Source organism: Nocardioides sp. Bht2, from assembly GCF_047308515.1.
Taxonomy (GTDB): domain Bacteria; phylum Actinomycetota; class Actinomycetes; order Propionibacteriales; family Nocardioidaceae; genus Nocardioides.
Map to the genome: position 1 here is coordinate 1 of NZ_JBLBWI010000015.1, position 56,480 is coordinate 56,480.

50 protein-coding genes and 1 pseudogene (1 of these 51 running past the window's edge) are annotated in these 56,480 nt (G+C 68.4%); 28 read left to right on the forward strand and 23 right to left on the reverse strand.

The genetic code is table 11. The features are described from left to right. Positions 1–2,210: pseudogene (locus ACLM5J_RS16445) on the reverse strand (hypothetical protein); the annotation flags it as partial. A 467-nt stretch (positions 2,211–2,677) separates the two neighbouring features. On the opposite strand from ACLM5J_RS16445, the gene rpsA reads away from it, so the two are divergent. Beyond that, positions 2,678–4,144, forward strand: coding sequence for a 30S ribosomal protein S1 (rpsA, locus tag ACLM5J_RS16450; protein WP_413657561.1), 1,467 nt, complete (start codon positions 2,678–2,680; stop codon positions 4,142–4,144). A gap of 98 nt (positions 4,145–4,242) precedes the next feature. On the opposite strand, the gene ACLM5J_RS16455 is transcribed toward rpsA, so the two are convergent. Continuing rightward, complete coding sequence (locus ACLM5J_RS16455) at positions 4,243–4,401, reverse strand: hypothetical protein (protein WP_413657562.1); 159 nt, start codon at positions 4,399–4,401, stop codon at positions 4,243–4,245. Between the two features lie 93 nt (positions 4,402–4,494). Here ACLM5J_RS16455 and ACLM5J_RS16460 point away from each other — a divergent pair, with 93 nt between their 5' ends. After that, entirely contained in the window at positions 4,495–5,460 is a 966-nt protein-coding gene (locus ACLM5J_RS16460) for a helix-turn-helix domain-containing protein (protein WP_413657563.1), read from the forward strand. A gap of 36 nt (positions 5,461–5,496) precedes the next feature. On the opposite strand, the gene ACLM5J_RS16465 is transcribed toward ACLM5J_RS16460, so the two are convergent. Beyond that, positions 5,497–6,768: an AMP-binding protein gene (locus tag ACLM5J_RS16465; RefSeq protein ID WP_413657564.1), complete on the reverse strand. Its 1,272-nt coding sequence runs from the start codon at positions 6,766–6,768 to the stop codon at positions 5,497–5,499. Positions 6,769–6,818: 50 nt separating this feature from the next. On the opposite strand from ACLM5J_RS16465, the gene coaE reads away from it, so the two are divergent. Further along, positions 6,819–7,412 (forward strand): dephospho-CoA kinase, encoded by a 594-nt coding sequence (coaE, locus tag ACLM5J_RS16470; protein WP_413657565.1) that lies wholly within the window; start codon positions 6,819–6,821, stop codon positions 7,410–7,412. A gap of 56 nt (positions 7,413–7,468) precedes the next feature. Here coaE and ACLM5J_RS16475 read toward each other — a convergent pair whose 3' ends face one another. Then, positions 7,469–8,419 (reverse strand): RNA polymerase sigma factor RpoD/SigA, encoded by a 951-nt coding sequence (locus ACLM5J_RS16475; RefSeq protein ID WP_413657566.1) that lies wholly within the window; start codon positions 8,417–8,419, stop codon positions 7,469–7,471. 188 nt (positions 8,420–8,607) lie between these two features. Then, complete coding sequence (locus tag ACLM5J_RS16480; RefSeq protein WP_413657567.1) at positions 8,608–10,746, reverse strand: S9 family peptidase; 2,139 nt, start codon at positions 10,744–10,746, stop codon at positions 8,608–8,610. Between the two features lie 43 nt (positions 10,747–10,789). Here ACLM5J_RS16480 and ACLM5J_RS16485 point away from each other — a divergent pair, with 43 nt between their 5' ends. The 3 genes from ACLM5J_RS16485 (at position 10,790) to ACLM5J_RS16495 (ending at position 13,369) form a co-directional block, all read left to right on the forward strand. After that, positions 10,790–11,488, forward strand: coding sequence for a 5-oxoprolinase subunit PxpA (locus tag ACLM5J_RS16485; RefSeq protein WP_413657569.1), 699 nt, complete (start codon positions 10,790–10,792; stop codon positions 11,486–11,488). Between the two features lie 427 nt (positions 11,489–11,915). Further along, on the forward strand, positions 11,916–12,512 hold the full coding sequence (locus ACLM5J_RS16490) for a 5-oxoprolinase subunit B family protein (RefSeq protein WP_413657570.1): 597 nt from the start codon (positions 11,916–11,918) through the stop codon (positions 12,510–12,512). Beyond that, complete coding sequence (locus ACLM5J_RS16495) at positions 12,509–13,369, forward strand: biotin-dependent carboxyltransferase family protein (protein ID WP_413657571.1); 861 nt, start codon at positions 12,509–12,511, stop codon at positions 13,367–13,369. The genes ACLM5J_RS16490 and ACLM5J_RS16495 overlap by 4 nt, the downstream gene beginning before the upstream one ends. Here the strand turns inward: ACLM5J_RS16495 and ACLM5J_RS16500 are convergent. Then, positions 13,353–14,732, reverse strand: coding sequence for a DNA polymerase IV (locus tag ACLM5J_RS16500; RefSeq protein ID WP_413657572.1), 1,380 nt, complete (start codon positions 14,730–14,732; stop codon positions 13,353–13,355). The genes ACLM5J_RS16495 and ACLM5J_RS16500 overlap by 17 nt on opposite strands. A gap of 108 nt (positions 14,733–14,840) precedes the next feature. Between ACLM5J_RS16500 and ACLM5J_RS16505 the strand changes: the two genes are divergently transcribed. Both ACLM5J_RS16505 and ACLM5J_RS16510 read left to right on the forward strand, forming a co-directional pair. After that, positions 14,841–15,782: a DUF4192 domain-containing protein gene (locus ACLM5J_RS16505; RefSeq protein ID WP_413657573.1), complete on the forward strand. Its 942-nt coding sequence runs from the start codon at positions 14,841–14,843 to the stop codon at positions 15,780–15,782. 45 nt (positions 15,783–15,827) lie between these two features. Further along, positions 15,828–17,297: a glutamate--cysteine ligase gene (locus tag ACLM5J_RS16510; RefSeq protein WP_413657574.1), complete on the forward strand. Its 1,470-nt coding sequence runs from the start codon at positions 15,828–15,830 to the stop codon at positions 17,295–17,297. Here the strand turns inward: ACLM5J_RS16510 and ACLM5J_RS16515 are convergent. Further along, positions 17,246–17,752, reverse strand: coding sequence for a hypothetical protein (locus ACLM5J_RS16515; protein WP_413657575.1), 507 nt, complete (start codon positions 17,750–17,752; stop codon positions 17,246–17,248). The two genes, ACLM5J_RS16510 and ACLM5J_RS16515, sit on opposite strands and share 52 nt — an antisense overlap. A 104-nt stretch (positions 17,753–17,856) precedes the next feature. On the opposite strand from ACLM5J_RS16515, the gene ACLM5J_RS16520 reads away from it, so the two are divergent. The 3 genes from ACLM5J_RS16520 to ACLM5J_RS16530 all read left to right on the forward strand — a co-directional run bounded on the left by ACLM5J_RS16520 (position 17,857) and on the right by ACLM5J_RS16530 (position 20,675). After that, positions 17,857–18,426, forward strand: coding sequence for an HhH-GPD-type base excision DNA repair protein (locus tag ACLM5J_RS16520; RefSeq protein WP_413657576.1), 570 nt, complete (start codon positions 17,857–17,859; stop codon positions 18,424–18,426). 107 nt (positions 18,427–18,533) lie between these two features. Next, positions 18,534–19,997 carry an RNA polymerase sigma factor gene (locus ACLM5J_RS16525; protein WP_413657577.1) on the forward strand — a complete coding sequence of 488 codons (1,464 nt, stop codon included), beginning with the start codon at positions 18,534–18,536 and terminating at the stop codon, positions 19,995–19,997. 126 nt (positions 19,998–20,123) lie between these two features. Next, positions 20,124–20,675 carry a hypothetical protein gene (locus tag ACLM5J_RS16530; protein WP_413657578.1) on the forward strand — a complete coding sequence of 184 codons (552 nt, stop codon included), beginning with the start codon at positions 20,124–20,126 and terminating at the stop codon, positions 20,673–20,675. A gap of 41 nt (positions 20,676–20,716) precedes the next feature. On the opposite strand, the gene ACLM5J_RS16535 is transcribed toward ACLM5J_RS16530, so the two are convergent. Next, a complete protein-coding gene (locus ACLM5J_RS16535; RefSeq protein ID WP_413657579.1) occupies positions 20,717–21,193 on the reverse strand; it encodes a DUF456 domain-containing protein in 477 nt (158 codons plus the stop codon). An 81-nt stretch (positions 21,194–21,274) separates the two neighbouring features. Continuing rightward, positions 21,275–21,517, reverse strand: a complete 243-nt coding sequence (locus tag ACLM5J_RS16540) for a hypothetical protein (protein WP_413657580.1) — start codon at positions 21,515–21,517, stop codon at positions 21,275–21,277. 289 nt (positions 21,518–21,806) lie between these two features. Here ACLM5J_RS16540 and ACLM5J_RS16545 point away from each other — a divergent pair, with 289 nt between their 5' ends. Further along, complete coding sequence (locus tag ACLM5J_RS16545) at positions 21,807–23,870, forward strand: DNA gyrase/topoisomerase IV subunit B (RefSeq protein WP_413657581.1); 2,064 nt, start codon at positions 21,807–21,809, stop codon at positions 23,868–23,870. A gap of 55 nt (positions 23,871–23,925) precedes the next feature. After that, a complete protein-coding gene (locus ACLM5J_RS16550) occupies positions 23,926–24,270 on the forward strand; it encodes a DUF805 domain-containing protein (protein ID WP_413657582.1) in 345 nt (114 codons plus the stop codon). Between the two features lie 66 nt (positions 24,271–24,336). Here ACLM5J_RS16550 and ACLM5J_RS16555 read toward each other — a convergent pair whose 3' ends face one another. Continuing rightward, complete coding sequence (locus tag ACLM5J_RS16555) at positions 24,337–24,798, reverse strand: MarR family winged helix-turn-helix transcriptional regulator (RefSeq protein ID WP_413657583.1); 462 nt, start codon at positions 24,796–24,798, stop codon at positions 24,337–24,339. A 62-nt stretch (positions 24,799–24,860) separates the two neighbouring features. Between ACLM5J_RS16555 and ACLM5J_RS16560 the strand changes: the two genes are divergently transcribed. Then, positions 24,861–25,223 carry a hypothetical protein gene (locus tag ACLM5J_RS16560; RefSeq protein ID WP_413657584.1) on the forward strand — a complete coding sequence of 121 codons (363 nt, stop codon included), beginning with the start codon at positions 24,861–24,863 and terminating at the stop codon, positions 25,221–25,223. A gap of 32 nt (positions 25,224–25,255) precedes the next feature. Here ACLM5J_RS16560 and ACLM5J_RS16565 read toward each other — a convergent pair whose 3' ends face one another. From ACLM5J_RS16565 to ACLM5J_RS16585, 5 genes are all read right to left on the reverse strand, one after another. Next, positions 25,256–26,050, reverse strand: a complete 795-nt coding sequence (locus ACLM5J_RS16565) for an alpha/beta fold hydrolase (protein ID WP_413657585.1) — start codon at positions 26,048–26,050, stop codon at positions 25,256–25,258. 119 nt (positions 26,051–26,169) lie between these two features. Next, on the reverse strand, positions 26,170–27,240 hold the full coding sequence (locus ACLM5J_RS16570) for an NAD(P)H-dependent flavin oxidoreductase (protein ID WP_413657586.1): 1,071 nt from the start codon (positions 27,238–27,240) through the stop codon (positions 26,170–26,172). A gap of 7 nt (positions 27,241–27,247) precedes the next feature. Next, on the reverse strand, positions 27,248–28,015 hold the full coding sequence (locus tag ACLM5J_RS16575) for a CoA-transferase subunit beta (protein WP_413657587.1): 768 nt from the start codon (positions 28,013–28,015) through the stop codon (positions 27,248–27,250). A 13-nt stretch (positions 28,016–28,028) separates the two neighbouring features. Continuing rightward, a complete protein-coding gene (locus ACLM5J_RS16580) occupies positions 28,029–28,916 on the reverse strand; it encodes a CoA transferase subunit A (RefSeq protein ID WP_413657588.1) in 888 nt (295 codons plus the stop codon). Then, complete coding sequence (locus ACLM5J_RS16585) at positions 28,913–29,683, reverse strand: enoyl-CoA hydratase family protein (protein WP_413657589.1); 771 nt, start codon at positions 29,681–29,683, stop codon at positions 28,913–28,915. Before ACLM5J_RS16585 ends, ACLM5J_RS16580 begins: the two co-directional genes overlap by 4 nt. Before the next feature lie 103 nt (positions 29,684–29,786). On the opposite strand from ACLM5J_RS16585, the gene ACLM5J_RS16590 reads away from it, so the two are divergent. From ACLM5J_RS16590 to ACLM5J_RS16605, 4 genes are all read left to right on the forward strand, one after another. Next, positions 29,787–30,560 carry an SDR family oxidoreductase gene (locus ACLM5J_RS16590; protein WP_413657590.1) on the forward strand — a complete coding sequence of 258 codons (774 nt, stop codon included), beginning with the start codon at positions 29,787–29,789 and terminating at the stop codon, positions 30,558–30,560. A 28-nt stretch (positions 30,561–30,588) separates the two neighbouring features. Beyond that, positions 30,589–31,467 carry an SDR family oxidoreductase gene (locus ACLM5J_RS16595; protein ID WP_413657591.1) on the forward strand — a complete coding sequence of 293 codons (879 nt, stop codon included), beginning with the start codon at positions 30,589–30,591 and terminating at the stop codon, positions 31,465–31,467. Positions 31,468–31,568: 101 nt separating this feature from the next. After that, positions 31,569–32,108, forward strand: a complete 540-nt coding sequence (locus ACLM5J_RS16600; RefSeq protein WP_413657592.1) for a VanZ family protein — start codon at positions 31,569–31,571, stop codon at positions 32,106–32,108. 7 nt (positions 32,109–32,115) lie between these two features. Beyond that, positions 32,116–32,724 (forward strand): class I SAM-dependent methyltransferase, encoded by a 609-nt coding sequence (locus ACLM5J_RS16605; RefSeq protein WP_413657593.1) that lies wholly within the window; start codon positions 32,116–32,118, stop codon positions 32,722–32,724. A 96-nt stretch (positions 32,725–32,820) separates the two neighbouring features. Here the strand turns inward: ACLM5J_RS16605 and ACLM5J_RS16610 are convergent, their stop codons facing one another. Both ACLM5J_RS16610 and ACLM5J_RS16615 read right to left on the reverse strand, forming a co-directional pair. After that, positions 32,821–34,068 carry an acyl-CoA dehydrogenase family protein gene (locus tag ACLM5J_RS16610; protein ID WP_413657594.1) on the reverse strand — a complete coding sequence of 416 codons (1,248 nt, stop codon included), beginning with the start codon at positions 34,066–34,068 and terminating at the stop codon, positions 32,821–32,823. An 8-nt stretch (positions 34,069–34,076) separates the two neighbouring features. Then, positions 34,077–35,240: a steroid 3-ketoacyl-CoA thiolase gene (locus tag ACLM5J_RS16615; RefSeq protein WP_413657595.1), complete on the reverse strand. Its 1,164-nt coding sequence runs from the start codon at positions 35,238–35,240 to the stop codon at positions 34,077–34,079. Positions 35,241–35,459: 219 nt separating this feature from the next. On the opposite strand from ACLM5J_RS16615, the gene ACLM5J_RS16620 reads away from it, so the two are divergent. The 6 genes from ACLM5J_RS16620 (at position 35,460) to cls (ending at position 42,011) form a co-directional block, all read left to right on the forward strand. Then, complete coding sequence (locus ACLM5J_RS16620; RefSeq protein WP_413657596.1) at positions 35,460–36,695, forward strand: cytochrome P450; 1,236 nt, start codon at positions 35,460–35,462, stop codon at positions 36,693–36,695. 182 nt (positions 36,696–36,877) lie between these two features. After that, positions 36,878–37,570, forward strand: coding sequence for a spermidine synthase (locus ACLM5J_RS16625; protein WP_413657597.1), 693 nt, complete (start codon positions 36,878–36,880; stop codon positions 37,568–37,570). Continuing rightward, positions 37,567–38,931 carry a cryptochrome/photolyase family protein gene (locus tag ACLM5J_RS16630; RefSeq protein ID WP_413657598.1) on the forward strand — a complete coding sequence of 455 codons (1,365 nt, stop codon included), beginning with the start codon at positions 37,567–37,569 and terminating at the stop codon, positions 38,929–38,931. Before ACLM5J_RS16625 ends, ACLM5J_RS16630 begins: the two co-directional genes overlap by 4 nt. After that, on the forward strand, positions 38,928–39,545 hold the full coding sequence (locus ACLM5J_RS16635; RefSeq protein WP_413657599.1) for a CPBP family intramembrane glutamic endopeptidase: 618 nt from the start codon (positions 38,928–38,930) through the stop codon (positions 39,543–39,545). The genes ACLM5J_RS16630 and ACLM5J_RS16635 overlap by 4 nt, the downstream gene beginning before the upstream one ends. A gap of 3 nt (positions 39,546–39,548) precedes the next feature. Next, on the forward strand, positions 39,549–40,496 hold the full coding sequence (locus tag ACLM5J_RS16640) for an NAD(P)H-binding protein (protein ID WP_413657600.1): 948 nt from the start codon (positions 39,549–39,551) through the stop codon (positions 40,494–40,496). Positions 40,497–40,526: 30 nt separating this feature from the next. Further along, entirely contained in the window at positions 40,527–42,011 is a 1,485-nt protein-coding gene (gene cls, locus ACLM5J_RS16645) for a cardiolipin synthase (protein ID WP_413657601.1), read from the forward strand. A gap of 106 nt (positions 42,012–42,117) precedes the next feature. Here the strand turns inward: cls and ACLM5J_RS16650 are convergent, their stop codons facing one another. Further along, positions 42,118–42,876: a hypothetical protein gene (locus tag ACLM5J_RS16650; protein ID WP_413657602.1), complete on the reverse strand. Its 759-nt coding sequence runs from the start codon at positions 42,874–42,876 to the stop codon at positions 42,118–42,120. Positions 42,877–42,939: 63 nt separating this feature from the next. Between ACLM5J_RS16650 and ACLM5J_RS16655 the strand changes: the two genes are divergently transcribed. Both ACLM5J_RS16655 and ACLM5J_RS16660 read left to right on the forward strand, forming a co-directional pair. Then, positions 42,940–44,118 (forward strand): alcohol dehydrogenase catalytic domain-containing protein, encoded by a 1,179-nt coding sequence (locus ACLM5J_RS16655; RefSeq protein ID WP_413657603.1) that lies wholly within the window; start codon positions 42,940–42,942, stop codon positions 44,116–44,118. A 41-nt stretch (positions 44,119–44,159) separates the two neighbouring features. After that, the gene (locus ACLM5J_RS16660) at positions 44,160–46,217 is read left to right on the forward strand and encodes a catalase (protein WP_413657604.1); all 2,058 of its coding nucleotides are present in this window, start codon (positions 44,160–44,162) and stop codon (positions 46,215–46,217) included. Here the strand turns inward: ACLM5J_RS16660 and ACLM5J_RS16665 are convergent. Then, positions 46,214–48,529, reverse strand: coding sequence for a glycosyltransferase family 2 protein (locus ACLM5J_RS16665; RefSeq protein ID WP_413657605.1), 2,316 nt, complete (start codon positions 48,527–48,529; stop codon positions 46,214–46,216). The genes ACLM5J_RS16660 and ACLM5J_RS16665 overlap by 4 nt on opposite strands. Before the next feature lie 139 nt (positions 48,530–48,668). Here ACLM5J_RS16665 and ACLM5J_RS16670 point away from each other — a divergent pair, with 139 nt between their 5' ends. Further along, positions 48,669–50,228, forward strand: a complete 1,560-nt coding sequence (locus ACLM5J_RS16670; RefSeq protein ID WP_413657606.1) for a chitinase — start codon at positions 48,669–48,671, stop codon at positions 50,226–50,228. Between the two features lie 72 nt (positions 50,229–50,300). Here the strand turns inward: ACLM5J_RS16670 and ACLM5J_RS16675 are convergent, their stop codons facing one another. Together ACLM5J_RS16675 and ACLM5J_RS16680 are read right to left on the reverse strand one after the other, a co-directional pair. After that, entirely contained in the window at positions 50,301–52,202 is a 1,902-nt protein-coding gene (locus tag ACLM5J_RS16675; protein WP_413657607.1) for a clostripain-related cysteine peptidase, read from the reverse strand. Positions 52,203–52,308: 106 nt separating this feature from the next. After that, complete coding sequence (locus ACLM5J_RS16680) at positions 52,309–53,874, reverse strand: peptide chain release factor 3 (RefSeq protein WP_413657608.1); 1,566 nt, start codon at positions 53,872–53,874, stop codon at positions 52,309–52,311. An 80-nt stretch (positions 53,875–53,954) separates the two neighbouring features. Here ACLM5J_RS16680 and ACLM5J_RS16685 point away from each other — a divergent pair, with 80 nt between their 5' ends. Beyond that, positions 53,955–54,872, forward strand: a complete 918-nt coding sequence (locus ACLM5J_RS16685; protein WP_413657609.1) for a PfkB family carbohydrate kinase — start codon at positions 53,955–53,957, stop codon at positions 54,870–54,872. Here the strand turns inward: ACLM5J_RS16685 and ACLM5J_RS16690 are convergent. Continuing rightward, the gene (locus tag ACLM5J_RS16690; RefSeq protein WP_413657610.1) at positions 54,860–56,302 is read right to left on the reverse strand and encodes a hypothetical protein; all 1,443 of its coding nucleotides are present in this window, start codon (positions 56,300–56,302) and stop codon (positions 54,860–54,862) included. The genes ACLM5J_RS16685 and ACLM5J_RS16690 overlap by 13 nt on opposite strands. Before the next feature lie 78 nt (positions 56,303–56,380). After that, positions 56,381–56,480, reverse strand: the 3' end of a protein-coding gene (locus ACLM5J_RS16695) for a hypothetical protein (RefSeq protein ID WP_413657611.1). It continues 329 nt past the right edge of the window; the window shows 100 of its 429 coding nt (coding positions 330–429); its start codon lies off the right edge, out of view — the gene reads right to left on this strand; it ends in the stop codon at positions 56,381–56,383.

Sequence of the window (56,480 nt, forward strand, 5' to 3'; positions counted from 1 at the left end):
GTCGGGTCGGTGCCGAGGGTGGCTTCCTGGGCGTCGGTGAGGCCGTCGCCGTCCGTGTCGCCGGTCGGCGCCACGTCGTCGGCCGGGTTCAGCGGGTCGGTGCCGGCGCCGACCTCGGCGCCGTCGTTGACGCCGCCGTTGTCGGTGTCGGCCTTGGTCGGGTTGGTGTTGTGGTGCTTCACCTCATCGCCGTCGGTCAGGCCGTCGCCGTCGGTGTCCGGGTTCGCCGGATCGGTGCCGTGAGTCGCCTCTTCGGCGTCGGTGAGGCCGTCGCCGTCGGTGTCCGCCGGGCCCGCGATGTCGTCTGCGGGGTCGAGCGGGTCGGTGCCGTTGTTGACCTCGGCACCGTCGTTGACGCCGCCGCCGTCGGTGTCCGCCTCGAGCGGGTCGGTGTTGTGGGTGTTGACCTCGGCACCGTCGGTCAGGCCGTCGCCGTCGGTGTCCGCTTTGGTCGGGTCGGTGCCGAGGGTGGCTTCCTGGGCGTCGGTGAGGCCGTCGCCGTCGGTGTCGGCCGGAGCCGGCACGTCGTCGGCGGGGTCGAGCGGGTCGGTGCCGTTGGTGATCTCGGCGCCGTCGTTGACGCCGCCGCCGTCGGTGTCGGCCTTGAGCGGGTCGGTGTTGTGGGTGTTGACCTCGGCGCCGTCGCTGAGGCCGTCGCCGTCGGTGTCCGCCTTGTTCGGATCGGTGCCCGCGGCGATCTCGTCGCCGTCGTTGAGGCCGTCGCCGTCGCTGTCACCCAGGATCGGGTTGGTCGGCTCGTTGTCGTAGTCGTCGTTCTCCGAGCCGGTGACCTCTTCGAGGTTGGTCAGGCCATCGCCATCCGGGTCCTCGTCGGAGTCAGGGGTACCGTCGCCGTCGGTGTCCGCCTTGTTGGGGTCGGTCTTGGTGAGCTCGATCTCCTGGGCGTCGGTCAGGCCGTCGCCGTCGGTGTCGGCCTTCGTCGGGTCGGTCGGCTCGTTGTTGAAGTCGACGTTCTCCGAACCGGTGACCTCTTCACCATTGGTGAGACCGTCGCCGTCCGCGTCCTCGTCGAAGTCGCTGGTGCCGTCACCGTCGGTGTCGGGGTTGGTCGGGTCGGTCCCGATGATCACTTCCTGCTCATCGGTGAGGCCGTCGCCGTCGGTGTCGACCGAGCCACACTCCACCCCGCCGGTCGGCGCGGTCGCCTTGGCGCTCATCGGCGCGAGCGCGAGGTGCACGTCGGCGAGGTCGTTGAGCGGGCCGAGCGGAACGATCGGCAACAGGTCCAGGTCGACCTTGATGTCGAGGAGCGCGTCGAGCACACCCTCTGCGGTGAGGCCGTCGTCCAGGTCGGTGGGGGAGAGCAGACTGATGTCGACGGTGGCCTTGGCCAGGCCCAACACGTTGATCGGGAGCGAGATCTTGCCGCCGGGGGCGTTGTTCAGGATCTGCGCCGGCTGATTGCCGATGACGACCTCGACGGTCGGGTTGTTGAACGTGGTGGTGCCCGGGTTGACGCCGTCGGAGGTGGAGACGACCTCGACCGCGTCGGTGACGTGGATGCCGATGCCCTCGACGCCGAGGACGTCGAGGATCTTGATGTCGCCGACCTCGGTGGTCGCCTTGGTGACGACAGCCGAGCTGCCGTCGCCGTCGGCGTCGACCAGGCTGGTCTCGGTCGTCGTCGAGGAGGCGCCGACCTTGGCCACCGTCACGCTGGTCAGCCCGACGTTGACGTCGGCAACGCCGAGGCTCGCCAGGTTCACGGTGTTCTTGCTCAGCAGCCGGCTGCCGTCGGCGTCAGCGTCGGTGACGCAGGACTGGGTCCCCCCCGGGGTGGTCTCCCAGTTCGACTCGGAGGTGCCTTGCATGAGGCCCACGGCGAGCACCGGCGCCAGTGGCACGGCGTTCGAGGTGAAGTCGTCGGTCTCGCTGGCCGGAGCGTCGGTGCTGATCTCGGTCGGGTTGATGGGGAACCCGGCCACCGCTGCTTCGAGGTTCTTGCTCTCGCCCGTCACGTTCGACGAGGCTGCGGTGCTGTTCACAGCACCTTGGGTGTGGCCGACCCGGATGTTCGCCAGGTCGAAGGTCGCCAGAGCGGCGTCGACGACGGCGATGTCGGAGTGGCTCGCCGCGGTGTAGTCCGCGGGCAGCGGCGCCGCTAGGGCTGGCGACTGCGCTGAGGCAAGGGTTAGGACGGCTGCCACAGACAGGCTGGTGGCCACTGCAGCGACTCTTCGGATACGCATGGAACTCTCCCTGGTTCACGGTGCGGGTGCTGTGCGGATGGAGAGAGCATGCGTGGTCCAGACCAGTTCTGTACCCAAAACTGATGAGTTGCCTAAGCGTCCCCCCGCTGATGTGAACGACGGTGGGGCGAATTCGTAACGGCCGAACTTCATCAATTTTGGGTACGGTCCAACTTCGCCCCCGATCGGGGAGGGTGTGCGCGGTCGTCGGCCGGGCGCGAGAGGGCCGAGAGGGGGCCTGGGCAACGGGCGGGGCTGAGCGTGGCCGCACAGGTAGCCCCGGTTGGACGCGGCAACTCCACCCCGCGTACTCTTTACCGTGCGCCAGAAGTCTGCCTGCGTCCCAGACGGAGTGGACTCTCGCTCGCTATCACTTGCGGTGCTCAAACCCCGCGTGATCGATGGTAGTGAAACTGGATTTGTGGCGCGCCCGTACGACCACATCCACCCAAGGAATCATTTCCCTTATGACCAGCATCTCCGCTCTTCCGGACTACGACGCGCCGCAGGTTGCGATCAACGACATCGGGTCCGAAGAAGACTTCCTCGCCGCCATCGACGCGACGATCAAGTACTTCAACGACGGCGACATCGTCGACGGCATCATCGTCAAGGTTGACCGCGACGAAGTCCTGCTCGACATCGGCTACAAGACCGAGGGTGTCATCCCCTCCCGCGAGCTCTCCATCAAGCACGATGTCGACCCGTCCGAGGTCGTCTCGGTCGGTGACTCCGTCGAGGCCCTGGTTCTCCAGAAGGAGGACAAGGAAGGCCGCCTGATCCTGTCCAAGAAGCGTGCTCAGTACGAGCGTGCCTGGGGCACCATCGAGCAGGTCAAGGAAGAGGACGGCGTCGTCGAAGGCACCGTCATCGAGGTCGTCAAGGGTGGTCTCATCCTGGACATCGGTCTGCGCGGCTTCCTGCCGGCATCGCTGGTCGAGATGCGCCGCGTGCGCGACCTGCAGCCCTACGTGGGTCAGACCCTCGAGGCCAAGATCATCGAGCTCGACAAGAACCGCAACAACGTGGTCCTGTCGCGCCGTGCCTGGCTCGAGCAGACCCAGTCCGAGGTTCGCCAGGGCTTCCTGACCCAGCTCCAGAAGGGCCAGATCCGCAAGGGTGTCGTCTCCTCGATCGTCAACTTCGGTGCCTTCGTGGACCTGGGCGGCGTCGACGGCCTGGTGCACGTCTCCGAGCTGTCCTGGAAGCACATCGACCACCCGTCCGAGGTTGTCACCGTGGGCGACGAGGTCACCGTCGAGGTCCTCGACGTCGACATGGACCGCGAGCGCGTCTCCCTGTCGCTCAAGGCCACCCAGGAAGACCCGTGGCAGCACTTCGCCCGCACCCACCAGATCGGTCAGATCGTTCCGGGTAAGGTCACCAAGCTGGTGCCCTTCGGTTCGTTCGTCCGCGTCGAGGAGGGCATCGAGGGCCTGGTCCACATCTCCGAGCTGGCCGAGCGCCACGTGGAGATCCCGGAGCAGGTCGTCCAGGTCAACGACGACGTCATGGTCAAGATCATCGACATCGACCTCGAGCGTCGCCGGATCTCCCTCTCCCTCAAGCAGGCCAACGAGACGGTCACCGCTTCGGAGGCCGAGGAGTTCGACCCGACGCTGTACGGCATGACCGCGTCGTACGACGAGCAGGGCAACTACATCTACCCCGAGGGCTTCGACCCGGAGACCGGCGAGTGGCTGGAAGGCTTCGACGACCAGCGCGCCAAGTGGGAAGAGGACTACGCCAAGGCTCACGCTCGTTGGGAGGCGCACGTCAAGCAGCAGGCTGAGGCCAAGCAGGCCGAGGCTGAGGCTGGCGAGGCCACCTCGTACAGCTCGGACGCCGAGACCGGCGCCGCTGCTGTGGGCGGCTCGCTCGCTTCGGACGAGGCGCTGCAGGCGCTCCGCGAGAAGCTGACCGGCGGTAACTGAGTCCGCGACAGCGGCTCAGCGCTTTAGCTGAGAACGGCCCCGAACACCAGGTGTTCGGGGCCGTTCTGTATTTCTGCCGGGCGTCGGGTGAGGTCGCGTCACGAGAGGCGGCCGCGCGCCTCGAAGGGGTCGGCATGGTGGCTGCGGGGTGCGGGCCGTGCGCCCCGGCTGCGGTGTCCGTCGTTGGCGACGGCACGGGGGAGGGCGGCCAGGGAGAGGAGGGACAGGGTGGCGAGGAGGATCAGGAGTACGGTCATGGCTTAAATTCTGCGCTCGATGATTATCGGCCACCAGTGGCCTGAATGCCGTACTCCATTGAAATTCGGCCACTCCTGTGCGACTGTGGCTGAGTGCTGACCAATGTTGCGGTGCTCTGCTTCGACGGTGTCGCCCCGTTCGAGCTCGGGTTGCTCTGCGAGGCCTTCGGGCTCGACCGCAGCGACGACGGCGTACCGGTCATCGACTTCGCCGTCTGTGGAGTCACCCCGGGCCGGATCCGCACCTCATCGGGGGGTTTCGGGGTCGACGTGGAGTACGGCCTGGAGCGGGTCTTCGAAGCGGATCTGGTCGCCGTCCCCGCTCAGTCGTCGGCGGAGACGACGCCCGTCGAGATCCTGGAGGCGCTCCGGGAGGTGCACGCGGCCGGGACCCGGTTGATCTCGGTCTGCAGCGGGGCCTTCACGCTCGGAGAGGCCGGACTCCTCGACGACCGCGAATGCACCACGCACTGGCGCTACACCGACCAGCTGCAGAGTCGTTTTCCGCGAGCACGGGTGGTCCCTGAGGTGCTCTACGTCGACAGCGGTCAGGTGATCACCTCCGCTGGTAGCGCCGCCGGCTTGGACGCCTGCCTCCACCTCTGGCGCCAGGAGTACGGCGCCGCGACGGCGAGCCGGATCGCCAGGCGGATGGTGGTGCCGCCGCACCGCGACGGTGGCCAGGCCCAGTTCATCGCGCGGGTGGTTCCCGACTGCGACGCCGACACTCTCGGTCCGCTGTTGACCTGGGCGGTGGAGAACCTGGCCGACGACCTGAGCATCGAGACCCTCGCCAAGCGCGCCCACATGTCGGTGCGCACCTTCTCCCGCAGGTTCCGCGACGAGACCGGGGCCACCCCGCACGCCTGGGTCACCGCGCAGCGCCTCGCTGCGGCTGAGGAGCTGCTGGAGTCCGGCGACGAGTCGGTGGAACGGATCGCCACCCGGGTCGGGCTGGGCAACGCGGCCACCCTGCGCCATCACTTCACCCGCGCTCGCGGCGTCAGCCCGCAGCGCTACCGGCAAGCCTTCCGCGCCGCCACCACCACCGCCAGCTAGCCCCCGAGGGCGCAGGAATGGCGCGCGAGGGCGCAGCTAGAGCTCCCGGCGGAGCACCTTGCCGGTCAGCGTCCGCGGGAGGACCGCGGCGAATCGGTACTCCTTCGGCCGTTTGGGTGGTGCGAGGTGAGTGGCGGCGTGAGCCCGCAACGCCTCCTCCTCGACGTCGCCGACGACGGTCGCCGTGACCCGTTGCCCCCAGGCGTCGTCCGGCACCGCGTGCACCGCCACGTCGACGACGCCGGGCACGGCGCTGAGCACGTTCTCCACCTCGACGGGGTAGACGTTGACCCCGCCGGTGATGATCAGGTCTTCGCGGCGACCGCTGAGGTAGAGGTAGCCCTCCTCGTCGAGACGGCCCAGATCGCCCACGGTGAACGCCGGGCCCTCCGGCGTCTCGCGCCACGCGGCGGCCGTCTTCTCGGGAGCGTTGAAGTAGCTGAAGCGTGCGGCAGGTGGCACGACGCACCAGATCACGCCGTCCTCGACGAGCAGGCGACGGTCGCGCCGGGCCCGTCCGACCGTGCCGGGACGAGCCAGCCACTCTTCGCTGCGGCAGGCGGTGAACTGCCCTTCCGTCGAACCGTAGAACTCCCAGGTGCTCTGGGGTGGGAACGCGTCGATCACGCGCTGCTTGAGGGCCGGCGGACAGGGAGCGCCAGCGTGGGCGACCAACCGGAAGGAACTCAGGTCCGGGACCCCGACCTCGTCCCAGTGCGCGAAGAGTCGCTGCAGATGGGCGGGGACGCAGAACATCGTGGTGGGGCGTTCATCCTGGATCAACCGAGTGATCGTCGCCGGGTCGAAGCCGGGCTGGAGCCCGTCCTCGGCGAAGCCGACGACTGTGCCGCCGGCGAGCAGGGTCGCGGTGGCGAAACGGAGCGGCGCGGAGTGGTAGAGCGGGCTGAGGACCAGGTTGACGTCGTCCGGGCCGAAGCCCCACAGCTCGCGTTCCTCGGCGACCAACGCCGCGGCCTCGGCCGGATCGAGCACCCCGCTGAAAACTCCCTTGGGGCGTCCGGTGGTGCCACTGGTGACATGCATCGGGCGGCCCAGTGGCAGGCCACGGCGGTCGACGGCGGGAAGCTGCGCCAGCAGGTCGGTGACCTCTGCGGAGGTGGTGAGGGTCAGGGCCGGTGTCAGGTCATCCAGGACACCGGTCCGTTCGCTGGGGGTGAGCCGCGGGTCGAGCGGCACCGGGAAGACGCCGTCGGCGAGGAGCGCCAGAACCAGATCGAGGTAGTCGCGGCTGCCTGGAACCAGCAGAGCGACCCGGTCCCCAGGGTGTAGCGAAGCGGGCGAGGTCACGCCCGTATCCTTCCATGCAGCCACTAGCCACCCCCTGAAAGGCAGAGTCAATGAGCGGCGCACGGGTAGGACTCACCGGCGGGATCGCCTCGGGTAAGAGCACGGTGGCGGCGATGCTCCGCGAGCTCGGTGCGGTGATCATCGACGCCGACCAGTTGGCGCGTGACGTCGTCGCTCAGGGAACGCCGGGCTTGGCTGCGATCGTCGCGGAGTTCGGGGCAGACCTGCTGGGCGCGGACGGTGAGCTGGATCGGCCCAAGATGGGTGCGTTGGTCTTCGCCGACGAAGCCGCGCGCCGCCGTCTGGAGGCGATCGTGCACCCGTTGGTCTTCGAGGCGATCAACGCGTTGGAGGCCGCGGCCCCCGACGGTGCCCTCGTCGTCCACGACATCCCGCTGCTTGCCGAGTCGGGGCGGGCTGACACCTTCGATGCGGTGATCGTGGTTGATGTGCCCACCCAGCTGCAGGTCGACCGGATGGTCCGCGATCGGGGGATGACCCAGAGCGACGCGGCTGCGAGGATCGCGGCCCAGGCGACGAGGGAGCAGCGGTTGGCGATCGCGACCTATGTCATCGACAACACCGGAACGCTCGACGACCTCCGCAATCGGGTTGCGGAGGTCGTCAAGGAGATCACGCAGTAACTGCGCTTTCGGTTGCTAATTGGTGCGCCCTCGGGGGCCATTGGTGAGCCCTCGGGTCAGGCGGCGAGGTCCGGGTCGGCGAACCGGCGCAGCTTCTGCAGCGCCTCGCGCTCCAGTTGGCGGACCCGCTCGGCGGAGATGCCGTGCTTGGCGCCGATGTCGGCCAGCTTGTGCTGGCGGCCGTCGGAGAGGCCGTAGCGCGAGCGGATGATGTCGGCGGCGCGGTCGTCGAGCTGGCCGACCAGGGCGCTGAGCCGGTCGCGGCTCTCGGTGTCGAGCACCTCCAGGTCCGGGCTCGGGCTGCTGGACTGGGCCATCAGGTCACCGAGGCTGGTGTCGCCGTCCTCGTCGACCGGGGTGTCGAGGCTGACGTGGTCACGGCCCCAACGGATCAGGTCGAGCACCCGCTCGACCTCGAGTCCGAGCTCGGTGGCGATCTCCTGCGGCTCCGGGTCGCGGCCCAGCTGACGTTCCAGGGTGCGGCGGGCGCTGCCGACCTGGTTCAGCTCCTCGACCACGTGGACGGGCAGCCGGACCACGCGTGCCTGCTGGGCGATACCGCGGGTGATCGCCTGGCGGACCCACCAGGTGGCGTAGGTGGAGAACTTGTAGCCCTTGGCGTAGTCGAACTTCTCGACCGCGCGGATCAGGCCGGTGTTGCCCTCCTGGATGAGGTCGAGCATCGGCATCTGGGAGCGACCGTACTTGCGGGCGATGGAGACCACGAGGCGCAGGTTGGCGTTGATGAAGGTGCGCTGCGCACGCTGGCCTTCGGCGGCCAGCCACTCCAGCTCCTCCTCGGTGGCCCACTTGGGCGCACCGCCCTTCTTGCGTCCGACGCGTCCTTCGGCGAGGAGGTGCTCGGCCAACAAGCCGGCTTCGATGGTCTTGGACAACTCGACTTCGGTCACTGCGTCGAGCAGCGGCGTGCGAGCGATCTCGTCAAGGTAGAGGCCGACACTGTCGCGGCCCTCGATCTCGCGGCTTGCAGTGGTCTTCGTGGCCATCTGGACAACCCTCCTCTTCCGAGCGGCAGTCACCGGTAGGCAACTGCCACACATCTGGTCCAACCACCGGGCGGACGGGGTCATTCCCGTACCCGTGTTGAACGCCTTCACACGTAACGACGTGCGGGAAGCAGGAGAAGTTGCCAAGATCGCGACTTCTCAGGGAGTTCTCAGGGGAAGCCCCAGAATCAGGCGCGCTTAACCCGATCGAGGATCCAGGCCAGGGTGAAGGCACGGTCCGTCCAGGCGCGGTAGCGCCCCGAAACCCCACCGTGTCCGGCCGACATCTCGGTCTTGAGCAGGAACTCGCGGCGGCCGGTGGCGGTGACCCGCAGCTTGGCGATCCACTTGGCCGGCTCGACGTAGAGCACCCGGGTGTCGTTCAGCGAGGTCTCGGCGAGGATCGGCGGGTAGTCCTGCGCGACGACGTTGTCGTACGGCGCATACGAGGCGATGGTGGCATAGGCGGCCGGGTCGTCGGTGGGGTTGCCCCACTCGTCGTACTCCATCACCGTCAGCGGCAGCGACGGGTCGAGCATCGTGGTCAGCGGGTCGACGAACGGCACCTGGGCGACGATCCCGGCGTACAGCTCGGGAGCGCGGTTCACGATCGCGCCCATCAACAGACCGCCGGCGCTGCCGCCCTCGGCGACCAACCGGTCGGCGCTGGTCCAACCGGTGGCGATCAGGTGCCGGGCACAGGCGTTGAAGTCGTCGAAGGTGTTCGACTTGTGGGCGAGCTTGCCGTTGTCGTACCACCGGCGGCCCATCTCGCCGCCGCCCCGGACGTGGGCGATCGCGAAGCCGACGCCGCGGTCCAGGAGGGAGAGCCGGGCGATCGAGAAGTACGGGTCCATCGAAGCCTCGTAGGAGCCGTAGCCGTAGAGCAGTACCGGCATCGTGCCGTCCGTGGCGGCGTCCGCCGGGACAACCAGGGAGATCGGCACCTGCTCGCCGTCGTCGGCGGTGGCCCACAGTCGGTGCTCGGTGTATCGGCTCGCGTCGTAGCCGCCGAGGACCGGCGTCTCCTTGAGCAGCGTCAGCGACCGCTCGCGAACGTCGTAGGAGTAGACGGCGCCCGGCTTGGCCAGCGTCGTGTAGCCCAGCCGCACCACGGGTGCGTGGAACTCGGGATTGCTACTCGAGCCGATCGTGTAGAGCTCGTCGTCGAACTCCACCAGATGGTCGTCGGCGATGCCGTCGGTACCGAGGTCGAGGATCCGGAGCTGGGTGAGCCCCTCGCTGCGCTGGTGCACCACGAGGTGGCCGGCGTAGGCGTCGACGTCCTCCAGGCGGACGGCCGGGTCGTGCGCGATCAGCGGCTGCCACCCGGTGTGGTCGGTCGGGGCGAGCGGGGCACGGGAGAGCTCGAAGTCCGGACCACTGGCGTTGTGCAGGATCAGGAAGCAGTCCTCGCCGCCGATGATGGCGTGCTCCAGGTTGTACTCGATGCCCTCGACCCGCTCGGCGAAGACGGTGAACTCCGCCGCGTCGGCGTCCGCGTCGAGGACCCGGAACTCGGTGGTGGTCTTCGAGCCGGCCACGATCATCAGGAAGCGGTCGGTGCGGCTGCGGCCGACCGAGACCCAGTACCGGGCGTCGGGCTCGGAGAAGACCAGTTCGTCGTCGGCCTGCGCCGTGCCGAGGGTGTGCCGCCAGACCTTGTCGGGGCGCCAGGTCTCATCGACCGTTGTGTAGTAGAAGTGCTCGCCGGCACGGTCCCAGGTGGCGCCGCCGAGCGCGCCGGTGATCTCGTCGTCGAGGAGCCGCCCGGTGCGGAGGTCGCGCACCCGGATCGTGTAACGCTCGTCGCCGACCACATCGGTGGCGTAGGCGAGCAGGGCGTCGTCGGGGGAGATGGTGGAGCCGCCGAGCGAGAAGAACTCGTGACCCTCCGCGAGCACGTTGAGGTCGAGCAGGACCTCCTCGCCGGGGAGTGCGGGCTCGTCCGGAGCGGTACCGGTGGCGGGCACCGGGGGAGTCCAATCGTCGAAAGCGGCCGGCACCCGGCAGCTCGCGCCGTACTCGCGGCCCTCGAAGGAACGGGAGTAGTACCAGTGGTCACGGATCCGGACCGGGACCGAGAGGTCGGTCTCCAAGGTGCGTTCCTTGATCTCGGCGAAGATCTGTTCGCGCAGGCCGGCGAGGTGCGCCGTCTGCTGCTCGGTGTAGTCGTTCTCGGCCTCGAGGTAGGCGATCACCTCGGGGTTCTCCTTGTCGCGCAGCCACTCGTAGTCGTCGACCCGGCGCTGGCCGTGGAGGTGGGTCTCGACGGGCACCTGCCGGACGATGGGTGCAGGCTGGGGAGCGGAGGGCGATGACGACATGGGGAGACCCTATCCACGGCGTCCGACACGAGAGGATGTCGCCATGAGGCAGATCGATGTGAACGCAGACCTGGGCGAGGAGATCACCGACGACGAGGGGTTGCTCCAGGTCGTCAGCAGCGCGAACCTCGCCTGCGGATTTCACGCCGGCAACCCCGCGATCATGCGTCAGGTCTGTGATCGCGCCGCGGAGCTGGGGGTAGCCGTCGGCGCTCAGGTCAGCTACCACGACCGGGAACACTTCGGCCGACGTCGGCTGGACGTCCCGGCACCGGTCCTGGCGCAGCAGGTCGCCGACCAGGTCGGGCTGCTCACCGAGATCGCGCGCGCCGCCGGTATCGAGGTCAGCTACCTGAAGCCGCACGGCGCGCTCTACAACCGGGTCGTGGAGGACGCCGAACAGGCCGGAGCCGTGTTGGCCGGTTCGGGGGAACTGCCGGTCCTCGGCCTGCCGGGAGGGGTCTTCTTGGAGTTGGCGCAGGCGAGCAACCGGGCGAGCTGGAGGGAGGGCTTCCCGGATCGGGGCTACACCAGCCACGGGCGCCTGGTGCCACGCGACGAGCCCGGTGCGTTGATCACGGCGGAGCCCGAGATCGTCCTCGGCGCGCTCCGCTTGGCCGAGCAGGTCGATTCGCTCTGTCTGCATGGTGATTCGCCCGGAGCGGTGGCACACGCCCGGGCCGTGCGGGCGGCGCTCGCAGCGGACGGTTTCAGCATCCGCCCTTTCTCCACAGGTGATTGAGCTTTCTGTGGAGAGACCCCGCGCGACCTGTGGAGAGACGGGCAAGTTCTGTGGAGAGGCGCGAAATACCCTGACCAATCCGCTCCCATCCCTTGCCAGTGTGACCTGGCCCACGTAGAAAGGCAGGACGCCTTCGGGGCCGGAACGCGAACCGTCACAGGGGAGCAGGCCGGTTCGGACGGCGGGCCAGGCAGGCGAGAAGGTCCACCACGGCTCCGACCGGAGTCAGCACGGGCGCCGATGACGCGGCGACCGGGACCAGAGAACCAGCCCGGCCGATCGGAGGCCGTCATCACCCGATCATCTGATGCGAGGGGTCCTGCGCTGCTCATACCGGCGCAGGGCCCCTCAGCCCAATTTTGCGCCATCCCCGGTTAACGTGTGCGCATCACGGCTGCGCGTGTCGTGCGAGAGCCGAGGAGGGCAGATGCGGGTGCTGGAGTACGGCCCCGATGCGCTCCTGGTCGAGGTGCCGGACGAGGCGGCGATCGCCCTGGCTGCGGATGCCCGGGCGGCGCGGTTGGCCCGCGACATCGTCCCCGGAGCCCAGACAGTCCTTCTCGACGGCGTCGCCGATCCAAACCGCGCGCACCGCTGGCTGGCCTCGTGGGAGTTCCACCCTCGGCAATCGAGCGGCGAGCTGGTCGAGATCGCGGTCAGCTACGACGGCCCCGACCTCGCCGCCGTCGCCGACCTCTGGGGGTGTTCCACAGCCGAGGTCGCCCGCCTTCACAGCGGGGTCGAATGGGTGGCGGCGTTCGGTGGGTTCGCTCCGGGTTTCTCCTACCTCCGTCCGCTCCGCGCCACCGCTGCGCTGGCCTCGGTGCCGCGGCGGGCCGAACCGCGCCCCCGCGTCGAGCCCGGATCGGTGGGACTGGCCGGACTCTGGAGCGGCATCTACCCGACGGCGTCACCCGGCGGTTGGCAGCTCATCGGGCGGACCGACGTGGTGCTGTGGGACCTCGCCCGCCCGGTGCCGAGCCTGTTGCCGCCCGGTACCCGGGTCAGGTTCGTGGCGCGATGACGATGCGGGTGCTCGCCACCGGCGGGCTGACCACCGTGCAGGATCGTGGGCGGACGGGGTGGGCGCATCTCGGGGTGCCGCGGGCGGGAGCGTTGGACGGGCCCGCCGCCGCGCTGGCGAACCGGCTGGTCGGCAACGGTGTCGACGCGGCGGTGGTTGAGGTGACGTTGGGCGGTCTGGTGGTGCGGCTCGCCGCAGCTCGTTGGTGTGCCGTCACCGGAGCTGCGCTGACGGTCCTCCGCGACGGTCGGTCGATGCCGCACGGGCAGGCGTTCTGGGTCCCTGCTGGCTCCGTGCTCAGCCTGGGGGTGCCGGAAGTGGGGGTCCGGAGCTATCTGGCGCTGGCCGGCGGGATCGCCGTCGAGCCGGTGCTGGGCTCTCGGTCGACCGACGTCCTGGCCGGTGTGGGCCCACCCCTCGTCGAGCCCGGCATGGACCTGCCGCTCGGGCCGCCCGGCGCGGGGCCGCGCCCTCTCGACGTGCCGGGCGGCGCCCGTCAGTCGCCGCCGACGGCGACAGACACGGTGCGTATCTGGCCGGGGCCGCGGGCGGACTGGTGCGAGGAGCCGATGGCTCGGCTCTGCGCCGGGAGCTACACCGTCGCGGACGCGTCGAACCGGGTCGGTCTCCGGTTGGTCGGCCCGGAGGTGGTGCGCCGTCGCCATCAGGAGCTGGCGAGTGAAGGCGTGGTGATGGGGGCGGTGCAGATCCCGCCGAACGGGCAGCCCGTCGTCTTCTTGGCCGATCATCCTGCGACCGGCGGCTACCCGGTGGCGGCGGTCGTGCACGCCGATGATCTCGCGCTCTGCGCTCAGCTGCGCCCGGGAGCCGAGCTCCGCTTCACTCCGGCTCGGTGAACCCTTCCACGGGCCCGTCCGTCGTCTCCTCCGCCGGTTCAGCGCCGACCGCGCCGACCGCACTGAGCGCGGTGTCCTCGATGGAGAAGCTCCGGACCGGGCCCGGCCCGGAGGCGGCGGTCTCGAAGCGGACGGTGACGACGCCCCGCCCCGATCCCCAGACCCAGCCGCGGCCGTGTTCGGTGTGGGCGACGTCCATGCCCGGGGTCCAGCGTCGTTCGGCCTCGGCGGGGATCTCGGGCAGCTCGGGCTCCTCCGCCTCTTCGGTGCCGACCATCGCGTCGCCGAAGAGGTCGTCCTGGACCCAGTCGGCCAGCCCCGAGACGCCGACGCCGAGCAGGCGGACACCTCCGGTGGTGTCCAGGTCGGTGAGCAGGCCACGGGCGAGCCGGGCGATCACGGCGGCGTCGTCGGTGGGGGAGGTCAATGTCGCCGACCGGTTCAAGGTGGTGAAGTCGTAGAGCCGGACCTTGATGCTGACGGTCCGCCCGGAGAGCCCGTGGCGGCGGAGCCGTCGGGCCACCTCGCCGGCGAAGCGGGTGAGCCGGGCGGCCATCATCGCCGGATCGGTGAGGTCGGTGGCGTAGGTGCCTTCGACGCTGACCGACTTGGCCTCGCGCTCGGCCTCTATCTCCCGGTCGTCCTCGGCGCGGGCGAGCCGGAACAGTGCCGTCCCGGACGCCTTACCGAGGACCGAGACGAGCTCGTCCTCACCGATCGCCTCCAACTCGGCGACGGTCTGGACGCCGATCCGGCGCAGCCGAGCGGAGGTGGCCGGGCCGACGCCGGGGATCACGGTGGCCTGCATCGGCCGCAGCAGGGCGCGTTCGGTCCCGGTCTCCACGATCCGCAGGCCATCGGGTTTGTCGAGTTCACTGGCTACCTTGGCGATGAACTTGGAGCTGCCGATCCCGACGCTCGCGGTCAGGCCACCGGTCGCCTCGGCGACCTCGGCGCGGAGCTCCTGGCCGAAATCGGTGAGGGCCGCGAGCGAGAAGTCGCGGGGCCCGCGACCGGGAGGGCAGGCGGCGAGGTCGACGAACGCCTCATCGATGGAGAGCGGCTCGACCAGCGGGGAGTGCGACCTGAGGATGGCCATCACGATCTTGCTCGCGGCGCGGTAGGCGTCGAAGCGGCCCCCGAGGTACGCCGCATGCGGACAGCGGGAACGGGCTTCGCGGGTGCTCATCGCGGAGCGGACGCCGAAGGCGCGGGCCTCGTAGGAGGCGGTGGAGACGACCCCGCGGCCACCCGTCCCGCCGACCACCACGGGCTTGCCGCGCAGGGAGGGTTTGTCGCGCTGTTCGACGGCGGCGAAGAAGGCGTCGAGGTCGAGATGCAGTACCGATGCCTCCGACCTCATGACAGGCACGTTAACCCCCGGGTCCTGCACAACCGTGCTCGGGCCCGCGGTGCCCACAGGTGATGCTGGTCGGCGGTTGGCTGGCACGTCGGCGGGGAGGTGAACGCCATGACAACGCACCCACCCCGCCGCCTCCGGACCCCCGACGACATCGCCGCCCACGTGGCATCCGTGATGGGGTTCCATCCCGACGACTCCCTGGTCCTGCTCACCTTCGGGTCGAGCTCCGGCTTCCAGGCCCGGGTCGCGCTCCAGGACAGCGACGCGATGCGCGCCGACGCCGTCCACCAACTGCTGACCGCCGCGCGGAGCACCCGGACGGACGCCGTCCTGCCGGTCCTCTACACCCCTGACCCGGAGCGTGCCCGGCAGATGCTGCTCGCGGTGGTCCGCGGCTTCAGCGCCGCGGGGATCCAGGTCCTGCCCGGCCTGCGGATCGCCGACGGGCTCAGTTTCGAACTCACGCTCCACCACGCGGGGACCGTCGGCCACCGCCTCGAGTTGGAGACACACCCCTTCCTGGCCGCGATGAGCGCGGCCGGGCAGTCACCGCATCCGTCGCGCGCGGCACTCGTCGCCACCTTGGACGCCGATCGGGAGGCACGCCGCGAGGTGCTGGTCGCACTCGCGCTCCGAGGCGACGCGCCACCCGACCCGGAGGCCGCGAACCTGATGCTCCGCCGTCATCTGCGCTGCGCCACCCAAGCGAACGTCGCGGAGTCGGTCGAGCTCTACCTGGTCCTGGCCGACGCCCGTGGCCGTCAGCTGGTCCGCTCGCTGTTGAGCCGACCCGCCGCGGCAGAGCATCTGGCCTTCTGGCCCCGGCTGGTCCGTTCTGCTCCGGCCGGTCTGATCGCCGAACCGCTCGCCGTCCTCGGGCTCGCTGCGTGGCTGGGTGGCAACGGTGCCCTCGGCTGGTGCGCCCTCGATCGGCTCGCCGAGTGCGCGCCACGCCACCCGGTGCGGGCCTTCCTGGCCACCCGCCTCGCCGAGGCGATCGAGCCGTCCGCCCGTTCGCTGGATGCGCTCACCGAGTGGGGCGCGCCGTGAGAATCGCTCGGCGCGGAACCGGCCGCCAGCCGATACCGTGGGGGAATGGGCGAAGAGGTGGCATCTCAGGAGTTCACACGAGCCGACCGCACCCGGCACCGGGAGAAGGTCCGGCAGTGCCTGGACGTGTTCGCGAAGATGCTGCGCGAACGGGCCTTCGAGGTCGACGATCCGATGACGGGCCTGGAGATCGAGCTCAACCTGGTCGACGAGAACGAGGCGCCGGCGTTGCGGAACGCCGACGTGCTGGCCGAACTCGCCGACCCTGACTTCCAGACCGAGCTCGGCCAGTTCAACGTCGAGATCAACGTGCCGCCGCGGACCCTGCGTGACGGCGGGCTCGGCGCCTACGAGCAGATGGTGCGGCGCAGCCTGAACGACGCCGAGCAGAAAGCGGCGGGCGTCGGTGCGCACATGGTGATGGTCGGCATTCTGCCCACTTTGGAGCCGGGGCACATGAGGCCCGAGACCTTGAGCCCGAACCCGCGCTACCGCCTCCTCAGTGACCAGATCCTGGCCGCCCGCGGCGAGGACATCGCCCTCGACATCCGCGGTGTCGAGTCGCTGCGGACGACGACCGACTCGATCGTCCCGGAGGCGGCCTGCACCTCCACCCAGCTGCACGTGCAGGTGGAGCCCGAGGAGTTCGCGGCCTACTGGAACGCCTCCCAGGCGATCGCCTCGATCCAGTTGGCGGTCGGGGCGAACTCGCCGATCCTGCTGGAGCGGGAGCTGTGGCGCGAGACCCGGATCCCGCTCTTCGAGCAGGCCACCGACACGCGGAGCGAGGAGCTCAAGGCTCAGGGTGTCCGGCCCCGGGTCTGGTTCGGTGAACGGTGGATCACCTCGGTCTTCGATCTGGCTGAGGAGAACGTCCGCTACTTCCCGGCGCTGCTCCCGGTGGTCGACGACGAGGATCCATTGGCGGTCCTGGAGGCCGGTGGGCTACCCACGCTGGCTGAGCTGAGGCTGCACAACGGCACCATCTACCGCTGGAACCGGCCGATCTACGACATCGCAGACGGTCGCCCACACCTCCGGGTCGAGAACCGGGTGCTGCCGGCCGGGCCGACCGTGCTGGACACGATGGCCAACGCCGCCTTCTACTTCGGTCTGGTCCGTGCCCTGGCCACCTCGCAGCGGCCGCTGTGGTCCCAGATGTCGTTCAGCGCGGCCGAGGAGAACTTCCACGTCGCGGCTCAACACGGGATCGACGCCCAGGTCTACTGGCCGGGCGTGGGGCAGGTGTCGGCGGCGGAGCTGGTGCTGCGTCGTCTGCTGCCGTTGGCCGCCGAAGGACTGGACTCCTGGGGCGTCAGTGCAGAGGACCGGGACCGTTTCCTCGGCGTCATCGAGCAGCGTTGCCTGCTCGGCCGTAACGGAGCGCAGTGGTTCGTCGACCGGCTGCATGAGCGTGAACGGGGGAGTGATCGCGCCGCCGCGCTCCGCGCCACCTTGGGTGACTATCGCGAGTTGATGCACTCCAACGACCCGGTACATGCCTGGTCCGGCTGAGACGGCACCACGCGTGACCTGATCCGGAGCCGCTGCCACTGCATCTGCTCGCCGGAGAAGGGCGCAGCCCACCCCGACTTCGTCACCACCAGCGCCGGGCTCAGCGGACGGCCGAGGTCGCGGCTGGCACCCCACGCGGACTGCAACCAGGCCAGATCGGTCGCCGTCACCTCGACGTCGCCGGGCCGGGTGATCCAGATCAGTGCCCCCGGTTCCTCGCAGTGACCGAGCAGCGCGAAACAGAGATCCAGCCGCAAGCCGGCGTCGACCCTGCCGGGATCGGTGACCGAGAAGGACCGATCATCGCCGTCGAGCCCGCCCACATGGAGAAGCCAGGGAAAGAGGCGACCCCGGTTCTGCTGGCGGAGTCGGTGCACTGCGAGTCGCAACGCCGGCCGGAGCGCGGCGAGCTCCTGAGCGGCGTTGCCGGGGTCCGGCCTGAGGGGTGACGGCACGGAATCCATCCTGCGCCTGTTCCGGCTCTCCGAGCGGTTTCTCCACAGCCGCGTCGGACCAGCGTCGCCCGAGCGTCGCGAACCGTCCGTGAGATCATCGGGCCATGGGTTTTCACATTGCCAATGAGCCGGAAGCCGACCGCGTGCTGGACGAGTATCCCTTTGCGGTGTTGGCCGGAATGGCCCTGGACCAGCAGTACGGAATGGAGCACGCCTTCCGGGGCGGTTGGAAGCTGCTGACCCGGATGGGCGACCTCGACACCGCCCGGATCGCGGCGATGGACCCCGAGGAGTTCAAGGCGGTCTGCGCCGAGACGCCCGCTGTGCACCGGTTCCCGGCGTCGATGGCGACGAAGCTGCAGGGGATCGCGGTGATCGTCGAGCAGGAGTACGGCGGCGACGTCACCCGACTCTGGACCGAGGCGAGTACCGGCAAGGAGCTGCTCAAGCGGATCATGGCCCTGCCCGGCTTCGGTAAGCAGAAGGCCCAGATCTTCGTGGCCCTGCTGGCAAAACAGCTCGGCGTGAAGCCGGACGGTTGGGAAGCGGCCGCGGGGGACTACGCCCTCGAGGGCTACCGCTCGGTCGCCGACGTCGTCGATGAGGACTCGCTGTTGAAGGTCCGTGAGTACAAGCAAGCAGCGAAGGCAGCTGCGAAGGCCGACAAGGCGTGAGCCAACCAAGGGCCGAAACTTGGTTCTCGCCGATCTCGTGGCAGAATGAAATCTGCGGCTCTTGACGTCACCGGGCTCGGCCGCGCCCCGATAGCTCCACCGAGAGGTTGTACGTGTCTTCGAGCTCGCGCAAGCTGCTGCCCGCGGAGGTCCTGTCTCACCCAGCCATTGTTGGCTTGGTGGAGCAGGCGGCACCGACCGGAACCCTCACTCCTGACGCCGTTCGCCGCGCCAGCGAGTCCGCCCAGGTCGAGCCGCAGCATCTTCGTGCTCTGCTGGTGCATCTGACCGAGCAGGGCATCACCGTCACCTTGAACGTCGAGGACCAGGGCCGCGCAGTGGCAGCCGCCGCGCCGCGCAAGGCCACCTCGACCGCTGCGGCCAAGAAGGCCGCAGCCAAGAAGGCGCCTGCGGCGAAGCCTGCCCCGGCCAAGGCTGCTCCGGTGAAGGCCGCGGCTGTGGCCGCGCCCGTCGCCGAGGCGACCGTCGGCCCGGACGGCAAGAAGGCCCTGCCCGACATCTCGGATGAGCAGTTCGAGAAGGACGTCGCGGCCGACCCCACGATCAAGGAGGACGAAGAAGAGGCCAGCTCGACCTCGACCTTCGTCGTCTCCGCTGCCGACGAGACCGATGAGCCTGCCCAGCAGGTCATGGTCGCCGGTGCGACCGCTGACCCGGTCAAGGACTACCTCAAGCAGATCGGCAAGGTGCCGCTGCTCAACGCCGAGATGGAAGTTGAGCTGGCCAAGCGGATCGAGGCGGGCCTCTTCTCCGAGGAGAAGATGGCTGCCGGCGGCAAGATCGCGCCGAAGATGCTCGAAGAGCTCGAGTGGATCGTCGACGACGGTCGCCGTGCCAAGAACCACCTGCTCGAGGCCAACCTGCGTCTCGTCGTCTCGCTGGCCAAGCGCTACACCGGCCGCGGCATGCTCTTCCTGGACCTGATCCAGGAGGGCAACCTCGGTCTGATCCGTGCGGTCGAGAAGTTCGACTACACCAAGGGCTACAAGTTCTCGACCTACGCCACCTGGTGGATCCGTCAGGCGATCACCCGCGCGATGGCCGACCAGGCCCGCACCATCCGGATCCCGGTGCACATGGTCGAAGTCATCAACAAGCTCGCCCGGGTACAGCGCCAGATGCTCCAGGACCTGGGCCGTGAGCCCACTCCCGAAGAGCTGGCCAAGGAACTCGACATGACCCCGGAGAAGGTCATCGAGGTCCAGAAGTACGGCCGCGAGCCGATCTCGCTGCACACCCCGTTGGGTGAGGACGGCGACTCCGAGTTCGGTGACCTGATCGAGGACTCCGAGGCGATCGTCCCGGCCGACGCGGTCAGCTTCACGCTGCTCCAGGAGCAGTTGCACGCGGTGCTGGACACCCTCTCCGAGCGGGAGGCCGGCGTGGTTTCGATGCGCTTCGGTCTCACCGATGGACAGCCGAAGACTTTAGACGAAATCGGCAAGGTGTACGGCGTCACCCGCGAGCGGATCCGCCAGATCGAGTCCAAGACGATGTCGAAGCTGCGGCACCCCAGCCGCTCGCAGGTTCTGCGCGACTACCTGGACTGATCCACACTCATGGTCCAACGGCCCGGCCCTTCGGTCGGGCCGTTGGTGTATTTCCGCCAGAAGCACGCGTAGGTTGGAGATCGTCGACTCACAGCGGCCCTCGGGGCCACGAATGGAGGAAAGACGATGCAGACAGCACTCAAGGTGATCGCGACGGGTCTCGGAACCGCCGCGCTCAGCCTGGGCATGCTCAGCTCAGCTGGCGCAGAGGTGCAACGGATCAACGACGGTGCCGACGTCACCGCCACCCTCAACGACATCCTCACCGTGCGGCTGGCGCATACCAAGACGACGGTCAGGGTCCGGACCACCTACCAGGACCTCCGCAAGGCCGTCGACGACGGCGGTGCGAGCACGTCGATCTATCTCGACACCCGGCCCAAGCGTCCCGGGCCGGAGTTCGCCCTGGTAGCGGGGCTGCAGTTGGGTACCGACTACCAACTGGTCCGGGTGAAGAACTGGAAGCTGGTCGGTGAACCGCTCAGCTGCCAGCACGACTTCGATGTGGTCTGGCCCAAGGAGACGACCCGCCTGGTGGTCAAGCGGAGCTGCCTCGGCAACCCGGCGAAGGTGCGGGTCAGCCAACGGGTCACCGACATGGCGGATGCCTCGCACCCGGTCCGGGACTGGGCACCGGATCGTCGTCAGTTCTCGGCGTGGGCGAAGTCCGGTAGGTAGTCGCGTCCAGCGTTGCCGACCGCAGGAGCACTGTGGCGCGGTCAGGTGACGACGACGCCGACCGCCCAGATGAAGGCGGCGGCGAGGGCCGCGATCGCCTCGATCAGGATGGAGAGACCCACGGCTCGGACCGCCGCCCAGGTGGTGGTCCGAGCCGTCCTCTCGCCCACCCGTTGGCATTCGGCGAGGTAGAGGCCGAGGACGAACCCGATCACGAGCCCGATGATCGGGACCACGAAGAAGCCGACGATGCCCAGCACGGCGCCGAGGAGCATCGACATCGGCGGTACACCGGTGTTCTTCAACTGTCGGCCCGGGACCAGGTACTTGACCACGGTGCCGACCGTCAGGACGGCGATGGCGACCGCCATCACGCTCCATCCGGTGGCGCTGCCGATATGGAAGCCCCAGACGACGATGGCGGCCAGGACCAGGAGGGTTCCGGGCAGGATCGGCACCACGATGCCGACGATGCCGATCGCGATGGCTACGGCACAGAGAAACTCGACCCCACTCACGCGGACACCCTAACGGGACGAGCGACCCAGAAAAGCCAGATGGCCCCCGACCCGAGGGTCGAGGGCCATACCGGAGGTCACTCAGTCGACAGGCGTCGGCTTCGCGGTGAGCTTGTGGGTTTCGTCGACGACGGTGGTCGCTACCTCGCGGAGCTTGTCGCCGTGCTCGCGCGCGTGGTGCGCGCAGAACAGGAGGTCAAAGCCGGAGGTCATCTGGACCCGGAGGTAGGCCTGTGCGCCGCATCGGTCGCATCGGTCCTCAGCGGTCAGGGAGGTGCTCGGGGCAACTGCAGTGGTCACGTCGGCCTCACTTTCGTTTCGCATACGTCCGGGTCAACGAGCAGATGATGGGAAAGATTCCCACCGTGGTTCATGTCTCACCGTGCGGTAGTGACTATCCAATCACGAACCACCAAGGGTGGCGCGTCGACTCTCCATACCGTGGAATCTGACGGCGTAGATGTGACGTGGGCGTGACCGGTTCGTGACGCTGAATCCAGGGCGCGATTCGGTCGAGTGCCGGGCAACTCTCGCGCCCTGACCCGCGAGCCGCCGTCATGGTGTCGGGGGAGCGGGTTAGATTGCTCTTTGAGCACGAACGACGAAGGAACGCATGGCCGACAACACGTACAACGCAGCGCACCTCCTGGTCCTCGAAGGTCTTGAGGCAGTCCGTAAGCGACCGGGAATGTATATCGGTTCCACCGATACCCGCGGGCTGATGCACTGCGTATGGGAGATCATCGACAACGGTGTCGATGAGGCGCTGGCCGGCGCGGCCTCGTCGGTCGAGGTCACCCTGCACCCGGACGGCTCGGTCGAGGTCTACGACGACGGCCGTGGCATCCCCACCGACAAGGAGCCGCGGACCGGCCTGCCCGGCGTCGAGGTGGTGGCCACGAAGCTGCACGCGGGTGGCAAGTTCGGTGGCTCGTCCTACGTCGCCACCGGTGGTCTGCACGGTGTCGGTCTCTCGGTCGTCAACGCGCTCTCCGCGCGGATGGACATCGACGTCGACCGTGCGCCGGCCACCCAGGGGCTCAGCTTCAAGCACGGTATGCCCGGCGTCTTCGACGGCGACGGTCCCGACGCCGAGTTCACCCCGCAGTCCGGGCTCTCCCGCAAGGGCAAGCGGGTCGCGAAGGGCAAGTCCGGGACCCGGGTCCGGTTCTGGCCGGACCGCCGGATCTTCACCCGTGACGCCACCTACCTGATCGACGGTCTGCTCGGCCGCGCTCGGCAGACCTCCTTCATCGTCCCCGGGCTCGAACTGGTGATCCGCGACCTGCGCGGAGAGTCGCCGACCGAGGAGAAGTTCCGTCACGACGGCGGCATCGGTGAGTTCGTCGACTTCCTCGCCGCCGACGAGCCGGTCAGCGACGTGATCCGACTCCAGGGCACCGACACCTTCACCGAGACGGTGCCGATGCTCGACGACAAGGGCCACATGACGCCCCAGGAGGTGCAGCGCGAGCTCGGCGTCGACATCGCATTGCGCTGGGGCCGTGGCTACGACACCGAGATGCGCTCCTTCGTGAACGTGATCGCCACGCCCAAGGGCGGCACCCATGTCAGCGGGTTCGAGCAGGCCGCGACGAAGACGTTCAACGAGGTGATGCGTCAGTCCAAGGCGCTCAAGGTCAACGACGCCGACGTGATCAAGGACGACGTGCTGGAAGGCATGACGGCGGTCGTCACGGTCCGTCTCGCCGAGCCGCAGTTCGAGGGCCAGACCAAGGAGATTCTCGGTACCCCGGCGGCCCGCACCGTGGTCCGCAAGGTGGTGGCGCGAGAGCTCAAGGAGTTCCTGACCTCGACCAAGCGGGATCAGAAGGCCCAGGCCAAGCTGATCATGGAGAAGGTGGCCGGGGCGGCCAAGACCCGGATCTCGGCCCGTCAGTTGAAGGAGACACAGCGCCGCAAGAACGCGCTCGAGTCCTCCACCCTGCCGGCCAAGCTCGCCGACTGCCGGTCCGGCGACAACGAGATCTCCGAGCTCTTCATCGTCGAGGGTGACTCCGCACTCGGTACCGCCAAGCTGGCCCGCAACTCCGAGTTCCAGGCGCTGCTCCCGATCCGCGGCAAGATCCTCAACGTGCAGAAGGCCTCGGTCGGCGACATGTTGAAGAACACGGAGTGCGCCTCGATCATCCAGGTGGTCGGCGCCGGTTCGGGCCGCACCTTCGACCTCGACGCCCGCCGCTACGGCCGGATCATCTTCATGGCCGACGCCGACTCCGACGGCGCCCACATCCGGTGCCTGCTGGCGACCTTGTTCTTCAAGTACATGCCGGAGCTGATCGCCTCAGGGCGGGTCTACTCGGCAGTGCCGCCCCTGCACCGGATCGAGCTGTCCAACCCGAAGAAGGGGATGGACAAGTACGTCTACACCTACTCCGACGGTGAGTTGCAGCGGAAGCTGGCCGAGCTGACCAAGAAGGGCGTCCGTTGGAAGGACCCGGTCCAGCGGTACAAGGGTCTGGGTGAGATGGACGCCGACCAGTTGGCCGAGACCACGATGGACCCGCGGCAGCGGACGCTGCGCCGGATCACCGTCGACGACGCCGACGACGCGGCGAAGGTCTTCGAGCTACTGATGGGCTCCGAGGTTGCTCCTCGCAAGGAGTTCATCGTGGCCAACGGCGGCAACCTCAGCCTGGAAGAGCTGGACGCCTGAGCGTCAGGCCGTGTCGGTGCTGTGCTGGACGACCATCTGATGTGAGACTCCGTCCATGAATCCTGTGGATGCAGTGCGTACCTGCCTGACCAAGTACGCCGACTTCAGCGGCCGAGCCGGCCGTCCCGAGTTCTGGTGGTTCTTCCTGTTCGAGGTGGTCGTCACTGTTGTGACGTACCCGCTGCCCGACATCATCGGCATCCTGGCCGGTCTGGCGCTGTTGGTTCCGGCCCTCGCCGTGGGTGCCCGTCGTCTGCACGACATCGGTAAGAGCGGTTGGCTGCAGTTGATCATGTTGGTGCCGTTGGTCGGCTTCATCATCCTGATCGTGCTGTGGGCCAAGGAGGGGGAGCGCACCCCCAACCAGCATGGCGCGCCGGTCGAGCCGCAGCTGGCCTGATCGTCACCCGCAACGAACCCCGCCCTCGTTGAGGTGCGGGGTTCGTTGCGTTCGGGCGGTACGAGGTCAGGTGGCGGACTTGGCCGCGGCGATGACCCGGGTAAGCCGGGCATGCAGTTCGAGCAGTTCGTCGATATCCACGCCGAGCCGCTCGACGATCGCCGGCGGCACCTTCTCGGCCTCCGCGCGGAGCGCGCGACCCTTCTCGGTCAGGGCGACGGCGAGCGACCGCTCGTCATCGGGGTCGCGGTCGCGGCGCACCAGCCCCGCGCTCTCCAGCCGTTTCAGTAGCCGCGAGAGGGTGCCCGGATCCAGGTCCAGCATCTTGCTGAGGCGGGTGACCGAGAGGGGTTCGCTGCCCCACAGGGCGAGCATCACCAGGTACTGGGGATGGGTGAGACCCATCGGGTCCAACATCGGCCGGTAGACGTTGATCACGCTGCGTGAGGCGACGGCGAGCGCGAAGCAGACCTGCTGCTCCAGGGCGAGCGGGTCGACGTCCGGCGGGAGTTGGGCGTTCGCGGGCATGCCGTTAGTCTAGCAATTGTTGTCACGACAAAGATTGTCGTAGCTAGCGAATGGAGCCCCCGATGAGCCAGGTCGTCCCGGCCAAGGCGCCGAAGCGTCGCAAGCACCTGATGGACCCGAACGCGCCACGCCCCGTCGTCAACCGTGCCGCCGCCGAGCAGAGCCTGACCAGCGTCCAGCGTTGGGTCGCCTCGTCGCTCGCGGTGACCACGATCCTGCACCTGTCCGGCGGACTGATCCTGGCTGCGATGGCGCTGCCCAAGCCCACCCTCAGCGCCCAGATCGGACTCAACGTGATCGCGGGTGCCTTCGGCATCATCGCCGTCGCATCCTGGCTCTTCATCCACGGCCGCAACCTGCTCTCGCCGTGGTTGCTGCTCGGCGTCATCCCTGGCTTCGTCGGCGTCTGGCTCACCCTCCGTTAGCCGATTCGGTCGGGCAGCAGGGACGCGCGACGTCATGCGGAGGGAGTACCCGCCTCCTCGGGGAGTACGACGTTGCCGCGGTCGGCCGAGGACGTTCGCCACCAGGTGACGACGCCGTCGACCACCGCGCCCGGTGAGCGCACCCAGCCGACGTGCTCGGTCGGCTCGGAGGTCACATGCAGTCGGGTACTGCTCGTCGGTTCGAAGAGGCGAGTGACGAATGCATCGACGGCACCGCGGGGCGCGTAGTCGTCGCCCTCCAGGCTGATCACCAGTGCGCGGGTGTCGATCTTGCGCCGGACGGGGTAGGGCGGCCGTCCGGTGAGCACCATCCGCGCCCACTCCCGCATCAGGGTCTTGGCGCCGGGACCGCCGAAGGCAGGCTTGGGTAGGTACCCGTACACCGCCGTCAGGGCAGGCACGATCAGGCCGGCCATCGCCACCAGGTGCGGACCGCCCCAGGGGAAGTCACGGTGGTAGGGGAGTGAGGTTCCGATCGTGATCAGTCCGTCGGCAGGCGGTTCGTTCAGCGCGTGCCCGACCGCCATCTGGCCACCCAGGCTGTGCCCGAGCACGAGTACCGGACGCTCCGGATCGGCTTCCCGCTGCGCGGCGACGGCGCGAGTGATCTCGTCGATCTCGTCGGCATAGGACCAGTCGTTCTTCCGGCTGGCCGGAGGCTGGTCCTGCTCGAACCCACGGCGGGGCAGGGCGATCGCCGTCCACCCTCGTTCGCCGAAGGATTCGACCAGCGGCCGGTAGAACCGGGCGCCGATCCCCATCGCCGGTGCGATCAGGACAACAGGGGTGACCGACGGCTGGTCCATGGTGGCCTTTCTGCGTGGGGAACGGAGCACCGCACCCTAACGCAGCAAGAACCCCGGGACGTCATGCGGAGAGCAGGCGCTCCTTTGCAACGTTTGACGTCCCGGGGTTCCGGTGCGGCTCACACCAGGTAGGTGTTGGCCTTCTTCAGTTGGGTCGCAGCCTCGAGAACGATCCGGTCGATCAGTGCCTCGCAGCTCGGCAGGTCATCCAGGACGCCGACGACCTGGCCCGACGCCAGCACACCGGCGTTGGTGTCGCCGTCGACCAGACCGGCCTTCAGCATCATCGGGGTGTTGGCGGCCAGCGTCATCTGAGCCAGGGTGCGGCCCTGGTTCTTCTTCATCTCGCGTCCGTCCTTGGCCATCTGCAGCCAGGACATGCCAGCCATCTTCTTGAACTCGAGAGTCCGCTTGATGGTCGGTGCGAGACGGCGGATGGTGCCGGTCTCCTCGATCTCCTCCACGAACGGCGTGCGCAGCATCCGGTGCGGCATGCCGTCCACCTTGGCGGTCACCACGGTGCCGTTGACGTCGTGGGTGAGGTAGAGCTCCTTGACCGCCTGCGGCACCGCGGAGTCCGAGGTGAGCAGGAACCGCGTCCCCATCCCGATGCCGGCTGCACCGTAGGAGAGCGCTGCGGCCAGGCCGCGACCGTCGAAGAAGCCGCCGGCTGCGATCACCGGGATATTGACGGCGTCGAGAACCGAGGGCAAGAGCAGCGTGGTCGGCACCGAACCGGTGTGACCGCCGCCCTCGCCGCCCTGGATCATCACCGCGTCGGCACCCCAGGAGGCCACCTTCTTGGCGTGCTTGGGCAGACCCACGCTCGGGATCACGACGATGTCGTGCTCCTTGAGCTTGGCGATCAGCTCCGGCTTGGGTGCCAGCGCGAACGAGGCCACCTTGACGCCGTGCTCGATGAGCAGCTGGCAGCGGTCGGGGGCGTCGGTCGCGTCGGCGCGCAGGTTCACACCGAAGGGGGCGTCAGTACGGCCCTTGACCTCGATGATCGCCTTCTCCAGCTCGGCGAAGGTCATCGTGGCCGAAGCCAGGATGCCCAGACCGCCTGCGTTGGCAGTAGCGCTGACCAGCCGCGGACCGGCGACCCAACCCATGCCGGTCTGCACGATCGGGTGCTTGATGCCGACCAGCTCGGTCAGCGGCGTGCGAAGCAGTTGCTCGGTGCTCATAGGTGGCTCACTTGCCGTCGACGGGCGGGACCTCGCGGTCGCGGAAGTTCTTCGGGTCGAGCATCTCGCGGATGATCGTCAGCTCGGCGTCGCTGGGCAGGCGGGTGGTAGCCACGTCGCCGTCCACGTAGAGCTCGAAGCCGGTCGCTTCCTGAACCTCTTCCAGGGTCACGCCGGGGTGCAGGGAGACGATCCGCATGGTGTCGTCCGGGCCGCCCATGTCGAAGACACCCAGGTTGGAGATGATCCGGTGGATGTCGTTGTACTTCGACGCACCCGGGCCGGCCTCCTTGGCAGCCTTCGGGCCGACGCCGGAGACGATGTCGACCTTCTCCACGAAGACGCGGGTGTTGTGCTTGGGCACCCAGTACGACGTCCGGTTGTTGACGGTGTTGCCCGGCGCGCCGCGCGAGCCCAGCAACTGGCGCTTCGGCTGCGCGAAGTCACCGATCGCGGAGATGTTCTGGTTGCCGTGCTTGTCGACCTGGGTCGCGCCCATCATCACGTGGCGGCGACCGTAAGCGACCACGTCGAAGACGCGGCGGAACGGGATCCAGCCCTCCAGCACATCGGCCTTGGCGAAGATCGGCGGCACGCCACCGAGGAAGAGCGACTCGCCGTCGCTGATCACCAGGTCGGGGTTGGAGGTGAGCTTCGCCAGGCGGACGCCGATCATCGGCATCGTGCCCATCGGGGAGCCGAAGATCTCGCCGTCGGCGGCGAACGCGTCGGCGACGGCGGCGGCGCAGACCTCTGCGCGGGTAATCTCAGTCATCGTTGATCTCTCCTCAGGCCTGCTCGGCGCGGAATGATTCGACGGCGGCCTGGTAGGCAGCCTCGTCGCCGGACAGGAACCGCTCCTTGAACGCGGCCCATGCCTCGGGGTCGGCAACCGACTTGGCGTAGTGCTTCTGGAACTTCTCGTCGCGCTCGTAGTCCGGCACGCAGTTGGTGAAGTGCGCGCCGTTCGGGGTCTCCACGACGCCGGTCACCATCATCCGGTTGAGCAGCAGACGCTGGATCGGGGTGTCGGCGGTCAATGCGGCCGTGTCGACGATCTTCTCGACCGAGACGAAGGTCTTCTCAGCGGCCATCGCGAACAGGTCGTCGAAGTACGGGTCAGGGCCGAGGTAGCTTGCGTTGCCGTGCACGTCGGCACGGTTCAGGTGGACCAGCGCCACGTCCAGCTTGAGCGCGGGGACCGCGACGAACTCCTCGTAGTCGCCGTTCTCGTCGGCGTACGGGCTCTTCACCAGCTTGAGGTCGGGGTTGTTGACCAGCACGTCGGAGCCCAGACCGGCGCGGACCGGAAGGAACGGGAGCCGCTCGGCGGCAGCCTTCAGCCCGGTCATGAACATGCCCTCGTCCCACTCGCAGATCTCGGGGATCGTGCGGTTCTGACGAGCTGCCTGGAAGTTGGGCTCCAGAGGAACGGTGTCCATCGTGACGAAGGCGTAGATCAGCTTCTTGATCTTGCCGGCCTCGGCCAGCAGGCCGACGTCAGCGCCACCCCACGCCACGATGGTGAGGTCCTTGAGGTCGCTACGCAGGATCGCGCGGACGAGTGCCATCGGCTTGCGCCGCGGGCCCCAGCCGCCGATGCCGATGGTCATACCGTCGGAGAGTTGCTCGACCACCTGGTCGATGGTCATCTCCTTGTTGCTGGGTCGGGTCACTTGGTGCTCTCCTTGGAACGAGACTTGTCGGTTCCCGCGAAGTCATCGCGGAGTTCGTCGGCGACACCCATGAGGTTGAGCTCGAAGGTGAAGCCTTGTTCGAAGCGGTAGCTCTTGTTGACGTCGATCGGGTCGATCCCGTTGATGGCCTCCTTGGCCGCACGGATGACCTTGGTGTTCTTGCTGGCGATCACGGCTGCGACCTCGAGCGCGGCGGCGTCGAGTTCGTCGCGGGGGACCACGCGGTAGACCGAGCCGAACTGCAGCAGGTCCTTGGCGGGGATCTTGCCGGCGGTGAAGTAGAGGGTCCGCATCATGTGCTGCGGCACCAGGCGGGCCATGTGGGTGGCTGCGCCGAGGGCGCCCTGGTTGACCTCGGGCACGCTGAAGTAGGCGTCCTCGGAGGCGATCACGACGTCGGAGTTGCCGACCAGGCCGACGCCGCCGCCGATGCAGTGTCCGTTGACGGCGGCGATCACCGGCACGGAGCACTCGTAGATCGCCTTGAACGCGGCGTAGCAGCCGGCGTTGGCGCCGAGCAGCGCCTCCATGCCGGAGGTGTTCTGCATCTCCTTGATGTCGACGCCGGCGTTGTAGCCACGGCCTTCGGCGCGGAGCACGACCACGTGGGTCTCCGGGTCGCGGCTGGCCTCGTTGAGGGCCTCTGCGACGCCGAACCAGTCGGAGACGGGGAGTGCGTTGACCTTGCCGTGCTCCATGGTGACGACGCGGATGTGGTCGTCGCGCAATACGGAGGAAATCGTCATCGAGAGTGCCTCACCTCAAAGTGGTGGCCTTGCGGTCCACCAAACCAAACACTTGCTTGGTACCCTAACACTTGCTTGGTTTTGAAGGCGAGGAAGGAATCCGATGGCAGTGCAGATCGACCTCACCGGACGTGTCGTCCTGGTGACCGGCGGGACCAAAGGCATCGGCCTGGGCATCGCGCGTACCTACGTAGCAGCCGGGGCCCACGTGGTCACCTGTGCCCGCTCGGAGGTCGAGACCCCGGAGCCGGGAACCACCCACTACACCTGCGACGTCCGTGACGCGGACTCCGTGCAGGAGCTGATCGACAAGGTGGTCGCCGAACACGGGCGCCTCGACGTCGCGATCAACAACGCCGGGGGCGCCCCTTATGCGCTCGCCGCAGACGCCTCGCCGCGCTTCCACAGCCGGGTGATGGATCTGAACTTCACCTCCGCACTGTTGGTCGCCCAGGCCGCCAACAAGGTGATGCAGGCCCAGGAGACCGGGGGAGCGATCGTCAACATCTCCTCCATCTCCGCACTGCGACCCTCGCCGGGTACCGCGGTCTACGGCGCGGCCAAGGCGGCCGTCGACCAGCTCACCGTCTCGCTCGGCCAGGAGTGGGCGCCCAAGGTCCGGATCAACGCGATCAACGTCGGCCTGTGCCGGACCGAGAACACCGCCGAGCACTACGGCGGCGACGCCACCGTGGCCGCGATCGAGGCCACCATCCCGATGGGCAGGATGGCGCGCCCCGAGGAGATCGGACAGGTTGCACTCTTCCTCGGGTCCGACCTCGCCAGCTACGTGACCGGCGCAGCGATCGAATGCCACGGCGGCGGCGAGCCCCCCGTCTTCCAGTACGTCGTCGACTCCATCCAGGCCCAGGCCTGAGGCCACCACCGAACTTCTAGGAGCAACCATGAGCAAGATCCTCGACGGGCGCATCGCCATCGTCACCGGCGCGGGCCGCGGAATCGGTCGCGCCCACGCGCTGGAGTTGGCCCGCCAGGGCGCGAAGGTCGTCGTCAATGACTTCGGCGTCTCGAACAACGGCGTCAAGGAGGACTCGCCGGCCCACGACGTGGTCCGGGAGATCGAGGCGCTCGGCGGCGAGGCCGTCGTCAACGGTGCCGACGTCGCCGACTTCGCCCAGGCCGAGGCCATGGTGCAGCAGGCGATCGACACCTTCGGTGGCCTCGACATCCTGGTGAACAACGCCGGCTTCGTGCGCGACCGGATGCTGGTCAACGCCACCGAGGACGAGTGGGACGCCGTGATCCGCGTGCACATGAAGGGCCACTTCGCCCCGCTGCGCCACGCCGCTGCCTACTGGCGCGCCGAGTCCAAGGCCGGGAACCAGCGGATCGGCCGTGTCATCAACACGACCTCCGGTGCCGGTCTGCAGGGCTCCATCGGTCAGGTCGCGTACTCCGCCGCCAAGGGTGGCATCGCCTCGATGACCCTGGTCGCGGCAGCGGAGCTCAGCCGCGTCGGCGTCACCGTCAACGCGATCGCCCCGGTCGCCAAGACCCGGATGACCGAAGGTGCCTTCGACACCTCGGCGATGGCGCTGCCCGAGGACAACAGCCCCATCGTGGCCTGGCTCGCCTCCGAGGCGGCCGGCCACGTGACCGGCCGGATCTTCGAGATCGACGGCGGCCTGCTCACCCTGGAGTCGGGCTACCTGCACGCCGCGTCGCGCGACGCCGGTCGCCGTTGGGAGGCGGCCGAACTCGGCGAGGTCGTCGACGCCCTGATCGCCGAGGCCCCGAAGCCGGACCCGGTCTACGGCGCCTGAGCCCAGCAACACCCGCAACGTCATACGCCCCGAGGAGCCGCATCCTCGGGGCGTATGACGTCCGCGCACGCTGACGGCGGTCGAGGTGGCAGGCTGTCCGGATGCTGCTGGACAACTATCTCCGCAACCTGCCGTGGGTTCTGCCGGTCTTCCTGGTCGGCCTTGGGATCCTCGTGCTCGCGGCGCCCCGCGTCCAACAGCGGACCGGTCTCTCCCGCCGACTCTTCGTCGCCTTCGGGTTGGCCGCGGTCGGTTTCGCGGCATTGGTCGCGACGCCGAGCCACGGCACGCTGAAGGCGAAGGACGCCGGCACCTTCGACGCCGAGATCCGCGTGCCCGCTCCGCGTGATCTCTATGCCTTTACCGAGCTCGGACTCAACATCTGGATGACGGTTCCCCTGGGTTTCCTGGCCCTTCTGGTGACCCGCCGACTGCGGCGTGGTTGGCCGCTGCTCGTGGCCTTCGCGGTGCCGCTCTCGTGTGAACTGTTGCAGTGGGCTTTCCCGCAGATGAATCGGGTCGGTTTCCAGCTCTCGGACCTGCTCGCGAACTGGGTTGGCGTGGTGGTCGGTCTTGGTGTCGCGGCCCTGTTCGCGGTCGCCCACGACCGCTCGCGGGCCGGTGAATCCGCTGCGGCATGATGGCCGCATGAGTTCTGCTCAACCCCGTTGGTTCACCGATACCGAAGCCGGACATTCGCAGCGCTACGTCGAGAGATTCCGGACGATGGCGGCCGAGGGCAAGGACCTCGACGGCGAGGCCCGACTGATCGACGCACTCGTGCCGCGTAACTCCCGGATCCTGGATGCCGGCTGTGGCCCGGGCCGTGTCGGGGGCGCGCTGCACCAGCGCGGCCACCAGGTCGTCGGGGTCGACGTCGACCCGATCCTGATCGCCGCTGCTGAGGAGGATCACCCGGGCCCGCGCTGGCTGGTCGCGGACCTGGCCACGCTGGACCTCGGCGGCATCGAGGGTCCTGAGGAGCCGTTCGACCTGGTCGTGGTGGCGGGCAACGTGCTGCTCTTCGTGGCGCCCGGCACCGAGCGCAAGGTGCTCGAACGACTCGCCGCGCACGTGGTGCCGGGTGGTCGGATCGTGATCGGCTTCCGCCGTGCCGAGGAGTACTCCTACAGCCGGTTCGACGCCGACATCACCGCCGCCGGCCTCCGTCTCGAGCAGCGCTTCTCCACCTGGGACCTGGAGCCGTTCTCCCGCGAGTCCGAGTTCGCCGTCTCGGTCCTGCGCGTCGCCTCCTGACCCCGAGGGCGCACCAATAGCCAGCGAGGGCGCACGACATGTGCGCCCTCGCTGGCTATTCATGCGCTGTGGTGCGCTAACTGTGCACCCTCGGGGTCAGCGGCGGAGCAAGCCCTTGGCCACGTGGGTGGTCTGCACCTCGTTGGAACCGCCGTAGATCATCAGCACCTTGGCGTCGCGAGCCAGTTGCTCGACGTGGTACTCGGCCATGTAGCCGTTGCCGCCGAAGAGCTGCACCGCGTCCATGGACACGTCGCTGGCACACCGGGTGGCGTAGAGCTTCATGGCGGAGGCCTCCGCCATGTCCAGGGTGACGCCACGACGGCGGGCGTCGAGCGCCTTGAGGATCATGTTCTCCACGTTGACCCGGGCGATCTCCATCTCGGCCAGCTTGGCCTGGATGAGCTGGAACTCACCGATCGGCTTGCCCCACAGTTCTCGGGTCTTGGCGTAGTCCACGCACAACCGCAGGCACTCCTCGATGATGCCGAGGGCGAAGGTGGAGATGCCCACCCGCTCGCCCACGAAGTTCGCCCGCGCGGACTCGCGGCCGTCCTTCTGCTCGCCCTTGCCGACCAGGGCCGGCTCGCCGGCCAGCAGGTTGTCGCGGGTGACCCGGACGTTGTCGAAGAACAGCTCGCCGGTGGGGGAGGAGTGCATGCCCATCTTGCGGAAGGGCTTGCCCTGGGTGAGCCCTTCGGTGCCCGACTCCAGCACGAAGATCAGCACCGGGGCCTGGCGCTTGTCGGCACCCGAGCCGTCGTCCAGCTTGGCGTACACCACCATGTAGTCGGCGTAGGGGCCGTTGGTGATGAACGTCTTCTGGCCGTTGATCACCCAGCCGTCGCCGTCCACCTTGGCCGTGGTGCGCATGCCGCCGAAGGCGTCCGAACCCGAGTCGGGCTCGGTGATGGCCCACGCGCCGATCTTGTCCAGCGTCAGCAAGTCCCGCACGTACTTCTTGCGCTGGGCGATCGACCCCATCGCGTTGATGGTGCCGGCCACCATGCCGGTGGAGATGCCGATCGAGGTCGGGATGCCCGGGCACACCTTGACGAGCTCGATGTTGCCGACCGTCAGCGTCGAGGAGCCCAGCCCCTCGGGCGCGGGTGCGGTGAACTCGGTGCCTGCCACGAGCGCCTCGTCCCGGGCGATCTCCCAGTCGAACAGCTCGCCGGCGGCCTCGCCGATGCCGAAAGCGTCGTAGTAGGCACGTGCGATCTCGTACGGGGGAACACCCTTCTCCTCCAGGTCCTCGCGGGCCGGGCGGATGGTGGTGTCGACGAACTTGCGGACCGCCTCGCGGACGGTCAGGTCGTCATCGGACCAGGTGAAGGCGCTCATGGCGTGCCTCAGATCCGCTCGATGATGGTGCCGGAGGCCTGGGCGCCACCCGCACACATCGAGATCAGGGCGGTGGAGGCGTCGCGACGCTCCAGCTCGTGCAGCGCGGTGGTCAGCAGCCGGGTGCCGGTCGAGCCGACCGGGTGGCCGAGGGCGATCGCGCCGCCGCTGACGTTGTACTTGTCCTCGGGCACGTTGTGCACCTGGGCCCACGACATCACGACGGAGGCGAACGCCTCGTTGACCTCGAAGACGTCGATGTCGGAGATGCTCATGCCGGAGTCCTTGAGCACCTTCTCGGTCGCCTGGACCGGACCGTCGAGGTGGTAGTACGGGTCGGCGCCGACCAGTGCGGAGGTGATGATCCGAGCGCGGGGCTTGAGGCCGAGGCTGGCTGCCAGCTCCTCGTCCATCAGCAGCAGTGCCGAGGCGCCGTCCGAGATCTGCGACGACGAACCCGCCGTGTGCAGGCCGCCCTCGAGGACGGGCTTGAGGTTGCCCAGACCCTCCAGGGTGGTCTCCCGCAGACCCTGGTCGGTGGTCACGATGCGGGTCTCGCCGGTGGGCTTGCCCTCGTCGTCGAGGACCGGTGCCTCGACGGCGAAGATCTCACGCTCGAAGCGGCCCTCGTCGACGGCGACGCGGGCACGCTGCTGCGAGCGCAGGCCGAAGGCGTCGAGATCGGCGCGGGTGATGCCGCGGTTGGCGGCGATCCGGTCGGCGGCGGTGAACTGGTCCGGGAGGTCGATGTTCCACGATGCCGGGCGGGGGTCGCCGAAGCCCTTGGGCACGCTGCTGCCCAGCGGGATCCGCGACATCGACTCGACGCCGCAGGCGACGCCGGCCTTGATCGCGCCGCCGGCGATCATCGCGTTGATCAGGTGGGTGGCCTGCTGGGCGGAGGAGCACTGGGCGTCGATCACCGTGGAGGCGGTCGAGTTGTTGAGTCCGGCGTGCATCCAGGCGCGGCGGACCATGTTGTTGGACTGCTCGCCGGCCTGGGTGACGCAGCCACCGATGACCTGCTCGATCACGGAGGAGTCGACACCGGCGCGCTTGAGGACCTCGGTCTGAGCTGCGCCCAGCAGCTCCGCCGGGTGCATGCCCGCCAGCCAACCGCGACGCTTGCCTTGCGGGGAACGGACTGCTTCGACGATGACCGGGTTGCCCATATCTGCCTCACTCCTGCGTGCGTTCGACCGCGGCCGGTGCCGCTGTCTGTCTCGCGAAAGTAGAACAGGTTCTCTGTTCGGGCAAGCCGAGGTCTCACCGTACTGACGAGTGTTCGAAAGTCGGGGGAGAAATCATCGCGAAACGGCTTCCAAACATTCCGACGGTATGTAACCATCATCACTAGAACGTGTTGCAGATTTCATTTCTGGAGGAGCCCCGTGACGACAACGCCTTTGACCTACGACGGTCTCGATCTCACCGACCCCGCGCAGATGGAGAAGGCGGTCCCGCACGACGCCTTCAAGCACCTACGCGAGACCGCGCCGGTGATCTGGGTGGAGCAGGAACCCGAGGCACGCGCCGGGTTCCTCGACACCGGCTACTGGGCGGTGACCAAGCACGCGGACGTCGCGGCGATCTCCAAGAACAGCAAGGACTTCTCGACCCAGCGCAACGGCGTCATCGTCCGCTTCTCGCCGGAGATGACCCGCGACCAGGTCGAGCTTCAGGGTGCCATGCTGATCCACCACGACCCGCCGTCGCACACCGCGATGCGCCAGGTCATCTCGCGCGGCTTCACCCCGCGTGCGATCGCCGCGATCGAAGGGGCGCTCAAGGAGCGTGCCGACAAGATCGTCGAAGCAGCGCTGGCCAAGGGCTCGGGCAACTTCGTCGAGGACCTCGCCGCCGAGCTCCCGCTCCAGGCGATCGCCGAGCTGCTCGGCGTGCCGCAGGAGGACCGCGGCAAGCTCTTCGACTGGTCGAACCAGATGCTCGCCTACGACGACCCGGAGGTGGAGGGTGACGAGGCCGTCGCCGCCGCCGAGATCCTCGGCTACGCGATGATGCTGGCCGACGACCGCCGCAAGAACCCCAAGGACGACATCATCACCAAGCTGGTGACCGTCGGCGAGGACGGCGAAGGCGCACTGACCGACGACGAGTTCGGCTTCTTCGTGATCCTGCTCGCCGTGGCCGGCAACGAGACCACCCGCAACGCGATCACCCACGGCATGCAGGCCTTCTTCGAGAACCCCGAGCAGTGGGAGCTCTACAAGAAGGAGCGCCCGGCGACCGCGGTCGACGAGATCATCCGCTGGGCCACCCCGGTCACCGTCTTCCAGCGCACCGCCATCAACGACGTCGAGGTCGGCGACGTGACGGTGAAGGAGGGCGACCGAGTGCTGATGTTCTACTCGTCGGCCAACTTCGACGAGGACGTCTTCGAGAACCCGTTCGACTTCAACATCTTGCGGGAGAACAACCCGCACGTCGCCTTCGGTGGCCACGGCGCGCACTACTGCATCGGTGCCAACCTGGCCCGGCGCGAGGTCGACCTGATGTTCAACGCCATCGCGGACAAGATGCCGAACCTCAAGCCGACCGGCGAGATCCGTCGCCTGCGCAGCGGCTGGATCAACGGCGTCAAGGAACTGCACGCCAACTACTCCTGATTCGCAGCAACAACGCCGTGACGAGAGGCGTCTTCTCACGTTACTCAACGTGAGCTGAGGTGAGGCGAGTCGTCACGTTCGATCCGCAGCTCGCGCGAGGCCGGTATCCCTGAGGGATACCGGCCTCGTTGCCTTCCCACTGGTGGTGCTCGTCGCGCCCCAACCACTAGGCTCGAGACGACATGAGCCGTGATCTGTACGTCCTCGACCTCGACGGAATGCAACAGTCGGCCGTCGACGTCGCCGACCCCACCTACCTCGCCTTCGACTACATGCGCCGGATCGGGACCCTGATCGACGCGATGCCCGCAGGGCGGCTCCGGATCCTGCATGTCGGCGGTGCCGCGATGAGCCTGCCGCGCTACGTCGCCGCCAGGCGCCCGGGTTCCGCGCAGATCGTGCTGGAGCCCGCCGTCGAGGTGATCGAGCAGGTCCGCCGCGAGCTGCCACTCCCGCCACGCAGCGGGATCAAGGTCCGCCCGGTCGACGGTCTCCAGGGGATCGCCGTGGTCCGCGACGACTCCCAGGACCTGGTGATCCTGGACGCCTTCGCCGATGCCGAGGTTCCGCCGGAGCTGCTCAGCGCCGAGTTCATCGCCGAGGTGGGTCGGGTACTTGCCGAGGGCGGCGTCTTCGCCGCGAACCTGGTGGACCGCCCGCCGTTCGAGAACACCCGCAGGTTCGTTGCCGCCGTCCGCGGGATCGGGGAGGTCTCGCTGGGGCTCGAGCCGGCCACTCTGAAGGGCAAGCGGGCCGGAAATGTGGTGGTCGTGGCCGGGAGCCTGCCCACCGATCCCTGGGCCGCGCCGTCGCCGATGGAGTACCGGGTCTACCGCGGTGCCGCCGTCCAGGACTCGTTCGGCGGTGGCCGATGACGGCGATCTGGTGGCTCCGCCGCGACCTTCGGCTCGCCGACCAACCGGCCCTGCTCGCCGCGCTGGAACACGGCGAGGTGCTGCCTCTCTTCGTCCGCGACCCGCGCCTGGTCGACGCCGGGACCCCGCGGCGTGCCCATCTGGAGGCCGCACTGGAGGCCCTCAACCGAGCAACCGGTGGCGCGGTGGTGATCCGCGACGGTGATCCGGCCCAGGTGGTCGCCGACGTCGCTGCCGAGATCGGCGCCGCGACGGTCCACGTCACGGGGGAGTTCACCCCGTTCGCGGTGCGCCGGGACCGGGCCGTGGCCGAACGTCTCGCCGGCGACGGCGTCACGCTCAGTTCGCACGGTACGCCCTACGCCGTCCGCCCGGGCACGGTGCTGACTGGCGGTGGAACGCCGTACCAGGTCTTCACGCCCTTCTCCCGAGCGTGGCGTGCGCTCGCTGAAGAACCGCCGTATCCCGCGCCGGGCGAGCCACGCTGGCACCGCGGGGTGGCCACTGCGGAGCCGGACGCCGAGCTGGTGCGCCTCGGGCGTGGGTTGGGCGCTGCCGGGGAGGCGGAGGCGTTGGCGCGGTGGCACGCCTTCCTCGACGACGGCCTGGCCGACTACGCCGAGCTCCGTGATCGCCCCGACCTCGACGGCACCAGCCGACTCTCGGGCCACCTCAAAGTGGGAGCACTGCATCCGCGGACCCTGCTCGCCGAGATCCGGGCCCACCGCGACGCCGACACCGACGGAGCGCAGACCTTCATCACCGAGTTGGCCTGGCGCGAGTTCTACGGCGACGTCCTCTGGCACCGGCCGGAGTCGGCCTGGGCGGACCTCAAGCCAGCGCTGGCCGCGATGCCCTACGACCAGGGCCCGCAGACCGCGGCGCTGGTCCAGGCCTGGCGGGAGGGCCGCACCGGATTCCCGATCGTCGACGCCGGGATGCGTCAGTTGCGCGAGACCGGTTGGATGCACAACCGGGTCCGGATGGTAGTCGGTAGCTTCCTGGTCAAGGACCTGCACGTGTGGTGGCCGGTGGGAGCCCGGCACTTCCTCGACCAACTGATCGACGGGGACGTTGCCGCCAACAACCACGGCTGGCAGTGGGTGGCCGGTACCGGGACGGACGCGTCGCCCTACTTCCGGGTCTTCAATCCGGTCAGCCAGGGGAAGCGGTTCGACCCCGACGGCAGTTACGTACGGCGCTGGGTGCCGGAGTTGGCCCACCTGACCGGCAAGGCGGCCCACGAGCCGTGGCGCCATGACGACGGCTACGCCCACGGCTATCCGGAGCAGATCGTCGACCACGACGAGGAGCGTCGCGAAGCGTTGGCGCGCTACGAGCAGGCCCGGAGCCAGGGATGAGCCGGGCCCAGGTGGTCACCGTGGTGACCTTGGCCCTGGGCACTGCTGGGCTCGCTGTGCTGTTGCGCCTCGAGCCGGGCGATCCGTTCTTCGTCGCCGGGGGACTGGCGGTGGCACTGCTCTGGACCGCGGGCGCATTGGCCGCCGGCCCGGTCCGGATCGCCGACGACGGCGCCGGGCTGCGTGCCGTCGGGCTCGGAGCCGGAGCCGGCGCGGCCGCTGCTGGCGCCTGCCTGGCAGCGGGGTTCGTGGTGGCGCAGTTCTCGTTCCTGCGCGAACCGGCGAGCGAGGTCCTGGCCCACGCCCGTGCTGATACCGCGCTGGTCGTCTCGATGGCGCTGATCAACGCGATCGCGGAAGAGCTCTTCTTCCGTGGAGCGCTCTACGACGCCGTGCCCCAGCGGCTTGCGATTCCGTTGACCACGGCTGCCTATCTGTTGACGACGCTGGGCAGCGGCGTCGCATTGTTGAGTGTGGCCGCTGTCTTCCTCGGCCTGATCACCGCCTGGTTACGTCGAGTCACCGGCGGGGTACTGGCACCTGTACTCACCCACCTGACCTGGTCGGTAGCGATGATCACGCTGCTGCCCGACGTCCTGGCCCTCGGAAGGTGAACGATGACGGAGAGCGAACAACGAACCGCCCTGGTCACGGGCGCATCCGGCTACGTCGGCGGCGAGCTGGTGCCGCGGCTCCTGGAGGCGGGCTGGCGGGTCCGGGTGCTGACCCGGCGCGCTTCTTCGGTGGCCGGTGCGGAGTGGGCCACCGCCGTCGAGGTGGTGGAGGGTGACGCCGACGACCCGGCCACGCTGGGCCGGGCGCTGGCCGACATCGAGGTGGCCTACTACCTGATCCATTCGATGGCCGGTGGCGCCGAGTTCGCGCTCCGCGACCGGGAACTGGCGCACAGCTTCGCTTCGGTCGCCGACGCTGAGGGGGTCCAGCGCATCGTCTATCTCGGCGGGCTTCACCCGGACGACGAGGAGCTCTCGCCGCACCTGGCCTCCCGGGTAGAGGTCGGCGAGATCTTCCTGGCGGCCCCGGTTCCTGCCGCGGTGCTCCAAGCTGCGGTGGTCCTAGGCGACGGGTCGATCTCGTTCCAGATGCTCCGCTACCTCAGCGACCGGCTGCCGGTGATGCTGGCTCCGCGCTGGCTCCGTAACCGGATCCAACCGATCGCGATCGCCGACCTTCTGCACTACCTTCTCCGCGCCGCCGACCTGCCCGCGGAGAGCAACCGCAGCTTCGACGTCGGCGGCCCCGAGGTGCTGACCTACGCCGACATGATCCGGCGCTTCGCGGCGGCGACCGGTCTCCGTTCGCGGTGGGTGGTCACGGTTCCGGTGCTCACGCCGGGCCTGGCCAGCAGGTGGATCGGCCTGGTCACGCCGCTCAACACCAAGGTGGCGCGGCCGTTGGTCGACAGCCTGATCCACGAGGTGGTCTGCCGTGACGACGCCGACGCCGTGCTCGGCGCGCCGGCCACCCCGACTGGTTTCGACGACGCGGTGCGGGCCGCCATGATCCGCTCCAAACCGGACCCGTTCACGGTGTTGCGCAGGTAGCGGGCGCCGACGTCGCATACCTTGACGTACGTGACCACGGCCCAGGGACTCTCCGACCAGCCCTACACCTGGGTCGGTCTCACCGTCGTACTGATCGACCTGACCCTGCGTCTGGTGGCGCTCGGCGTGATCCCCGGCAATCGGAAGCCGTCGACCGGGATGGCCTGGCTGCTGCTGATCCTGGTGCTGCCGATCCCCGGGTTCGGCGTCTTCCTGCTTTTCGGTTCCGCCCGGGTGGGGCGTCGCCGTCACGAGCTGCAACGCCAGGTCAACGCGTTGATCATCGAACGCAGCGGACAGTTCTCCCAACCGATCGGTGACGACGCTCCCGCCTATCTGCACTCGGTGGTGACGCTCAACGACCGGCTGGGGGCGCTGCCCCTGGTAGCGGGCAACGACGTCACCGTCGAGCCGGGCTACACCGCGTCGATCGCCGCGATGGCCGAGGCGGTGGACGGCTCTCGCGAGTTCGTCCATGTCGAGTTCTACATCACCGCATGGGACGAGGTGACCGCGCCGTTGCTGGAGGCGATGACGCGGGCCGCTGAGCGCGGGGTGAAGGTCCGGCTGCTCTTCGACCACCTCGGCTCACGGGGCATCCCGGGTTATCGCGACCTCAAGGCACGGTTGGCGGCCACCCAGATCGAGTGGTACCCGATGCTGCCGATCATGCCGCTGCGGCGACGGTTCCGCCGTCCGGACCTGCGCAACCACCGCAAGATCCTGGTCGTCGACGGGACCGTCGGCTTCGCCGGGTCGCAGAACCTGACCGAACCGGGCTACAACAAGCCCAAGAACCAGAAGCTGGGCCGGTCCTGGGTCGAGTTGATGGTCCGGTTGGAGGGACCGGTCGTCGCCGAGCTCGACGCCGTCTTCGTGGGGGACTGGTACGCCGAGACCAGTGAACTGCTGGAGGTGACCGGGCACCGCGCGCCGTCGCGGCCGAGTGGTGATCCGGTCCGCGAGGTTCGTTGCCAGGTGGTGCCGAGCGGTCCGGGCTACGAGAGCGAGAACAACCTGAGGCTCTTCACGACCTTGATCTATGCCGCGCAGTCGCGTGTCTCGTTGGCCAGCCCGTACTTCGTTCCGGACGAGTCGTTGCTCTACGCGGTGACCACGGCCGCCCAACGGGGTATCGAGATCGAGCTCTTCGTCAGCGAGATCTCCGACCAGTTCATGGTCGGCCACGCCCAGGCGTCGTACTACCGGGCCCTGTTGGAGGCCGGGGTCCGGATCTACCAGTACCCGGCTCCGTACATCCTGCACGCCAAGCACTTCACCATCGACGACGACGTTGCGGTGATCGGGTCGAGCAACATGGATATGCGCTCGTTCGGCCTCAACTACGAGGTCTCGTTGATGATGCTCGGTTCTCCGGTGGTCGCCGAGTTCCGCGCCGTCGAGGACGACTACCGGAAGATCTCGACCGAGCTCACCTTGGCCGCCTGGAAGCAGCGTCCGGCGCGGCTCAAGTTCGTGGACAACGTGATGCGGTTGACCGCGGCTCTCCAGTAGTTGGCTAGTAGCGGGCCGCAGTAGTAGCGGGCCGCAGTAGTAGCGGTGGCTACTTGCGGACCACCGGCGAGGTCGACGTGCGGTAGGACGACGTCGCCGGGACGACCTAGCGCCACTTGGTACGGCTCGGGGCCTTGACCTGCACGGACGCGACGCCCTTGCTGTTGGTCCGGACCCGCGCCCGCGGAACCCAGCGGTGCTTGCCCGGCGAGTAGGACTGCAGCGTGACCTTGGTACCGCGGATCGGGGAGTAGGTGCGGGTGGGTACGAAGTCGGAGGTCAGCTTCTGTGCCTTCGCCACGGTGCTCAGTCGCACCTTGGTTCCGGTCCGCTTGGCGGTGGCGCTCGCCTTCGACCCCGGCAGGTGGAACGGTCGGACGACCTTGTCGGTCCCGGACCAACGGAACTTGTAGGTCTTGCGGACGTGTTCGCGACCCACCCAGGCGCACCCGGTCGGGAGCGAGGGGGAGCAGGTCCAGACGCCGTAGTAGTACCAGTCGAGCACGAGGGTGTGCGCCCCTCGAGACAGAGCCGTGGTCGACGCCATCGCCCGGACCCCGGAGAACTCGGGGTCCACCGTCGCGTACTCGGTCTGTCCGGCGTCGCCGTAGAGATCCACCCCATCGAGCTTGACGTAGACCTCGTACTGGTCCGAGCCCTCCCACCCGGGCTGATTCGTCCGGATGTCGAAGGTCACCGCGCACTGCTCGCCCTCGGACGTCTGGGTGCACTCCTCCCCGGAGTCCTGATGGACCGTCATCCGCCAGTCCCCGACGTAGGTCAGCGCCTGGGCAGGCGTGGGAAGGCTGATGCCAGCGATCAGGAGGCCGCAGATCGCGAGGCCTGCACGGAGGGTTCTCTTCACAGGCAGATGTTAGAGCCTTGATGGCCCTCGTTTGCGGCCATCGCATGCGGGTACCGCGTCGACATGAAGGCAGTTACTTGGCAAGGACATCGCAAGGTCAGCGTCGAGAAGGTTGAGGACCCCAGGATCGAAGAGCCCAACGACGCCATCATCAAGGTGACCTCATCCGGTCTGTGCGGGTCGGACCTGCATCTCTACGAGACGCTCACTCCCTTTATGACACCCGGCGACATCGTCGGGCATGAGCCGTTGGGTGAGGTGGTCGAGGTCGGCCCGGGCGCGCAGAACCTGGCGGTGGGCGATCGGGTGGTGGTCCCGTTCCAGATCGCCTGCGGCTACTGCTGGATGTGCGAGCGCGGCCTGCATACCCAGTGTGAGACCACGCAGGTCACCGAGTACGGCAGCGGCGCGGCGCTCTTCGGCTACAGCAAGCTCTACGGCTCGGTCGCCGGCGCGCAGGCGGAGTATCTGCGCGTGCCGCACGCCGACTTCGGGCCGATCAAGGTTCCGCACGGCCCCGAGGACGACCGCTTCCTCTTCCTCTCCGACGTCCTTCCGACGGCCTGGCAGGCGGTCGAGTACGCGCAGATCCCCGTGGACGGCACGCTGCTGGTCCTTGGCCTCGGGCCGATCGGTGAGATGGCGACCCGGATCGCGCTGCACCGAGGAGTCCGGGTGATCGCGGTGGACCTTGTCACCGAGCGTCTGGAGCGAGCGTTCGCCCGCGGTGCCGAGGTGATCGACCTCCGCGATGTCGACGACGTCGCGGAGGAGGTCCGCAGCAAGACCTGGGGGCGTGGCGCCGACTCGGTGGTGGATGCGGTCGGGATGGAGGCGCACGGATCACCGATGGCCGCCCTTGCTCAGCGTGCCGCAGGGATGATGCCGAAGCCGGTTGCGCAGGCGATGATGCAACGGGTGGGCGTGGATCGCCTTGCCGCGCTCTACACCGCGATCGACGCGGTCCGTCGCGGCGGCACCATCTCGATCTCCGGTGTCTACGGTGGTCAGGCAGACCCGATGCCCATGCTGACGCTCTTCGACAAGCAGATCGCCTTGCACATGGGGCAGGCGAACGTGCACCGCTGGGCCGGCGACATCCTGCCGTTGCTGGTCGACGACGATCCGCTCGGCGTCGAGCAGTTCGCGACCCATCACGTGGATCTCGATTCCGCACCGCAGGCGTACGCCGAGTTCCAGAAGAAGGAGAACAACACGGTCAAGGTCGTCTTCCGTCCCTGAACCCACCGCACCCCACGCTCCACCGCCGAGGAGGCGACGTCATGGATGACAGCCGGACCAGAACCCAGGAAGGCGACTTCCTGACCACCACGCAGGGCGCTCGTCTGCGCGACAGCGACCACTCGCTGAAGGCAGGCGAACGAGGACCGACGCTCCTGCAGGACCACCATCTTCGCGAGAAGATCACCCATTTCGACCACGAGCGGATCCCGGAGCGGGTGGTGCATGCCCGCGGTGCCGGTGCCCATGGGATCTTCGAGAGCTACGGCACGGCCACCGCGATCACCCGGGCGCCGTTCCTGGCCAAGGGCGTGCAGACGCCTGTGTTCACGCGGTTCTCCACCGTGCTCGGATCGCGCGGCTCGGCTGACACCGTGCGGGACACCCGCGGTTTCGCGACGAAGTTCTATACCGCGGAGGGCACCTTCGACCTGGTGGGCAACAACATGCCGGTCTTCTTCATCCAGGACGGGATCAAGTTCCCCGACATCATCCATGCCGGCAAACCGCATCCGGATCGGGAGATTCCCCAGGCGCAGAGCGCACATGACACCTTCTGGGACTTCGTCTCGTCGCAGACCGAGGCGCAACACCACACCATCTGGAACATGTCCGACCGCGGTATCCCGCGCTCCTACCGGATGATGGAGGGGTTCGGCGTCCACACCTTCAGACTGACGAACTCCGAGGGCGAGACCTCCTTGGTGAAGTTCCACTGGAAGCCGGTGCTCGGCGTGCACTCCCTCACCTGGGAAGAGGCGCAGATGCTCGCTGGTCTCGACCCCGATTTTCACCGCCGTGACCTCTACGACGCTATCGAGACGGGGGCTTTTCCCCAATGGGAGCTGGGGATCCAGGTCGTCGAGGACAACGCCGAGCAGGAGTTCGACGGCATCGACCTGCTGGATCCCACGAAGCTGATTCCCGAGGAGTCGGCCGAGGTGCAACTGATCGGGCGGCTCACTCTCAACGCCGTGCCTACCAACTTCTTCGCTGAGACCGAGCAGGTCGCGTTCCACCCGGGACACCTGCCGCCCGGCATCGACGTCACGGACGACCCGCTCCTGGCCGCGCGACTCTTCTCCTACCTGGACACGCAGTTGACGCGACTCGGGGGCCCGAACTTCGCGCAGATCCCTATCAATCAGCCACATGCCCCCGTCAATGACATGCTGCGCGACGGACTTCACCAGCATCGTGTGCACGAAGGCATCGCGCCCTACAAGGAGAACTCCTTGGATGGCGGCTGCCCGTTCTTCGCCGGCGCTGATGACGAGGCATTCACCGACGTTCCGGTCCGCCTACCCGAGTCGACCAAGGTCCGGGCGAACCCGACATCGTTCGACGACCACTTCAGCCAGGCGAGGCTGTTCTGGCTGAGCATGTCGGAACTGGAGCAGCAGCACATCATCCGCGCCTACTCCTTCGAGTTGGGAAAGTGCACGGACCAGGCAATCAAGGAGCGTCAGCTCCAATGCCTGGCCAACATCGACGCGGAGCTCTGCTCCGAGGTCGCCGCGGCGCTCGGCCTACCGGCACCCCAGCCGAGCGAGGAGCAGGCCGACCAGCAGCCGAGCCCGGCGCTCTCCCAGGTCGGACGTGAGTGGCCGCTCGACGGCCGTGTGGTGGGAATCGTCGTCGATCCCGACGGCGACACCGGCTCCTTGGCCGCGGTCCGGGACGCGGTGGCCGACGCGGGAATGGTGCCGAAGGTGGTGGCGCCGCAGGGCGGCGAGGTGGACGGGGTTCCGGTCCAGGCCACCTTCGCCACCACCCGCTCTGTCGAGTTCGACGCCCTGATGCTGCTCGGTGCCCCGGCGCCGGCGCCGGATGCCCAGCCACGGCGCGACGAGAAGGCCGGATCCGCGGGCGCCCCGGCACTCGATCCGAGGATCACCCTGATGATCCAGGAGTGCTGGCGCCATGCCAAGGCGATAGGTGCTTGGGGCGAAGGCTCGCGCGCATTGCAGAGCGCGGGCATCGGCGAGCAGGACGGCCCCGGTGTCGTCGTCGGGGAGGACGCGGGGGAGGTCATCGACGCACTGGCGAGGCTGCTCGCGGCGCACCGGGTCTGGGCACGGCACGGCGCCAGCGCCTAGGTGATCTTGGCCCCGCCGCCGCTGGTGGCCGCCGCTCGCCGGCGCCGGTCGCGCTTGCCCCTCAGGTCGCGGTTGAGACGACGGTCGCCGTGGTAGAGGATGCCGTCCCAATCGATCGGGGCGTTCGGGTCGGGTGCGGGCGCCGGTGCCTTCGGGGTGCGCACCGGCACGAAGAGCCAGTTCACCACGCCCATCGCCATGTCAACCAAGGAGCTCCTGACGCCGATATAGGCGCGGATCGCGATCGCGGCAAGGACGGCGTTGAAGACCGCGAAGAAGAGATTTCCCCAGTCCTCGTGGTGGTAGCTGCGCCAGGCGGTGATCAACGCGTAGATGACGATCACGTAGGGCACGAAGACGTGCCACCCGGGTGCCGCGGTGCGGTTGCGGACCTTCGGGGTGCGGGCGAAGGGGATCTTCTCGCCGGTGAACGCCTGTTGGACGGATTTGAGGACGCCGGCCAGGTTCACCGGCAGCAGGACCAGGTTGAAGCCGTAGATCCGGAAGACGTCGAGGCGGCGGTGGCCGCAGGCATAGAGATCGCTGGCCATGCACAGGAAGTAGGGGAGCGCGGCACCGAGGACCAACGGGCTGAGCAGCCGGTTGTCGTAGGGATAGAAGAGCAGCAGCAGAAGCGCCAGGCTGGCCCAGGCGATGGAGACCATGTAGTTGAGCCGCAGGCAGAACTCGCCCAGCCGGATCGGGCGTCCGGCGCGGGCGCGCGGGCCGCGCTGCTGCCAGAACTTCGGGAAGATCAGCAGACCACCGTTGGCCCAGCGGCGACGCTGCACGATCAATGAGCCGAAGTCCGGCGGCGTCGCGCTGTAGCTGAGCCGCTCCGGGTAGTTCACCAGACGCCAGCCGGCAGCCGCGATATCGATGCTGGACTCGGTGTCCTCGATCACCGTGCGGTCCTGGACGTAGGTGCGGATCTCGTGGCCACCGACGGTCTCCACCTCGACGATGTCCTCCAGCGCGGGTCGCCGGATCACCGCGTTGGCCCCGACCCAGAAGGTCGCGTCGTAGTGGGTCATGCCCTGGTGCAGGATGTGCTGGATGTCGGTGGTGGCACCCGCGATCCGCTCGATCCGGGTGGGCGCGCCGCGATAAGAGGAGTACGGCGTCTGGGTGATCGCGACGTCGCTGTTCTCGGGTTGCTCGAGGAAGTAGACCAGGCGCAGGCAGTAGTCGCGCAGCAGCTGCGAGTCGGCGTCCAGGGTGAGCAGGTACTCAGGGTCGGGGATCGTGAGGTCGTCGGGGTCTGGCGCGACGTCGGGTGCGAGCCGTTGCAGTACGGTGCCCTCGGCGGTCTCCATCGGTCGCCAGGTGCCGCCCATCAACCCCAGGTAGGAATTGATGTTCATCGCCTTGTTGGCCTCCTGCGAGAGCGAGGCGTAGCGCTTGCGCTCGAAGTTCTCCATGGTGGCCGAGAAGATCCAGATCAGTCGCCGACCGAGCTGGCGGACCCGTTCGCTGTCGATCCGCGCGTCCTGGTCGACCGCTGCCTCCAGCGCCAGCAGGCTGAGCCGGAGCTCGCTGGCCAGCGCCATCAGCACCTGGTCGACGAAGAACTCCGAGACGTGGTCGCTGACGACCTCGGTGTCGGCCATCGCCTCGAGCCACTCCGCGGCCCGGCGGTACTCGTCGGCCAGGTCGGAGACCACCCCGATCGGGGCGTGCGGCAGTTCGGCCAGGGCGAGCACGGCTGCGTCGTAGGTCTCCTGGGCCCGCAGCAGCGGGACCGCGAGCTCGGCCTGGATCTGCCCGGCCAGGGCTCGGGTGGCGTCGAGCCGTTCGGCCGCGATCGGGTCGGTCGGGAACGGCGGATCGTCGACCAGCAGCACCACGCGGAGGTCCGGGTACTCCTGGAGCGCCGCGCTCCACAGGGTGAGCCGAACGATGTCTGGCTCCTCGGCGTAGGAGGGGATCAGCACCGTCATCGGCCGCCCGGAGGTGGCGAAATGCTCGTCGAGCAGTCCGCGTGGCACCCGCTGGTGCTCGCGGAAGCGGCGCAGCGCGCCCTGTCTGGCGATCAGGTACATCAGGGCCGAGAAGGTCAACATGGTGACCACCGCGACGTAGCTGATCGCCTCCATCGTGAACCGGAATCCACCGGCGTTGTTGAGGAAGTGCCGCGCCACTGTGGTGATCAGGTAGGCCAGCCAGAAGAGCACCGTGGCGGTGATCGCGATCCGGCCCCAGGTCAGCTTGGCCAGGGTGGGCCGGGGGTGCACGATCGGCATCGGCTCGCTGCGCCGCTCGGCCCCCCATTGCCGTCGACGGCGTGCCTCGGCCTCTGTTGTGGTTGCCACGGTTTCCCTCCCCGGCACCGGGAACTCCGGGTTTGGAGACCGGTCAATTTTGGACACTTTGCAAGGTCGACCGTAGAGCCCTCGTAGGCTACTCGTTTGCCGGGGGTGCTGGGACGGACAACTTGAGGGAGTTGCGGGGATGGCTTTGGTAGCGGGACGACGGCTCTCATGGATCCGGCTGAGTGTCGTGCTCCTCGCCCTGGTCGGCATCGTGTTCACCTCTCTGCGCGGCTGGCAGTGGTTCCAGGACTCGCGGGTCAAGGTCGGCGAGCCGTCCTGGTTCGCCGGCTATGTCGACGTCACCGCGACGCCCTTCTACGAGTTCGAGGACCCCGAGCCCGGTGCCAACAGCGCCGTGCTCGCCTTCGTGGTCGCCGACCCGGACCAGGAGTGCGCACCGGCGTGGGGCGGCGCCTACACCCTCGACGAGGCAGGCGGCCAGCTCGATCTCGACCGCCGGGTGGCCCGGCTGCGCCAGCTCGGTGGCGCCCCGATGATCTCCTTCGGCGGTCAGGCGAACACCGAGCTCGCGGTCGCGTGCGACGACGTCGACCAGCTCGCCGGGGCCTACCGCGACGTCGTCCAGCGGTATCAGATCGGCGTGATCGACCTGGACGTCGAGGGCGAGGCGCTCTCTGACACCGCGGCCAATGAGCGGCGGGCGCAGGCGGTGGCACAGCTGCAGGCCGAGGAGGGCACCGACGTCTGGGTGACGCTCCCGGTCGCACCGCACGGCCTCACCGACGAGGGCGTCGACCTGGTCTCAGGGATGCTGGAGGCCGGGGTCAGGTTGCGCGGTGTCAACGTGATGACGATGAACTACTCCGACAGCAAGGAGCCGGGAGACTCGATGGCGGAGGCCTCGATCAAGGCACTGGAGTCGACCCACGCCCAGCTCGACGAGCTCTACCGCGAAGTCGGCAACCGGCGCACCGCGGCCCAACTGTGGCGGCTGATCGGGGCAACCCCGATGCTCGGCCAGAACGATGTGCTGGGAGAGGTCTTCTCGCTCGATGACGCCGCCGAGCTGAAGAGCTTCGCCGCGGCGCAGAAGCTGGGCCGGCTCTCCATGTGGTCACTGAACCGGGATCGGGCCTGTAGCGGCAACTGGCCAGACATCACCAAGGTGTCGACCTCGTGCAGCGGCCTCAACCAGGCGAGCGGTGCCTTCGCCCACCTGCTGGGCGCGAAGCTGGAGAGTGGTCCGGTCGTCACCGCCGAACCGAGCACCACCGAGGAACCGACGGCCGTGGCGGAGGACGACCCCGCGACCAGCCCGTACCAGGTGTGGAACGCCGAGCAGGCCTACCAGGCTGGCGAACGGGTGGTCTGGCGCCGCAACGTCTATGTGGCCAAGTGGTGGACCAGCGGCGACGTCCCGGACGATCCGACGGTCGCCGACGACTCGGCGCCCTGGCGCCTGATCGGTCCGGTGCTGCCGGGGGAGAAGCCCGAGCCGCTGCCCACCGTCGCGCCCGGAACCTTCGCCAAGTGGCGCGCGGGTGCCGCCTACGTCGCCGGTGACGTCGTGCAGCTCGGCGATCTCGCCTATATCGCGAAGTGGTGGACGCAGGGCAACAGCCCTGATGCGCCCTCCACCCAGGATTCGCCGTCGCCGTGGAAACGCCTCGAGGGCGCGGAGCTGCGGGCGGCCGAGGTCGCCCGAACCGGCAAGGGCGACGCCGCTACCACGCGCTGATCGTCCCGTCGGTCATGCCGACCTTCGAGCCCGACAGCCGAAGGGGCAGCAGGTGCTAGCGCCGCCCTCGCGTCACGGGACCTCGGTCTGGCCGCTGATCGTCGACTCGTTGCCGCCGAAGTCGGTGACGGTGAGGTCGAGTTGGATGACGCTGCCCGACTCCAGTGGCTCGAGATCGAAGGTGAGGCTCTCCAGGTCGGCGTAGAGGCCCCACTCGGAGGTGGCGCTCCATTCCTGGCTGCCGTCCTCGCCGACGTCGAGGGTCTCGGGCACGATCAGGCCCTCGGGGTCGGCGGTGAGCTCGCCGTAGCCTTCGGTGTCGGGGTTGTAGACGTAGTACTGCTCGCTGAGAACGTCGCCACTCTCGGCGTCGAGGACCAAGGAGAGCAGGACGTCCTGGTAGGTCTCCGAGCCTGGCGCGTAGTAGGCCATCGGCACGTCCATGCTGACGACTTCGTCGCCCTCCTGGTAGCCGAGTGCCAGGTAGGCGTAGGAGGAGTCCTCGCCGTCGCTGATGGTGAGTGCGGTCATGTCGTAGTAACCGGCGGCGACCGCCGCACCGTCCTCGCCGATCACGGCGTCCTGCTCACCGAGGTAGGTCAGGGAACCGTCCTCGTTGACCAGGGCGTAGCTCATCGTGGCGCTGGTCAGGTTGCCTTCGCCGACCTCGTCGTAGAGCCCGGAGATGCTGAACCCCTCGCCGTCGAACTCGATCTCGCCGTCCTCGTCGACGAAGGTCGCGACCTCTGCCTCGGGGATCGAGCTACCTGCGTCGTAGTAGCTGGTCAGGAAGTTCGCCCACACCTCGGCGCTCTCGACCTCGAGGTACTCGGCGGTGGAGAGCGCGTCGGTCGGCGGGAAGTAGATCGAGAGACCGGTCGCGCCCTTGGTGGCTTGACCGGTGACCGAGTCGACGACGGCGTCGTTGATCGCGCGGACCAGGGTGTCGGCCTGATCGGAGACATCGAGTGCCTCGGTTCCGATCGTTGAGGCGAGCATCCCCAGGTCCTTCATCTGACTGTCTTCGTCGGGGTTCGGGCTGCGCGCGAAACCGAGCACGGACTTGCCGGCGCGACCGACCGCGGGAGCCACCGCCGCACCCCGGTCGACCAGCGCCTCGGAGAAATCGGCGAGGGCGGTGTCGACGGCGTCCATCCGGGTGAGATCGATCATCGAGAGGGTGATGGACTTGTCGGTCTCCCACTCCTCGGACTGTTTCTCGAACCCGTCGATCAACGCCGAACCGAGTTCGTCGACGGTGGTGTGCGGGTCATCGGCGAGGATGTCGAAGGCAGCGTAGTCCCAGCCGTGGCCGGGCTCGAGTTCTTGGGAGGCGACGAGGCGGTCGGCCAACGGCGCCAGGGCGCTGGCCACCTCGTAGCTGCTCATCAGGCAGGCGTCGAAGCCGATCAGGTCCAGCTTGTCGACGCCGGCCCGCTCCAACCCCGTGCTGATCCCGTCGGTCAGCTCGGCCAGATTGAGCGTGTCGAAGTCGGAGCCTTCGTCAGGGCCCATGCCCGGCCAAGACGCTCCGTGGTCGGAGATCACCAGGGCGTAGCGCTGGTTGGGATGTGCGCTCAGGCCGTCGGCGATGAACGTGGCCAGAACCTCGGGGTCGGCGGAGTTGACGTCGCCGAGATCCTCGACGATCTGGGTGCTCCCGCCGTCGATGTCGAGCACCCGGGCACCGGTCCAGTCGCCCTGGTCGAGGAGTTCGTCCTCGCCGTAGCCGGTGGAACGGTCCATGAACTCGCGGATCTTCAACGACTCCGAAGAGGGGATCTCGCTGAACTCGTTGACGTCCGTGACCATGAACGGCTCAAGGTCGGTGTCGGCCATCGAGTAGTGCAGCACGGTCCAACCACCCGGGCCGGACTCCTTCTTGGCGTTGTCCGCCTCGTCGGTCGCCGAGCATCCCGACAGGACGAGAGCGACGGTGCCGAAGGCGGCCAGAGTGGTACGCGCAGAGAGCATGGGCCGCATGCTCTCGGACTATTTGGACAAAGTGTGAAATTCGGGCGAAGTGGACTAGGCCGGTCGCTGCCTCAGGCTCCGCCAGCAGGCGGTTCCGGTCGCTGCCTCAGGCTCCGCCTGCAGGCAGTGCCTCCAGCATGATCTCCGGGTTGTCGCGGGCGGTGACCTGGGCGCGCCACTGGTCGACGAAGAGTGCCATGTGGGTGCCGTCGCTGCGCTGGAGGACCTCTACCCCGCGCTTGCCGGAGAGGGCGGTGGCGCCTGCGGCGTCGGTGCGGCGGGCCACCTGGTAGTCGAGGCGGGAGAAGCGGATCGGCGAGTTGAACTCGTTGAGCATCCGGTCCTCGACGACCTCGAACTGGAGCGGGCCGACCGCGGCCAGGACCGGGCTCTGGTCGCCGCGCAGATCGGAGCGAAGCACCTGGACGACACCCTCCTGGTCGAGCTGCTCGATGCCCTTGCGGAACTGCTTGTACCGGCCGATGTCGCCCGCGGAGGCAGCCATGAAGTGCTCGGGAGCGAAGCTCGGCACCGGGGGATAGGCGATGCTCGCGCCGGTGTGGATGGTGTCGCCGACGCGCAGGGCGTTGGCGTTGACCAGGCCGATGATGTCGCCGGGGTAGGCGTGCTCGACCGACGTCGTCTCCCGGCCGAAGACGGTCTGGGCGAACTTCGTCGCGAACGGACGGCCGGTCCCGGCATGGGTGACGACCATGCCCCGCTCGAACTCGCCGGAGACGATCCGGGCATAGGCGAGACGGTCGCGGTGGGCGTTGTTCATCCCGGACTGGACCTTGAAGACGAAGGCACTGAACTCGCCCTCGGGCTGACGGACGGTGCCGTCGACGCCCTCGGTCGGGCCGGGCGCGGGGGCGAGCTCCAGCAGACGGTCGAGGAGCTGCGCCACGCCGAAGTTCTGCAGTGCGGAGGCAAACATCACCGGCGTCGTCTCGCCGGCGAGGAAGCGCTCCTGATCGTGGTCTGCGTCATCGAGTTCGAGCAGTTCGTGCTCCTCGATGGCGTTGGCCCACACCTGGAGGTCGTTCTCCTCGACCTCGTCGGCCCGCATCCGGCGCTCCGGAGCACGGGTCGCGCCACCGGCGGTGCGGGTGTACTTGATGAATTCGCCGGTGCGACGGTCCAGCACACCGCGGAAGTCGCCGGCCTCGCCGACGGGCCAGGTCAACGGGGTGGGGCGGATCTTGATCTGCTGCTCGATCTTGTCCATCAGCTCCAGCGGGGAGAGCCCGGGGCGGTCCCACTTGTTGATCACCGTGATCACCGGGATGCCACGCAGCGCGCAGACCCGGAACAGCTTCAAGGTCTGCGGTTCCAGGCCCTTACCGGCGTCGACCAGCATCACGGCGGAATCGACGGCGGAGAGCACCCGGTAGGTGTCCTCGGAGAAGTCGCTGTGACCGGGGGTGTCGACCAGGTTGACGACGTGGTCGCGGTACTCGAACTGCAGCGCGGCCGAGGTGATCGAGATACCGCGGGCCTTCTCCATCGCCATCCAGTCCGAGACCGTCGCCTTGCGGTCGCCCTTCCCGTGGACGGCGCCGGCTTCGTTGATCGCGCGGGCGTGCAGGGCGAGGGCTTCGGTCAGCGTGGACTTACCGGCGTCAGGGTGGCTGATGACGGCGAAGGTGCGGCGTGGGCGTGGGTCAGACACTGTGCTGAATCTACCGGGCGACACCCCGGCTGACCCAGTCGGAGCCGACCGGAACGCTGACGGGCTGGCACAGTGTGAGCGTGGAGTACGCGCTGGTGGTGGGGGAGTCGGTCCTCGACGTCGTGCACGGCGTCGGCGTGGAGACGCTCAGTCATCCGGGTGGTTCGGCCGTCAATACGGCGGTCGCCCTCGCGCGGTTGGGGCGCACGGTTCGCCTGGCGACCTGTTTCGCTGACGACGACGGCGGTCGACTGATCGCGGCCCACCTCGCTGCGGCGGGCGTGGAACCTGTCGGCGACCCGCACGTCGTCGCGGCGACGGCGCGGGCGGAGGCGACGATCGATTCGTCGGGCGCTGCGCACTACGAGATCACCGTCGACTGGCAACTACCGGCGTTGGGCCTCGAGCGCCCCCGCATCCTGCACATCACCTCTTTCGCGCCGCTGCTCGCGCCGGGTGCCGATCAGGTGGTGGCGTTGGTCGAGCGGCTTCGGGACAACTGCATGGTCAGCTACGACGTCAACCTGCGACCGGCGGTGACGGGCACCGGCCCGCACCTGATGGCAGCGGTGCAGCGGATGGCGAGCCAGGCACACCTGGTGAAGGCCTCGGATGAGGATCTTGCGGTGCTCTGGCCGGCACTGACGCCGTCCGAGGGTGCCGGGCAACTTCTCGCGTTCGGCGCCCAGGCGGTGGTCGTGACGCGGGGCGCTGCCGGTGCCAGTTGGCACGCTCGGCGGCGTGATGGCATGGCGAGCGGTGGGGTGCGGTGCGTACCCGTCGAGGTCGCGGACACGATCGGCGCTGGAGACACCTTCGCGGCGGCGTTGCTGGACCGACTGTGGCCGCTGGTCGGAGAGCCGGGCGCGGACCTGCTCGCCGAACTGGCCGCGGACCAGTGGTCCGATGCGCTGAACTATGCGGCGCGTGCCGCCGCCGTCACCGTCTCGAGGCCGGGTGCGGACCCGCCGCACGCTGCGGAGCTTCACGCGCAGTAACGCACCTCCGGGCTCGCGAAGAGCTCGATCCGGGTCGCCGTGCGTGCTTCGACCTGTCGGGTTCCGTCGTGGTCGACGACGAAGGTGAGGCCGTGCGGCGTGGTCCAGAGGTAGCTGCCGTCGCCGACCTGGCTCGCGCGGTACCCGGCGTGGGTCTTCCACCGGTGATGACGCCGGCCGAGCGGGCCGGAGTTGTGGGTGCCGGTCTGGCCGGGTGGGCCAGTCGCCTGGTACGGCACGACGTGGTCGTAGTCGACGTTGCGGTTGGTGGAGGTGGCGTACGGCCAATAGTCGCCGCCGGTGAGCAGGTAGACGCGCTCCTTGAGCGACTCCGGGTGCTCATAGGCGGTGGTCCGCACCCGCTGATTCAGGTCGATCACCGGTTTGAGTGTGACCTGGGTGCCGCGGAGAAAGCCGTGTAGTTGGTCGAGCGTGTGGGCCCGCAGACCGTGGTTGCCGGCCGGTTGGATCCGCACCACACCCGGGACCGCCCCGCCGGGGCCGGGGAGGGCGGCTTCATGGAGATGGAGGTAGAGAGTGGCCCTGGGGCGGAGCTTGGTCCAGTCGATCTGGCGGAGATGGCTCAGCAGTTCGCGTGGGAAGGCGATCGCGCGGTTGAGGTGGCAGCCGCAGCCTTGCTGCTCCGCATCGCCTCCCGGCTCGACATCGTTTCCCTGGTCTGCGTGGCTCTCGGAGAGGAGTGCGAGGAGCTCCGCAGGGCGGGCGAGGTAGCCCAACGCGGTGGCTCGCCACTCGTCGATCGGGCGCTCGGTGTCGTCCTGGCCCCGCAGGATCTCGACGACCCGGGTGATGGTCGCATCGATCCACGCGGCGTCGCCGGCGTCGATCTGCGCGATCAGGGTGCGCAGGCTGTGTTCGTTGGTGCGTCCGAAGCTGACGTAGCGGCGCATCCGCTCGGCTTCGACGCGGGCGTTGTGAGCGTCGATATCGGCTTCGATGATCTTCGCCTCGGCGACATCGAGGATGCGGCCGCCGCCTTCACGCCCGAGCATCCGGGCGATCGCGGTGTCGACGACGTGCACGCGGGCCAGCGGAAGCTGACGCGACATCCGCGCCACCTTGCGGACGATCCAGATGTCCACGATCCCGGTGACCGCGACCGCCCAGATCCGTGGAAGACGGTGCTGCAGGTCGAGTACATCGGCGAGCGCGTTGCTGGTAGCGACGACGTGGGTGCCCCGGGCCAGAGCGATCTCGCCGAGCGCATGGTCCTGGACGACCGGCGTGCCTTCGCCGCCGAGCTGGACCATCGGCACTCGCCGCTCGGCGCCGGCGGACTCCCCGTGGAGCGCCGCCCAATGAGCGAGCAGCTCGAGCTCGTCGACCTCGATCAGACGTCGTTGTGCGACGAGTTCGCCGGCGGCGGCAAGCGCCGCGGCAGCGTCCAGATCACGCAACGAGTAGGTCATGACGGCAGGCTAGGACCACCCTCCGACATTGATTCTGTAAGTGGGTCCGCGGGCGGGCCGAACCTCCGTGCGGCGTGTTCAGTTGGCCCAACGGTGCGCGGTCGCCGCAGCCAGCTCCGTGACCGCACCCGACCCGGCGACCAACGCCTCGACCGGGGTGGCGCCGTCCAGATCGTCG

Excerpts from the sequence above, each read along its gene's own strand:
- ACLM5J_RS16505 (WP_413657573.1), top strand. The coding sequence starts at position 14,841 with ATGACAACGCACCCACCCCGCCGCCTCCGGACCCCCGACGACATCGCC.
- ACLM5J_RS16480 (WP_413657567.1), bottom strand. The coding sequence starts at position 10,746 with ATGTCGTCATCGCCCTCCGCTCCCCAGCCTGCACCCATCGTCCGGCAG.
- rpsA (WP_413657561.1), top strand. The coding sequence starts at position 2,678 with ATGACCAGCATCTCCGCTCTTCCGGACTACGACGCGCCGCAGGTTGCG.
- ACLM5J_RS16530 (WP_413657578.1), top strand. The coding sequence starts at position 20,124 with ATGCAGACAGCACTCAAGGTGATCGCGACGGGTCTCGGAACCGCCGCG.
- ACLM5J_RS16510 (WP_413657574.1), top strand. The coding sequence starts at position 15,828 with ATGGGCGAAGAGGTGGCATCTCAGGAGTTCACACGAGCCGACCGCACC.
- ACLM5J_RS16565 (WP_413657585.1), bottom strand. The coding sequence starts at position 26,050 with ATGGACCAGCCGTCGGTCACCCCTGTTGTCCTGATCGCACCGGCGATG.
- ACLM5J_RS16595 (WP_413657591.1), top strand. The coding sequence starts at position 30,589 with ATGAGCAAGATCCTCGACGGGCGCATCGCCATCGTCACCGGCGCGGGC.
- ACLM5J_RS16670 (WP_413657606.1), top strand. The coding sequence starts at position 48,669 with ATGGCTTTGGTAGCGGGACGACGGCTCTCATGGATCCGGCTGAGTGTC.
- ACLM5J_RS16585 (WP_413657589.1), bottom strand. The coding sequence starts at position 29,683 with ATGACGATTTCCTCCGTATTGCGCGACGACCACATCCGCGTCGTCACC.
- ACLM5J_RS16560 (WP_413657584.1), top strand. The coding sequence starts at position 24,861 with ATGAGCCAGGTCGTCCCGGCCAAGGCGCCGAAGCGTCGCAAGCACCTG.
- ACLM5J_RS16570 (WP_413657586.1), bottom strand. The coding sequence starts at position 27,240 with ATGAGCACCGAGCAACTGCTTCGCACGCCGCTGACCGAGCTGGTCGGC.
- ACLM5J_RS16610 (WP_413657594.1), bottom strand. The coding sequence starts at position 34,068 with ATGAGCGCCTTCACCTGGTCCGATGACGACCTGACCGTCCGCGAGGCG.
- ACLM5J_RS16575 (WP_413657587.1), bottom strand. The coding sequence starts at position 28,015 with ATGACTGAGATTACCCGCGCAGAGGTCTGCGCCGCCGCCGTCGCCGAC.
- ACLM5J_RS16625 (WP_413657597.1), top strand. The coding sequence starts at position 36,878 with ATGAGCCGTGATCTGTACGTCCTCGACCTCGACGGAATGCAACAGTCG.
- ACLM5J_RS16615 (WP_413657595.1), bottom strand. The coding sequence starts at position 35,240 with ATGGGCAACCCGGTCATCGTCGAAGCAGTCCGTTCCCCGCAAGGCAAG.
- coaE (WP_413657565.1), top strand. The coding sequence starts at position 6,819 with ATGAGCGGCGCACGGGTAGGACTCACCGGCGGGATCGCCTCGGGTAAG.
- ACLM5J_RS16630 (WP_413657598.1), top strand. The coding sequence starts at position 37,567 with ATGACGGCGATCTGGTGGCTCCGCCGCGACCTTCGGCTCGCCGACCAA.
- ACLM5J_RS16640 (WP_413657600.1), top strand. The coding sequence starts at position 39,549 with ATGACGGAGAGCGAACAACGAACCGCCCTGGTCACGGGCGCATCCGGC.
- ACLM5J_RS16590 (WP_413657590.1), top strand. The coding sequence starts at position 29,787 with ATGGCAGTGCAGATCGACCTCACCGGACGTGTCGTCCTGGTGACCGGC.
- ACLM5J_RS16675 (WP_413657607.1), bottom strand. The coding sequence starts at position 52,202 with ATGCTCTCTGCGCGTACCACTCTGGCCGCCTTCGGCACCGTCGCTCTC.
- ACLM5J_RS16475 (WP_413657566.1), bottom strand. The coding sequence starts at position 8,419 with ATGGCCACGAAGACCACTGCAAGCCGCGAGATCGAGGGCCGCGACAGT.
- ACLM5J_RS16520 (WP_413657576.1), top strand. The coding sequence starts at position 17,857 with ATGGGTTTTCACATTGCCAATGAGCCGGAAGCCGACCGCGTGCTGGAC.
- ACLM5J_RS16605 (WP_413657593.1), top strand. The coding sequence starts at position 32,116 with ATGAGTTCTGCTCAACCCCGTTGGTTCACCGATACCGAAGCCGGACAT.
- ACLM5J_RS16690 (WP_413657610.1), bottom strand. The coding sequence starts at position 56,302 with ATGACCTACTCGTTGCGTGATCTGGACGCTGCCGCGGCGCTTGCCGCC.
- ACLM5J_RS16490 (WP_413657570.1), top strand. The coding sequence starts at position 11,916 with ATGCGGGTGCTGGAGTACGGCCCCGATGCGCTCCTGGTCGAGGTGCCG.
- ACLM5J_RS16485 (WP_413657569.1), top strand. The coding sequence starts at position 10,790 with ATGAGGCAGATCGATGTGAACGCAGACCTGGGCGAGGAGATCACCGAC.
- ACLM5J_RS16545 (WP_413657581.1), top strand. The coding sequence starts at position 21,807 with ATGGCCGACAACACGTACAACGCAGCGCACCTCCTGGTCCTCGAAGGT.
- ACLM5J_RS16600 (WP_413657592.1), top strand. The coding sequence starts at position 31,569 with ATGCTGCTGGACAACTATCTCCGCAACCTGCCGTGGGTTCTGCCGGTC.
- ACLM5J_RS16635 (WP_413657599.1), top strand. The coding sequence starts at position 38,928 with ATGAGCCGGGCCCAGGTGGTCACCGTGGTGACCTTGGCCCTGGGCACT.
- ACLM5J_RS16655 (WP_413657603.1), top strand. The coding sequence starts at position 42,940 with ATGAAGGCAGTTACTTGGCAAGGACATCGCAAGGTCAGCGTCGAGAAG.
- ACLM5J_RS16495 (WP_413657571.1), top strand. The coding sequence starts at position 12,509 with ATGACGATGCGGGTGCTCGCCACCGGCGGGCTGACCACCGTGCAGGAT.
- ACLM5J_RS16660 (WP_413657604.1), top strand. The coding sequence starts at position 44,160 with ATGGATGACAGCCGGACCAGAACCCAGGAAGGCGACTTCCTGACCACC.
- ACLM5J_RS16500 (WP_413657572.1), bottom strand. The coding sequence starts at position 14,732 with ATGAGGTCGGAGGCATCGGTACTGCATCTCGACCTCGACGCCTTCTTC.
- ACLM5J_RS16455 (WP_413657562.1), bottom strand. The coding sequence starts at position 4,401 with ATGACCGTACTCCTGATCCTCCTCGCCACCCTGTCCCTCCTCTCCCTG.
- ACLM5J_RS16550 (WP_413657582.1), top strand. The coding sequence starts at position 23,926 with ATGAATCCTGTGGATGCAGTGCGTACCTGCCTGACCAAGTACGCCGAC.
- ACLM5J_RS16555 (WP_413657583.1), bottom strand. The coding sequence starts at position 24,798 with ATGCCCGCGAACGCCCAACTCCCGCCGGACGTCGACCCGCTCGCCCTG.
- ACLM5J_RS16540 (WP_413657580.1), bottom strand. The coding sequence starts at position 21,517 with ATGCGAAACGAAAGTGAGGCCGACGTGACCACTGCAGTTGCCCCGAGC.